This window comes from Aliiroseovarius lamellibrachiae, assembly GCF_018599245.1.
GTDB lineage: Bacteria > Pseudomonadota > Alphaproteobacteria > Rhodobacterales > Rhodobacteraceae > Aliiroseovarius > Aliiroseovarius lamellibrachiae.
Genome location: NZ_JAHEVJ010000003.1, coordinates 57672 through 114080, shown reverse-complemented (window position 1 = coordinate 114080; position 56409 = coordinate 57672). Strand labels below are relative to the sequence as shown.

Sequence of the window (56409 nt, the reverse complement as noted above, 5' to 3'; positions counted from 1 at the left end):
GCACGCTGTTGCGCGATCGTCGCTTTGGCCGCGAACCTGTCGAGCCGCGCAAATTTCCCGCACATTTGGCCCCGTTTTATGCCGTTGAGGCGCACTCGATGCTAGAGCTTGAAGCCCCACGCCATACCCGCCTGCGTTCCCTTGTGTTGCGCGCCTTTACCTCGCGCCGCATTGCCGGGCTGGCCCCAGAGGTAGAGACCCTTGCGCATGAAATGATCGACGGGTTTCCGGCTGCGGGTTCCGGGGTTGAATTTGACCTGCTGCCCGCCTTTGCCACCCGCATTCCCGTGATCATCATCTGCCGCCTGTTGGGCGTGCCAGAGGCAATGGCGGATGATCTTTTGGCGTGGTCCAACGCGATGGTGTCAATGTATCAGGCGCGGCGCACCCGCGAGATTGAAAACAGCGCCGTGGCCGCAACCGAAGCCTTTGTCGCCTTCATGCGCGGCTATGTCGAAGACCGCCGGGCCGACCCGCGCGACGATCTGATCACCCAGTTGATCCAAGCCGAAGAAGGGGGGGAAAAGCTATCAACGGATGAGCTGATCACCACCTGCATCCTTTTGTTAAACGCGGGACATGAGGCGACGGTGCATGCAATGGCAATTGCGGTGAAAACGCTGCTCGAACACCGCACGCCCAAGACGGCGCTTGCCCCGGATGCCATTGATCAGACCGTTGAAGAAACCCTGCGGTTTGACCCGCCCCTGCATATGTTCACCCGCCATGCTTATGAAGATCTGGAGCTGTTTGGGCATTCCTTTAAGCGCGGCGATGAAGTGGGGCTGTTGCTGGCTGCGGCCAATCGCGATCCCGCCAATTGGGGGGATCCCAACCGCTTTGACCCCACCCGAAAAATCAAACAAAACAGTGCCTTCGGCTCTGGTGTGCATTTCTGCGTCGGCGCTCCTTTGGCGCGACTGGAGCTCGTGAATGCACTGCCGATCCTGTTTGATCGCTGCCCCAACCTGCGCCTGAGCCAGCCGCCGGACTATGGCAATGTCTATCATTTTCATGGGCTGACCCGTTTGATGGTCACGCGCTGACTTTTTGCCTTCGGCGAGGATATTTGGAACAAGAAAAAAGGGCCGCGCATTTTTCCTTGTCTTAAACATCCCGGGGTGAGCGAGCTTGCCTCGCGAGGGGCAGCGCCCCTAGCGCCGTTTCGAATAGGCAATTCAGATCGGCAATTCAGATCGGCAATTCGGTGGAAAACTTCAGCTCTTCCATCGACAACAGCGCGGTGACGTTGAAGATCCTCACCTCGGAAATCAGCGCCTGATAAAACACATCATAGGCGCGGGCGTTTTCTACGCGGACCTTCAGGATATAGTCGATTTCACCGGCGAGCCTGTGGGCTTCCATCACTTCGGGGCGTTCTTGCAGGGCCTTTAGGAACTTGCCTTGCCAATCGGCCTCATGCTCGGATGTGCGGATGAGTACAAAGAAGCAAGCCTCAAACCCGAGGCTTTCAGCGTCCAAAATCATGGTGTTTTGCCCGACCACGCCCGCTTCGCGCATTTTGCGAATGCGATTCCACACCGGCGTCTTTGACGAGCCGACTTTGCGGGCGATCACGTCCAGAGATTGGCCTGCGTCCACCTGAAGCTCGCGCAGAATTTTCTTGTCGATCTCATCGAGCCGAACAGACATTTCGATTTTCCTTACATTTCGAACCGAGCGTTCGCTTTGGGCAAAGAATCGGAACAAACGTCCTTATTGACCGCAGCTAATCGCAATTTCCTAGGAAAATGTCCTATATACACACGGAACGCAACTAGAAAGGACCGGCCCATGGCACGCCCCTTTACACCCAAAGTCGTAACCGCAAATGACCTTGTCTCTGGCGATGTGATTTATCTTGCTGTGGATGGCAGCTGGGTGCGCGAGTTGTGTATGGCCTTGGTGCTGAGCACCCAAGAGGATGCTGATGCGCGTCTGTTTGAGGCCGAAACCCAGCCGCATATCGCGGTAGGTGCCTATTTGGCAGATGTTAAGGCGGGCGATCACGGCCCGGTTCCCACCCATTTTCGCGAAGCGTTCCGGGCAAAAGGCCCGTCGAACCGCCCGCATGGAAAGCAAGAACGCAAAGAAGAGGTGCCCGCTCATGTATGATTATGCCGATTTCGACGATCACTTTGTGCGCACCCGCACCGCGCAGTTCCGCAAGCAAGTGGAGCGTCGCGTTTCTGGTGCTTTGACGGAAGACGAGTTCAAACCGCTGCGTTTGATGAACGGGGTCTATCTGCAATTGCACGCGTACATGCTGCGCGTGGCGATCCCTTATGGCTCGGTGAACCCGGATCAGATGCGCCAGCTGGCGTATCTGGCGGATAAGTTCGACAAAGGCTATGGCCATTTCACCACCCGTCAGAACATTCAGTACAACTGGCCAAAGTTGTCGGATATCCCAGATATGCTGGACGCTTTGGCGGATGTGCAGATGCACGCGATCCAGACCTCGGGCAACACCATTCGCAACGTCACCGCCGATCATTTCGCCGGTGCGGCCGCGGATGAGGTTGAAGACCCGCGCCCAACGGCTGAGCTGATCCGCCAGTGGTCCACCGACCACCCGGAGTTCCAGTTTCTGCCGCGCAAATTTAAGTTGGCCGTGACCGGATCGCCCGAAGATCGCGCCGTGACCAAAGCGCATGATGTGGGTATCCGCATTGTGACGCGGGGCGGCGACGTGGGCTATCAGATCATCGTTGGCGGTGGTCTGGGACGCACGCCTGTTGTGGGGCAAGTGCTGAATGAGTTTTTGCCACGGGCAGATTTGCTCCCGTATCTCGAGGCGATTGTGGCCGTTTACAACGTGCTGGGGCGCCGCGACAACAAATACAAGGCGCGCATTAAGATCACCACGATGGAAAACGGGATTGAGAAAATCCGCGAGCTGGTGGACGCAAAATTCGCCCAGACCCGCCCGCTGTTTTCCGGTGTGGATCAGGAGCATTTCGCGCGCATTCAGGCCAGCTTTCCGCAGCCAGCGTTCAAATCCGCGGACACCGGTGCCTATGATGCGGCGTACGCGACCGACCCCGGTTTTCGCAGCTTTGCCGACACCAATTTGGACACACACCGTGACGATCAGCACGCGATTGTGACGATTTCACTGAAAGCCCATGGCGAAACGCCCGGCGATGCCACGTCTGAACAAATGCGGGTGATCGCGGATCTGGCCGAGACGGTTGGGTATAGCGATCTGCGCATCAGCCACGAGCAAAACGTGATCCTGCCGCATGTGCATAAATCGGATCTGCCCGCGCTTTATGCCACCCTGCGTGCGCATGGGTTGGCGACGGCAAATGCCGGTCTGATTTCAGATATCATCGCCTGCCCCGGCATGGATTACTGCGCGCTGGCCACCGCCCGTGCGATCCCGGTGGCGCAGGATATTGCCACGCGGTTTGACGAACTGAAGCTGGAGCATGACATCGGCCCGATCAAGCTGAAAATCTCTGGCTGCATCAATGCCTGCGGGCATCATCACCTGGGCCATATCGGCATTTTGGGCTTGGATCGCGCCGGCGTTGAGAACTATCAGATCACCTTGGGTGGTGACGGTGGGGCGGACACTGTGATCGGCAAACGCACCGGTCCGGGCTTTGCCTATGACCAGATTGTACCGGCGATTGAGCGTATCCTGTTGGCTTATCTCGACCTGCGCGACGGGCCGGAGGAAACCTTTTTGGAAGCGCACCGCCGCCTTGGCGACGCGCCGTTCAAAGCCGCCCTTTATCCAGAGGGCGCTGCTGGGGGGAAATCTCATGCCGCTTGAAGCCCCCCTGCCTGCGTTAGAGGAGCGTGTTGCCGATCTGAACGCGCGCTTCAAACACCGCTCGGCCACCCAAGTGATGAGCCACGCGCTGACCGATCCTGAGATCGGGCCGCTGGCGCTTGTCTCTAGCTTTGGGGCGGAAAGTGTCGTGCTTTTGCATATGGTGTCGCGGGTTGATCGCAGCACCCCGGTGATCTTTTTGGACACGCAGATGCTGTTTCAGGAAACGCTGGAATATCAAGTGGATGTGTCCAAAAAGCTCGGCCTGACCGATGTGCGGACCATTCATCCGGACGCCGATCAGGTGTTCAAGCGCGACCCGGACAATATCCTGCATCTGGCAGATACCGATGCCTGCTGTAATTTGCGCAAGGTGGAGCCCTTGGCCAATGCAATCGCGCCATTTGACGGTTGGATCACCGGGCGCAAACGCTTTCAGGGCGGCAAGCGCGTGGATCTTGAGTTTTTCGAGATTGAAAATGGTCGCATCAAAGTCAATCCACTGGCCCATTGGGCGGCGGACGACGTGAAAGACTACATGATCAACAACCGCCTGCCCCGCCACCCGCTTGTTGGGCGTGGCTTCCCGTCGATCGGCTGTGCGCCGTGCACATCTGCGGTGAAACCGGGCGAAGACCCCCGTGCGGGTCGCTGGCGCGGGGCTGAGAAATCTGAATGTGGCATTCATTTTGTGGATGGCAAAATACAACGTATCGCCTCGTCACCCGAGCAGGGGGACTAGGCGATGCGGCACAACATAGAGATGAAGCGAATGTTTCGCCACACCGCCGCGACGCGGCAGTACGGCAAAACATTTTTGGTGCGTGTAGGAGCAGAGCAATGACTGTGATTGTAGTTGATACCGGCTTTGGTCCGGACACTTGGGAACATGGGTTTGCGGCGCGAGACGAGCGCGCCGCAAATGACCCCCGTGGGTTGGATCTGACATCTGACACCGACCCTGCTGATCTGGGCGATCTGATGTTGGGTGTGGCGGCGATCCGCATTGATTTTCCATCCTTTGCCGATGGGCGCGGGTTCACGCTTGCGCGGCATTTGCGCAACCTTGGCTATCAGGGGCGCCTTCGTGCCGCGGGCCATGTGATTTCGGATCAATACGCCATGGCGCGGCGATCTGGCTTTGACGAGGTTGAAATCTCGGACGCCTTGGCGGCGCGCCAACCGGAAGAGGATTGGGTGTACCGTGCAAACTGGCGTGCCTATGACTATCGGTCGCGGCTTGCAGGGCTTGCTCAGGCCTAGACCCCCCTTCGCTCACCACCTATATAACAACATGAAAGGCCGGGGTTTTCGCCCCGGTATAGCTCATGAATGAAGTGACATCTGTTATGGACGCTGAACCCAAAGTAAAAGCCGTACCCACCCTGCCGGACGCACAGACCGTGACCGAGGTGAAACATTACACCGACCGCCTGTTCAGCTTTCGCTGTACGCGCCCCGCATCCTTGCGGTTCCGGTCGGGTGAATTTGTGATGATCGGCCTGATGGGCGACCCTGATCCGAAAACCGGCAAACAAAAGCCGCTGTTGCGGGCCTATTCCATTGCCTCGCCCAGCTGGGATGAAGAGATGGAGTTTTACTCGATCAAGGTGCAAGACGGCCCACTGACGTCAAAATTGCAGCACATCAAAGTGGGCGACGAGGTGATCCTGCGCCCGAAACCCGTGGGCACCTTGGTCCATGACGCGCTGATCCCCGGCAAACGCATCTGGTTCTTTGCCACCGGCACCGGGTTTGCGCCTTTTGCGTCCTTGCTGCGTGAACCGCAGACCTATGAGGATTACGACGAGGTGATCATCACCCACACCTGCCGCGAAGTGGGCGAGCTGACCTATGGGCGCGATCTGATTGAGAGTTTGAAACACGACGAGCTTTTGAACGAAGTGATCGGCGACGGGTTCTGGAAAAAGATCAAATACTACCCAACAACGACCCGCGAAGAGAGCGCCAAGATGGGCCGGATCACCGACCTGATGCGCTCTGGCGAGGCGTTCAAAGATCTGGGGGTGGAACCGCTGAACCCCGACACGGATCGCGCGATGATTTGCGGCAATCTGGCCTTTAACCTTGAGCTGAAAGAGATGTTTGAGGAATACGGGCTGGAAGAAGGCGCCAATTCCAAGCCCGCGCAATATGTGGTTGAGAAAGCGTTTCTCGATTAAGGTTGAAAGCACCGCTTTCAACCAACAGGTGACAGGCGAATGCACCGCAATCGCCGAGAACCACCAAGGTTGAAAATCCCATTTTCAACCAACAGGCGCAGGTGATTTGCGAAATCGCCGAGAGCCGCCAAGGTTGAAAGCACCGCATTCAACCATCAGGTGACAGGCGAATGCACCGCAATCGCCGAGAGCCGCCAAGATTAAAAAACGCCGCGCAGATCACTCTGCGCGGCGTTCGTGTTTTAACCTTGATGTGGGCTTACATGCCCAGCGCGGTTTTCACTTGGTCCAGCACGGCTTTCAGCATGTCAGGGTTGTTGGCGGCTTGCTCAACACCGGTTTTCAGTGCCAGTTTTTGCACGTCACCCAAGTTTGAACCGTCGATCAATTCGCCGACTTTAGCGGCGTCAAACCCTTCTGGGGTCAGCAAGGTTTTGGCCATGTCCATTGCGGTCATTGGGGCGGCTTCGGTGGCTTCTGCTGCGGTTTCAGTTGCGGCCTCTGCGGTGTCTGCTGCCGCTTCGGTGGCCTCAGCAGCGGTGCCTGTAACAGCCTCGGTCGCAGCACCAGCAGCATCTTCGACAGCGCCGGCAACAGCGTCAGTTGCGGCCTCGGTTGCGGCCCCCAGTGCTTCGGTCACAGCAGCAGATTCGCCCACAACATCGGTCACAACATCGCCAACAGCCTCCATTGCGCCTTCAACGGCGTCTGTTGCGGCGTCTGTTGCGGCTTCGGTCACAGCGTCCGTTGCAGCGGCGGCGGCTTTGGCAGCCTCAGCAGCGGCAGCCTCCGCAGCGGCAGCAGCTTCTGCAGCCATTGCCTCGGCTTTAGCGGCTTCTTCGGCGGCCATTGCTTCAGCTTTAGCGGCTTCTTCAGCAGCCATCGCTTCGGCTTTGGCGGCTTCTTCAGCGGCCATGGCTTCGGCAGCGGCTTTTTCCTCAGCAACCATTGCTTGTTGGCCGGAATACCACTTGTACCCACCAAAAATGGCAACGGCGGCAATAACAACTGCAATCAGCGTCTTGTTCATATCGACTTCCTTAAAATTCTGGTTCGCGCCCGGGCGTCCCCCCGGCTTTGGGGGCAAATGGCGGCAATTTGGGGTGATCTGCAAGGGGAGTTTCGCCACAGACACGTCAAAACGCGGAAAGTCGCGCGCTTTCGGCTTGAAAGCGCGCATCAGCCCCTTTACGTTTCGCCTTAAGTACAGATGAAACCAAAGAAGGAATGGCACCATAGCCCGCAGACCTCATAATGCGCCCCCACAGCGCGACACCGGCCCTCGTATCAACGAACGCATCCGTTCAGACGAAATCCGCCTTATTGGCGCGGATGGCGAAAACGTGGGTGTTGTCACCCCAGCGCGTGGCATGGTCCTGGCGGATGAAGCCGGTTTGGATCTGGTTGAGATTTCGCCCAATGCAAACCCGCCTGTGTGTAAGATTATGGACTTTGGTAAGTTCAAATACGAGACACAAAAGCGCGAAGCGGAAGCCCGCAAAAAGCAAAAGACCATCGAAGTCAAAGAGGTGAAGTTCCGTCCCAACACGGACACCCACGACTACGAAGTGAAAATGCGCAATGTGGTGAAGTTTCTGGGCGGCGGCGACAAGGTGAAAATCACCCTGCGGTTCCGTGGTCGCGAAATGGCACACCAGAACCTTGGTCGTGAACTGCTGCTGCGTGTGGCGGAAGACACCAAGGACATCGGCAAGGTTGAAAACATGCCGAAGATGGAAGGTCGCCAGATGGTGATGATGATCGGCCCACTGCCTAAGTGATATCTGACCCACTGCCTAAGTGATATCTGGCCCGCTGCCGAAGTAAGCGCGGTTGTATCACTCCACATGAATTCAAAAACGCCTCGTATCTGCGGGGCGTTTTTTATTGAGCTGAGAGATTGCCCGCCCCCAAGCGGTTTGTCGCAAATGACGGTGTTTTTCACCGCAAACGGTTTGCGACGGTGTCTGAAACGGGTCACATCAGGGGCATGTGGTGAAAACCGCTGCCAAACTCATCCCCCTGAAAAGGACCCCACAATGACCATCACCCGCCTGCACACCGGTGTGCGCTCGTCCAAAATCGTCAAACATGCTGGCGTTGTTTATCTGACCGGCCAAGTGGCCGACGGCGACAGCGTGGAAGAGCAAACCACCAAATGTCTCGCCAATATTGACGCGCTTTTGGCCGAGGCCGGATCGTCCAACAAAGACATGCTGCAAGTGACCATCTGGCTCGCGGATATGGCTGATTTTGACGGGCTGAACTCGGTCTGGAACGCGTGGGTGCCCGAAGGCCATGCCCCCGCCCGCGCCTGTGGCGAAGCTAAACTGGCGCGCCCAGAGCTGAAGGTCGAGTTTATCGTAACAGCAGCCTATGAGGCGGGTTGATCCCAGCGCATAAGACACAGGAATGCCCCGCCACTGGCGGGGCGTTCGCGCCGTTTCCGGTGATAAATGTAGATCATGCAGCACCGCGCCAACCACAACCCACCTTCCCCTTTCCCGCAACACCGCCTAAAACACCGCCATGGAAACCCTGTCTTTTCTCTTTGTCCCGCTGACTTTGCTGGCCACCGCTGTGATGGCGGCCTCGGCGGCTATTCAGGCGCATCGGGCCGAGATGGATCCGTTTGGCGCGACGGTGTTGGCGATTGCCACCGCGATGGGCGGCGGCACGTTGCGGGACCTTTTCCTTGGGCTCACCCCGGTTTTTTGGATCCGGGATGAGAGGTTTTTGGCCGTGGCGGTGCCGATTGCATTGATCAGCTTTGCGGTGGCCACGCGCATGTCGGCGGGCAATGGCCGGCGCCTGAAGGCGTTGATGCATCTTGATGCCATTGGTCTCGCGCTGTTCACGTTGACCGGCGTGCAAGTGGCGCTGGACGCGGGGATTTCGCCGATTTTGGCGGTGGTGCTGGGCTGTATCACCGGCACGGCGGGCGGGATGATCCGCGATCTTTTGTGCAATATGACGCCGAGCCTGTTGAAAGAAGACCTCTATGCCACGCTGTCGCTGATTGGTGGCGCGCTTTACATTGTGCTCTTGGGGCAAGTGGACGGCACGCTGGCCGCGGGCATCAGCTTTGCCGCTATTTTGCTGGCGCGGATTGTGGTGTTGAACCGGACGCCTGCGGGCGATCAGGTTTAACCTTCAGGCATAAGGTTAGAGATCACACAGCCGCTGGGCCATTTTGGGCCGCGCACGCCCAGCGCGCTCTACCGCGACCAATTCTGCCATGATCGACACCGCGATTTCCGCGGGGCCAACCGCGCCAATGTCCAGCCCGACCGGGCCGTGAATGCGGGCAAGCTGTTCAGGCGCATACCCCCGCGCGGCAAGGCGGTCGCGCCGCTCGGTTTGGGTGCGCGCGGACCCGAGACAACCGATATAGGCGACATCGCTGTTTAGCCCCGCCTCAATCGCCGGGTCGTCGATTTTGGGATCATGGGCGAGCGTGACGATCGCGGTGCGCGCATCCAGCCCAAGGGGGGGCAGCACCTCGTCCGGGTAATCTTCATAAAGGGTCACACCGGGAAAGCGACCTGCCGTGGCAAAGGCACCGCGCGGGTCGATCAGCACCACATCATGACCGACAATCTGCGCCATCGGGATCAGCGCTTGGGCCACATGCACGGCCCCCACGACAATCAGGCGGAGGGGTGGCGTGTGGTGGTGCAGGAAGAGGTCACCCTGCATCCCGGTTTCTTCGCTGTTTGGTGCGCGCAGTTCGCGGGACCAATCCAGCGTGTTCAGCGCAGTGACCACCGGCTGACGCGCGGCGCGGTGGGTGATGAGATCGGTGAGCATGGCAAGCGGGATCCCCTGCCCGCCACCCTGCCCGGCCCCTAAATCCGCGCCCACAGGTTCCACCAACACGCGGATTTCACCGCCACAGGCAAGCCCTGCGGAAAACGCATCCTCGCCCGAGACACCAAAGGTCAACAGCTGGCAGCGCCCGTCGGCAATTGCCTCTTGGGCCGCGATCACCACGGCGCCTTCGACACAGCCACCCGACACCGACCCTTCGATTTCGCCGCGATCTGACACAACCATCTGGCTGCCCACCGGGCGCGGGGCGCTGCCCCAGGTGGCGACAACTGTGGCGATGGCCACACGGCGGCCAGATTGGTGCCAGGCAAGCGCCAGCTCGGGGATTTTGTCAAAAGCGCTCGGCAATGTTGGAATTTTTGTCGTCACGGAGGATCCTGAAGGTAAAACAATTATTTTTCGATGATCGCACATCAATGAACGCTACATCTGGGGTATCAAACAGGGTTTCGCAAGTGGCGGCAATCTGGGACACGGGCACAATGGCCCCGGTGCCAGCGGGGATCCGGCCCCAACAGGCGCACATAAAAAAAGGCCGAGACATGCTCGGCCTTTTTAGCGGAGTGTGCGGGGTCACTCGGCCGGTTGAGCCACAGCGTCAGCGTCGGACCGGAGCGTATCTGGCACCACAAAGGCAATCACAACGAAAAGAACGCCGAGGCCAAGGCCCAGAAGATCACCGGAAATCGCCGTGAGACCCTCAAACTTGCTGCCCGGCACCGTGCCCAGTGTGACTTTGCCACCAGCGAGACCACTTAACAGCCCAGAGGATTTCCACGCCGGGTAGGTCAGCATGTAAGCGGCCGCGCCAAGCAGACCACCAAGGATGAAGAACAGAGCATCTTTACGGCCTGTTGCGGCCGCACACACACCTGTGCCGGGGCAAAAACCTGATAACGCCCAGCCAGTGCCCAAAAGCAGACCGCCGATAAATACGCCCAGATAGGCCGCTTTCACCGACATATGGCCCACATCCACAAGGCCAGCCATTTGCCCGCCAAACATCAAGATGGAACCAACGCCAATCGCCAAAAGGATCGCTTTCATCAAGCCCAGCGCCTTAAGGTTCAGCATTTTGATCAGCACGGTGGGGTTGGTGGCACCAATGCGGTCCAGCACAAAGCCGAAAAGCGCGCCGATCACCAAAGCAAGTACAATCGTCATAATCTTATCCTTTCCGGTACATCATCATGGCCACAGGAATGGCCGCCGCAAACGCGCCCACCGCGAAAATATAGCCCGACAGCGCGGTTTGCATCATGCCTGACATCATGTGACCCGAGGTACAGCCCCCTGCAAGTCGCGCGCCGTAAAGCACGATGAACCCACCGACAAAAGCGATGGCATAGCGTTTCACCGGGGTGTCGCCAAAGTTGGCATAATGGATGGCAGGCAGCCTGTTTTCATCAGAACCATTGCCGCCGCGCGCCTTCATCGACGCGAATGCGCCAAGCATCATCGCAACCACAAACACAAAGCTATAGTTCAGCGGGTTGGCCACGGATTTTGCGTATTTGCCGCTTGATTTCGCGAGGTAGGCATTGGTCGAGGTATAGCCGTCATCAGTTTTGGTCACGAGCTCGGTGCTCACCGCGTCGCCGATGATCCCATCGAGGATCACAAACTGGGTGGACACGCCAATCGGCTTGACCAGCAGCACCGCGAGGAAGAAGACGGCGCCCAGCGCCAGCCCTCCGAGTTTCCAGTTTAGGGTCATGCGGACCTCCTATCTATACATATTCATACTTGCGTATGTGTTAATATGTTTGAAAGTCGGAAGTCAAGCCTAGGCACCACACCATTGCCCCCGCGTTGACGGCTTCGCTTGGGTCTGACACTTATGAAGGCGCAAAAACGTTCGGGAAAGTTTGCCGGACCAAGAGGAACGAGCAATGCGTATCACCGCCGTGACCTGTGTGAAAAACGAAGGGGCGTTCCTGTTGGAATGGTTGGCCCATCACAAGGGCATTGGGTTTACCGATTTTCTGGTGCTGTCCAATGATTGCGATGATGGCACGGATCGGATGCTGGATCGGTTGCAGGAAATGGGCGAGCTTACGCATCTGCGCAATGATGGCCCTTACGATCAGGCAGGCGTGCAATGGACCGGGTTTAAGACCGCCGACAAACACCCTTTGGTGCGCAAGGCCGATTGGCTGATGACGCTGGATGTGGATGAGTTTGTGAACGTGCAGGTCGGCGATCACACATTGGGCGCGCTGATGGATGCGGTTCCTGATGCCGATGCGATCACCATGACGTGGCGATTGTTTGGCAATGGCGGCGTGGTGCAGTACCAAGACCGCCCGGTGACCGAGGTCTTTACCCAAGCCGCGCCCCCCGTGATGTATTGGCCGTGGCGCGCGTTCATGTTCAAAACACTCTACCGCAACAATGGCGCCTATAAAAAGCTGGGCGTGCATCGCCCCCGCGCGCCTGTTGAGGGCAAGGTGGAGCAGACCCAATGGTTTGACGGCCACGGTCGCGCGCTTGAGGCGCGGTTTCGCAAAGGACAGATCTTTTCGCCCTTTGGGCGCGAGAATTACGGATTGGTGCAGCTGAACCACTATGCCCTTGGCGCGATGGAGAGTTACCTGCTGAAACGCGCGCGCGGCCGGGTCAATCGCACTTCAGAACCAATGGGCCTGGATTATTGGACCGAACGCAATTGGGCCGAGGTCGAAGACACCAGCATTCGCGCCTGTGACGGGCTGCGGGATGCGCATTTGGACCGGTTGCGCGGGGATGCAGAACTGGCAAAGCTGCATGAAAACGCGGTGGCGTGGCGTCATGCGCGGTTTACCCAGCTGATGGGCGAAGAGCCATACCGGGCGCTGATGGGCCGCTTGATGATGGCGCCCCCCGCCCGGCCCCTGCCGATTAACGCCGCACGGATGCTGTTACAGTACGCACAAACCACAGCGCGCACGTAGATTGATGCCGTTACGTCAACAGTCACGCTTTTCGCATCAGAAGATCACGCTTTTGCCCCATTGCACACCCAATCGCGCCCGCATTAGTCTTTACCAATATTCTCAGGGGATGGCCGAACAAACGAGACCGACATGCAAGACGACACGCTGACCAACGAGCACCACTTTGATCTCACCACAGCCAAGCAATATGACTGGCTGCACGCGATTGATGATATGGGCGAAGAGCGTGGCTATTGCGAGAACCTCGGTGAACACCATTCCGCAATTCTCAGCGATGGTGGCCCCACCCTGATCGTCACGTTCGAAACCATCGACACCATCCGTAAAGGCGCAAACCACACGCCGCTGGGCTGGTCGCTGGTGGACGGGACAGAAGAGGGCGGCACCGGTTGGTCCAATCTGTGTATCCTGGCCCATAAAGAGACATGGTTTCGCGACGATGCGGTCTATGCCTATTTTGACCGGCTGGTGGATGATGGCTTTTTTGACGAATATGATCAGGTGGTCTTTTATGGTGCGGGCATGTGCGGCTATGGTGCCGCGACCTTTTCGGTGGCCGCCCCCGGCGCCACGGTGATTGCGATCGGCGCACAGGCCACGCTCGACACCGCGCGTGCGGGCTGGGACCGCCGCTTTCCTGAAATGCGCCGCGCCAATTTCTCTGATCGTTATGGCTATGCCCCGGATATGATCGAGGCTGCCGATGCGGTTTACCTGCTGTTCAACCCGGCCATTACGGAAGATTACATGCACGCCAGCCTGTTTTCCGGCGACAACGCGCACCCCATCCCCTGCCCACGCATGGGCCGATATATCGAGGCGGAACTGTGGTCGATGGGTGTTCTGCCCGGTTTGATCACCCAAGCAGCAAAGGGAGAGTTGGACCGGATCAGCCTGTTTCAGGCCCTGCGCGCCCGGCGAAAACACCTGCCTTATCTGCGCGTTATGCTCGATCGGATCAGTGTAAGCACACACCCCAAACGCGTCGCGGCTTTGACCCGCTATGTGACCAGCCATTGGTCAGCCCCCCGGTTCCGCCGCGCATTGGACCAAGCCAATAAGGCGCTGGAAGACGCCTGAGATTGGGGCGCGTAACCGCGCGTTAACCTATATGGCCGCATTGTGGCCCTATGGAACAGATTCGACATACATTAAGCGGAACTCCGGTTGGACAAACACCCCCGGCTGGTCCCTTGCTCCCCCTTCACCCAGCCGATGAACTGGCAGATATCCGTGCCCAAATCGCCCGCCTACGCAAACGCGAGGCGGAGTTGCGCAGCGCCCTTCTTTTATGTGACGACCCCGACATGCGGGTTGGGGACACGCATAAAGTGGTGGTGAAAACCCTGCGATCACGCGTGTTTGAAAAATCCCGCCTGCCGCAGGTCATTCAGTCAGACCCAAGGTTCTTTCGCACCCGCGAAGTGACCCACGTCTGCCTTTTGCCCACCGAACGGCTGGCGCGCAGGCAAGGGCTGTTTTCCGGATTGGGCCTGACCCCGCGCCCAAATGAGGCAGAGTTTGATGTGCTTGAGCCCTTTGCGGCCATCCTTCGTGAGAGTTAAGGCAACAAAGCTCTTTTCTAAAAACCGGGCTTGGTCTAATCACTGTCCCGATGACCCAGACTTTGACACTCCGCCGCCCTGATGACTGGCACCTGCACCTGCGCGATGGCGAGATGCTGAAAGCCGTCCTGCCCGAAACCGCGCGCCATTTTGGCCGTGGGATCATTATGCCCAACCTTATTCCCCCTGTGGTGACCTCTGAGGATGCCCGCGCCTATCACAGCCGGATCATGGCCGCCCTGCCCGAGGGCATGACATTTGATCCCCTGATGGTGCTGTATCTGACCGAAGGGACCGATCCCGAAGACGTGGCCCGCGCCCATGCCTCGGGACTGGTCAAAGCGGTGAAACTGTATCCCGCAGGCGCCACCACCAATTCCAATTCCGGCGTGCGCGACTTTGATAAAGTTGCCCCGGTGTTTGAGAAAATGGCTGATATTGGCCTGCCGCTTTGCGTGCACGGCGAAGTCACCGACGCCGACATCGACATCTTTGACCGCGAAGCTGTGTTCATTGACCGCGTACTGGACCCCATCCGACGTGCGCACCCGAATTTGCGGGTTGTGATGGAGCATATCACCACCAAAAACGGCGTTGATTACGCGCGGTCCGGCGGCGACACTCTTGGTGCGACAATCACCACACATCACCTGATCATCAACCGCAACCACATCCTGGTTGGCGGGATCAAACCGCATTACTATTGCCTGCCTGTCGCCAAACGGGAAGAGCATCGCGTGGCGTTGGTCGAAGCCGCAACCTCTGGCGAGGCCACGTTTTTCCTTGGCACCGACAGCGCGCCGCACACCGATCCGAACAAGGAAAGTGCCTGTGGCTGTGCGGGATGTTTCACCGCAACCAACACCATGTCGTGCCTGGCGGAAGTGTTTGAAACGGCCCGGGCGCTCGACAAGCTTGAGGCATTTGCCTCGTTGAACGGTCCGGCCTTTTACGGGTTGCCAGTAAATGACAGCACGCTGACCCTGACCAAAGGCGACCCCGTTGCCTACCCAACCCACATCGACAGCGCAGAGGGGCCGGTCACCGTGTTTGACCCCGGCTTTCCGCTGCATTGGTCTGTGACCGCTTAAGAACACGCGATTGGGCAAGGCGCTGCCCCCTGCCCAATCGCACACAACAACCGACGCCTCACACCGCCGACCCGCACCCAAGACCCGCATCAAAGGAGCTGCCCCATGATCCCATCCACCTTCCCCGCCAAAGAAGAAATTGCCCGCCTCACCGCCCGGATGCTTCTGGAAATTGGCGCGGTGAATTTCAACACGGATGAGCCGTTCACGCTGGCCTCGGGCCTGCCGTCGCCCAGCTATATTGATTGTCGCAAGCTCATTTCTTATCCGCGCATTCGGTCAACCCTGATGGATTTCATGGCAGCCACCATTATGCGCGAAGCTGGGTTTGAGGCGTTTGACAATATTGCGGGTGGCGAAACCGCGGGCATTCCGTTTTCGGCTTGGGTCGCGGAACGTCTGGCGCTGCCGATGACTTACGTGCGCAAAAAGCCCAAAGGCTATGGCAAAAACGCCCGGATTGAGGGCGCAATGTCGGAAGGTGAGCGGGTGCTGTTGGTTGAGGATCTGACCACCGATGGCGGATCAAAACTGTCGTTTGTGGATGCGATTCGCGACACCGGGGCAACCTGTGGGGCCACCGCGGTTGTGTTTTATTACGACATCTTCCCCGAGACCGAAAAAACGCTGTCAGATCATGGCGTTCAGCTTATTCACCTGTGTACCTGGTGGGATGTTCTGGCGGAAGCCAAGGCGCAGGGCGCGTTCTCATCCGAGACGTTGGACGAGGTGGAGCGGTTCTTGAAAGACCCCCGTGCATGGCAAAAAGCACGCATGGAAAGCTGATCTGGCCCACCACTATTAGGCACCATTTTGCGGGATCCTACTAAATCTGGTAGGGTCCCGTGTGATGTCTGACTTATCCACAAGATAACCACAGAAACATACATTTTGCTTTGAGCCCCGGTTCAAAGGTAAAACGCCCACTTACAAGGGACACAGGTCATGAACAACATCAGCACCATTCCGGGCAATCTTCCAGCGCCAACCGAGACCGGCGAATTGGGTGATGCGATGCAGGGGATCTTGCCGCATCACATCGAAGCTGAGCAGCAGCTTTTGGGTGCGATCCTGACCAACAATGATGTGTACGACCGGGTCGCCTCGATCATCACAGCCACGCATTTTTACGAACCCGTGCATCAGCGGATTTACGAAATTGCAGCCGCCCGCATTGCCAAGAACGCTTTGGCCAGCCCCGTGACGCTGAAGGCGTTTATGGAGGATGACGAAGGTCTGAAAGAGCTGGGCGGGGCCGCCTATTTGGCGCGTTTGGCGGGGGCGGCGATCTCATCCTTTGCGGCGCGCGATTATGCGCAGATGATTTACGATCTGGCGATCCGGCGCGAGCTGATCCGGCTGGGCGAAGATATTTCCGCCAAAGCGGCCAAGGTTGATATTTCATCCGAGCCAAAAGAACAGATCATAGAGGCGGAGCAGTCGCTTTATAAGCTCGGTGAAGCGGGGCAAGCGGACACGGGGTTTCAATCGTTTCTAAAGGCCGTCACCGGGGCGGTGCAAAACGCCAACGCGGCCTATGAGCGCGGCGGCGGGATGGCCGGTGTGTCCACGGGTCTTGTGGATCTTGATAAGAAAATGGGCGGCTTGCACCCGTCGGATTTGATCATTCTGGCGGGGCGTCCGTCGATGGGGAAAACCTCGCTTGCGACCAACATCGCGTTCAACGTGGCCAAGGCCTATAAGCGCGGGCTAAAGCCCGACGGGTCCGAGGGCGCGGTGGATGGCGGCGTGGTTGGGTTCTTCTCGCTTGAGATGTCGGCGGAGCAGTTGGCGAGCCGGATTTTGGCGGAAGCGGCTGAGATTTCATCCCATAAAATCCGCCAAGGGGATATGGATGAAAGCGAGTTTCGGCGGCTGGTTCAGGCGGCGAAAGATCTGGAAGCCTGCCCGCTTTACATCGACGACACGCCCGCCCTGCCGATCTCGCAACTGGCGGCCCGGGCGCGGCGGTTAAAGCGGACCCATGGGCTTGATGTGTTGATCATCGACTATCTGCAGCTGTGTCGCGGGACCGCGGAAAACCGTGTGAACGAGATTGGCGAGATTTCGATGGGCATGAAGGCGATTGCGAAAGAGCTGAACATCCCGGTGATTGCCCTGTCACAGCTGTCGCGTCAGGTGGAAAACCGCGACGACAAACGCCCGCAACTGTCGGACCTTCGGGAATCGGGGTCGATTGAGCAAGATGCCGACGTGGTGATGTTTGTGTACCGCGAGGAATATTACAAAGAGCGTGAAAAGCCGGGCGATCACGAGCTGGATAAGATTGCGCTGTGGCAAGAGGAAATGGCCCCGCTTTACGGCAAGGCCGAGGTCATCTTGGGCAAGCAGCGTCACGGCCCGATCGGCATTGTCGATCTGTCGTTTGAAGCGAAATACACTCGTTTTGGCAATCTGGTGAAAGACTATCAACAGGGTCACGAGCAGGCGTTCTAAAAGGGCGCTACAGGCTGAGGCAGAGGCGAAAGCCGAGCAGACATAAGACAGGGATGGTGGGCGGATGGCGGTCACAGGATTGAACCACATCACGCTTGCCGTCTCTGATCTGGGCCGGTCGCAGACGTTTTATGTGGATCTTTTGGGGGCGGTGCTGCGGGCCACGTCTGACAAAAGCGCCTATCTTGAGCTTGGGTCAGTTTGGTTGTGTTTGGAGCGGGCGGATAAGGTCACGCCGCGCGCCGATGACAGCCATATTGCGCTTTCATGTGAAGCATCTGATTTTGAACGGCTTTCACGGGAGATTTCGGCGCAGGCGCATTTGTGGAAAGAGAATGGATCCGAGGGGGCGTCGATCTATTTTCTGGACCCCGACGGGCATCGGTTGGAGCTTCATCAAGGGGATCTAGACAGTCGATTGGCCCATTACCGCGCGCATCCGGGCAAGGGTGTGGTGGTGATAGATCGTTAGGCTGGTTCAGCTTGCGAGATGCGCCTCCGGCGGGGATATTTCTGACAAGAAAAAAGGGGGCTTGGCCGGACTGTGCCGCGGTGTTCATCGGATGTAGTCGGTGAACATCATGTAGTTTTTCTTTGGTCCATAGACCCGCCAGGTGGCGCGCCAATCGGGCCACCTGGTGAAGGTATAGCTGACTTCATATTGATCGGGTGGGCAGTCGTGAAAGGCGGTGCTGGTGTCTTGGCCCAGATTGATACGGTGAAAGTCGCGACCGTCTGCAAATTGCACCAGCACCCCGCCCTGATCATAGTCGTCATCTTGTTGCCAGAGGTAGCGGCGGGTGGCATGAAGCCCGGCTTGGCCCGTTTGACGCGCGGGGCCAGAGGGCAAGCGCAGCTCGCCCGCTTCGTCATAGATCAGACCGTTTGGGGTTGGGGTAAAGACGGCCACGCCTTCAAACCGGCCAGTGCTGCCGGCGTTTGCGTCTTCGATCCGGCGGGACATGCGCCAGCGGCCTTGGAAATCGGTGAGCGTCCGGGTCATTTAAGCCTTCCCAGATAGGTGTCGACTTGTGTGCCGCGAAATTTGACCAGATCGTCTGAGCGGGTCACGTCATAGCAGGTGGCATGGGTTGAGGGCGGCCAGGTTGAACAATATTGGGCCCCCTCTTCACCGTCTTGCACAAACCATGTGCCCCAGCTTTGAGCCCCCCCACCATTCCCTGACACATAAAGCGTTTGCCCATCTGTGCGAAACAATTGCCAAATGCCATTTTCTTGTGCCGTTTCTTCGCCCGCGGATGTGGTGAGATAGAGGAGTTTTGCATCCGAAAGCGTGGCGCGAATCTCTTGGCCCGATAAGGGGCGAAATTCGCCATCCGCCAGCGCAAAAAAAGGGAAACTGACCATCATTGGCGCTAACAGTGCTGCAATCCGGCCCATCCGTGTGCCCCTTCCCTTGTTTGCTGCATCACCACAGTCTATGAGGTGCGCAACGGACCTCCAACTCAAAAGGCTGTGACATGATCCCACGCTATTCCCGCCCCGAAATGGTTGCCATTTGGTCGCCTGAGACCAAGTTTAAAATCTGGTATGAAATCGAAGCCCATGCTTGTGACGCAATGGCCGATCTGGGCGTGATCCCACGCGAAAATGCCGACGCGGTGTGGAAGGCCAAAGATGTCGAGTTTGATGTGGCGCGCATTGATGAAATCGAAGCCGTGACCAAACATGACGTCATCGCGTTTCTGACCCATCTGGCAGAACATGTCGGGTCGGATGAGGCGCGTTTTGTGCATCAGGGCATGACCTCTTCGGATGTGTTGGACACCTGTTTGAACGTACAAATGGTGCGGGCTGCTGACATTCTGTTGGGCGGTATGGATCGGGTTCTGGCGGCGCTTAAAACCCGCGCGATGGAACACAAAGACACGGTGCGTGTGGGCCGCAGTCACGGCATTCACGCCGAACCCACCACAATGGGTCTGACTTTCGCGCGTTTCTATGCGGAAATGGATCGAAACAAAAACCGTTTGGAAAAAGCGCGTTTTGAAATTGCCACCGGCGCGATTTCTGGTGCTGTTGGCACTTTTGCCAATATTGATCCCGCGGTTGAAGAGCATGTCTGCGAGAAACTGGGCCTGCGCCCAGAGCCGATCAGCACACAGGTCATTCCGCGCGACCGTCACGCAATGTTTTTTGCCACTTTGGGTGTGATTGCCAGCTCGATCGAAAACATCGCCGTTGAAATTCGCCACATGCAACGCACAGAAGTTCTGGAAGGGGCCGAGTTTTTCTCAATGGGCCAAAAAGGCTCGTCCGCGATGCCGCATAAAAAGAACCCTGTGCTGACCGAAAACCTGACCGGTTTGGCCCGTTTGGTGCGTATGGCTGTGGTGCCTGCGATGGAAAACGTCGCCCTGTGGCACGAGCGTGATATTTCGCACAGCTCGGTTGAACGCGCCATTGGACCAGATGCGACCATCACGCTTGATTTTGCCCTGCACCGTCTGGCCGGTGTTGTCGAAAAGATGCTGATCTTTCCAGACAACATGTTGGATAACATGAATAAATTCCCTGGCTTGGTGATGAGCCAGCGCGTGCTTTTGGCCCTCACCCAAGCAGGTGTATCGCGCGAAGACGCCTATGCCATGGTGCAGCGTAATGCGCTCAAGGTCTGGGAAGAACGTCTTGATTTCCGTGAATTGCTTTTGGCAGATGACGCCGTGGTCAAAGCGCTTGGCGCCGAGGCGATCAACGAGAAATTTGACATGGCGTATCACACCAAACATGTGGACACGATTTTCAAGCGGGTTTTTGGCGACAGCTAAGCGCAAAAGACGCGCGCCGTTAAGCTCGTGAAAAAATTCATCAAAAAGGCGGGGGGAACCTCGCCTTTTTTGCGTTTCCCCCGGTCTTGGTCACGATGTTTTAACTCCGGTCATGGCATTTTCCCAAATGTATTGTGAACGGAGTGTTGTGTGTCCTCATCCTTGATGCCTATGGAAAGTGATGTGATGTTGCCCGGTGAAATTGGCAATATCGGCGGGTCCGGTATGCCCGACGCCAGCCGCTTTTCGTCGCCCCAGCGTATCTTGTCCAAAAAGCAAAAAGCCGCGATCATTATCCGGCTTTTGCTGTCCGAAGGCGCCGAATTGCCATTGGCAAACCTGCCCGAAAACATGCAAACCGACCTGATTGAACTGATGTCCGATATGAGGCTGATCGACAAAGCCACCGTCGCGGCGGTGATCGAAGAATTTGTGATGGAAATCGAAGACATTGGCATGGCGTTTCCAGGCGGGCTTGAAGGGGCGCTAAATGTCTTGGAGGGGGCGATTGACCCGGCCACTATCGCGCGGGTGCGCAAAAATTCAGGCGTGCGCGTCACGGGCAACCCGTGGGAAACGATCTCTGGCCTCGACCCGATGAAACTCTTGCCCGTTTTGGAAAGTGAAAGCACCGAAGTGGCGGCGGTTTTGCTGTCCAAACTCAAAGTGTCAGTGGCGGCGGAGTTGTTGGGACGGCTGCCCGGCCCGCGGGCACGCAAAGTGGCCTACGCGGTATCCCTGACCGGCAATATCGACCCGCTTGTGGTGGACAAAATCGGGCGCTCGTTGGCCGAGCAATTGGATGCGCAACCGGCCAGCGCCTTTGAAGAAGGCCCTGTTGAACGGGTCGGCGCGATCCTGAACTTCTCGCCAGCCGCCACGCGGGACGAGGTGTTGAACGGCCTGCAAGAAGACGATCAGGTCTTTGCCGAAGAAGTGCGCAAAGCCATCTTTACATTCGCAAATATTCCAAGCCGGATTGACCCACGCGACATTCCAAAAGTGACCAAAGACATCGATCAGGCCGTGCTGATCACCGCGCTGGCAGCCGCCAGCGGCGACCTGGAGGAGGTGGCAGAGTTCATCCTCAGCGCGATGTCCAAACGCATGGCCGAACAGATCCGCGAAGAAATCCAATCCCTCGGCAAGGTCAAAGAGGCCGACGGCGAGGCGGCCATGAACACCATCATCTCTCGCATTCGCGAAATGGAAGGCGCAGGCGAGATCCTTTTGATCGCTGAAGACGAGGCATAACCCTTGCTCTTGCGACCCTGCCGGACTGGGGCTATGTCTGTTTTTCAGCCATCAGCGCGTAGCGACAGGAGAGCAGGACATGGTGCAGGAAAAACGGGGGCTGGTCCCCTATCTGCAATATCTCGGCGTGAACGCTGTGCTGAATTTGCCGCGCCTTTTGCCTTATTCGCTGCGCATCCCATTTGTGGGCTGGTTGGCTGCGCGCGTGGTAGCCCCAATTGCGGGGTATGACAAACGGATCCGCCGCAATCTCAATCTGGTCTGCCCAGAATTAAGCGAGGCGGAACGCGAAAAACTGGTCGTCGATGTTTCCCGGAATGCCGGGCGTTTCCTTGCAGAGATGTGGTCGGAGCGTGCGTTTTTCGACCGAGTTGGCGACACCCCAATGGAGGGGCCAGGCGTTGCGCATCTGATGAAGGCGAAGGCGGCGGGCCGCCCGATCATTGCCCTTTCGGCGCATTTCGGAAGCTATGATGCCGCGCGCGCGATTGTCATCAAAAACGGGTTCAAGGCGGGCGCCTTATATCGCCCCATGGCCAATGCCTATTTCAACGAAAGCTACAAACGTCGCATGGAAGGTTTTGAAGGGCGCGCTTTTCAACAGACCCGCCGAGGGATGGCCGAAATGGTGAAACATCTGCGGCAAGGCGGATTGCTGGCCATTTTGCTTGATCAACGCGAAGAACAGGGGGCTGAGCTTACCTTTTTTGGCAAACCCGCAATGACCACGCTTGCCTTGGCGGAAATGGCGCTGAAATACGACGCGCTGTTCATCCCTGCCTTTGGGATCCGCCGCGAAAACGGGTTGGATTTTGATGTGGCGTTTGAAACACCGATTGAACACTCGACCCCAAAAGAAATGATGCAGGAATATAATGACCGGCTTGAAGCGCGGGTACGCGCCAATATGGATCAGTTTTTGTGGATCCATAACCGCTGGCAAATGCCTGATAAAAAAACAGACAGCCCTGTCAAATAAGCAAGGTTTCTGTGGGTTATTTCAAGCGGAGAGCCGCCTGAACTGGACCGGGATATCCCTCTGCTGTCATGGATTGCAGCACAACAGCAGCAGCATCTGACCCCAGATCCGGCAATTTCACCGCAAACTCGCCCTGTCCATCCCAGCTGCCAATCGCGGTGAGATTGGTCACGATATTGGCATAGCCGATTTCTTTCCCGGCATTTTCGCCGCGGGTGATTTTCACCACTTCCATCGGTTTAAACTGCACCAATAGGGCGACCATCGGCGTGGGCGGCGTTTTATGGGTAACCGTTTGGGCGCGCAATTCAGTGCCCCCCACCACCGACAACATCACCTGCCCCATCAAGGCACGATGTTTGTCAAGCGCATCAAACACTTCCATCGGGCGATTGCCAACCGCGTGACTTACACCGCCAACGACAATCTGGGGCGTGTATTTATATCGGGCGCGTGCGGCAAGGCGATAGCCTTCTTGACGGTCGGTAAACTCGGGCCGGGCAAAAGTGTCTTTCCAGCCAATGTAGTCCCAGTAATCCACATGAAAGGCCAAGGGCAACAGGTTGTCATGCTTGGCCATTTCGCTCAGCAAATCATCCGCGGGCGGGCAAGAGGAACAGCCTTGCGAGGTGAACAATTCCACCACAACAACCGATTGCTCTTCAGCGATGGCTGCGCCCGCCGTCATGTTCAACGTCACCGCAAATGCCATCGCAGCGCCAAGAATTGCCCGCATAGTTCACCTCTTCAAGTTCGTGATCCTGTGATAGCCCAGCCAAAGCGCGCAGGCCAATCAAGGTTTTGCGAGGGAAGTGTTACATTTCACCTGCCGTCGCCCTATCTGTTAAACCATACGCCCCGCCCACTCCTTGCTCTGCTCGGGGATCTGGGTCAAAATCAAGCTAAGCCACCCCCTGTACCGCCCAAAAAGGGAGCCATTCCATGACCATTATCGTAGGTTCGGACACCGCCAAGACACGCAAAACACTGTCCGCTGGTGGATCGTCGATCGCTTATTATTCAATCCCCGCCGCGCAATCCGCTGGGCTCGGGGATTTCTCACGCTTGCCAGCTGCGCTGAAGGTCGTGCTGGAAAATATGCTGCGCTTTGAAGATGGCGGGCGCACCGTCAGTGTCGAGGACATCAAAGCCTTTGCCGATTGGGGCAAAAACGGGGGTAAAAACCCACGCGAAATCGCCTATCGCCCGGCCCGTGTGCTGATGCAGGATTTCACCGGGGTTCCGGCCGTGGTCGACCTTGCGGCGATGCGTGATGGCATCAAGGCGCTTGGGGGGGACGCGCAATTGATCAACCCTCTCAATCCGGTGGATCTGGTCATTGACCACTCGGTTATGATTGATGAATTTGGCAACCCGCGCGCGTTTCAGATGAATGTGGACCGCGAATATGAACGCAATATGGAACGGTATCAGTTCTTAAAGTGGGGCCAATCCGCCTTTAACAACTTCCGCGTTGTGCCCCCCGGAACCGGGATTTGTCACCAAGTAAATTTGGAATATCTCGCGCAGACGGTTTGGACCGATAAGGACCAAAACGGGGAAGAGGTCGCCTATCCTGACACCCTTGTCGGCACCGACAGCCACACCACCATGGTCAACGGTTTGGCCGTTTTGGGCTGGGGTGTTGGTGGCATTGAGGCCGAGGCAGCCATGCTCGGCCAGCCAATTTCCATGCTAATCCCCGAGGTGGTTGGGTTTGAATTGACCGGCGCGATGGTCGAAGGCACCACCGGCACCGACCTTGTGTTGAAAGTCGTTGAAATGCTGCGCGAAAAAGGCGTGGTGGGCAAATTTGTCGAGTTTTACGGAAGCGGTCTGGACGTGCTTCCATTGGCTGACCGCGCCACGATCGCCAATATGGCCCCGGAATATGGCGCCACATGCGGCTTCTTCCCCATCGACGGCGAAACCCTGCGCTATCTGCGCACCACGGGCCGGGACGAAGACCGCATTGCGTTGGTTGAGGCCTACGCCAAGGAAAACGGGTTCTGGCGCGACGCCGACTATGCGCCGATTTACACCGACACGCTGAGCTTGGATATGGGCAGCATTGTGCCCGCAATCTCCGGCCCCAAACGCCCGCAGGATTTTGTCGCGCTGACCCGTGCCAAAGACGCGTTCCGCCACGAGATGGAAGAGACATTCAAGCGCCCGATGGGCAAAGAGGTCGCCGTGAAAGGCGAGGAGTATACGATGAGTTCGGGCAAGGTTGTGATCGCCTCAATCACCTCTTGCACCAACACCTCAAACCCCTACGTCATGATCGGCGCGGGGCTTGTGGCACGCAAAGCCGCCGCCCTTGGGCTGAACCGAAAACCTTGGGTGAAAACCTCACTCGCGCCGGGATCACAGGTCGTGTCCGCCTATCTTGAGGCCGCTAACCTTCAGGAAGATTTGGATAAAATCGGCTTTAACCTGGTGGGCTACGGCTGCACCACCTGCATCGGCAACTCTGGCCCCATTCAGGCGGAACTGTCGGACGCCATTGCCGAGGGCGATTTGGTCGCCACCTCGGTCCTGTCGGGCAACCGCAACTTTGAGGGACGGATTTCACCGGATGTCCGCGCCAATTACCTTGCCTCGCCGCCTTTGGTGGTCGCCTACGCCTTGGCGGGCACGATGGACATCGACCTGACCACGGAGCCGTTAGGACAAGACACCGACGGCAACGATGTTTTCTTGAAAGACATCTGGCCCAGTACGCAAGAAGTGGCTGAAATTGTGGAACAAACCGTAACGCGCGAGGCGTTTCAGTCGAAATATGCCGACGTCTTTAAGGGCGATGAAAAATGGCGATCGGTTGAGACCTCGGGCGACGAGACTTACGATTGGCCCGCCGCGTCAACCTACATCCAGAACCCGCCCTATTTCCAAGGCATGTCCAAAGAGGCGGGCGTGATTTCCGACATCAAAGACGCGCGGGTCTTGGCGGTTTTGGGCGACATGATCACCACCGACCACATCTCGCCCGCCGGGTCATTCCCGGTGTCTTCCCCCGCAGGTCAATATCTGACCGAACGGCAGGTGGCCCCGCGCGAGTTCAACTCTTATGGATCTCGGCGCGGCAATCACGAGGTGATGATGCGCGGCACCTTCGCCAACATCCGCATTAAAAATGAGATGCTGCCGGGGGTCGAAGGCGGTTACACCAAAGGGCCGGACGGTCAGCAAGCGTCCATCTATGACGCGTCAATGGCCTATCAAGAGGCGGGCGTGCCGCTGGTGGTGTTTGGCGGCGAGCAATACGGTGCGGGTTCAAGCCGCGATTGGGCGGCCAAGGGCACCAACCTCTTGGGCGTAAAGGCCGTGATCGCCGAAAGCTTTGAACGCATCCACCGCTCAAACCTTGTGGGTATGGGCGTTGTGCCGTTTGAATTCACAGCCGGTGAGACGCGCAAAACCCTTGGGTTGACCGGGGATGAGGTGGTGTCGATTTCGGGCCTGTCGGGCGATCTGAAACCCCTCTCAACCCTGCCCTGCACCATCGCATACCCGGACGGCACGGTGAAAGAGATCCAGATCAAATGCCGGATCGATACCGAGGTTGAGATCGAATATGTGGAAAACGGCGGTGTGCTGCATTACGTGCTGCGCAATCTTGCCAAGGCGTAACCCGCCCACAACACACAGAAAACGCGACCTTTGGGTCGCGTTTTTATGCGTTTTCACTTGTTAAACCACCTGCTAGGCTCAGGCGCGAGCAGGAGGAAAACATGAAGAAAACAGTCCTTATCACCGGTGGTGGGCGCGGCATTGGGCGCGCAATTGCCGACGATCTGGTGCGCGATCACAATGTGATCATCACCTATTTCTCAGACAAGCCTGCGGGCAAATTGTTCACCGTGTTCAATCCGGGGTCCCTAGCGATCCGCGCGGATTTCACCAAAGCCGAAGAACCGGAAGAGGTGATGAAAATCGCCGTGGCGTCCTTTGGGCAGATTGATTTTCTGGTCAACAACGCGGGCGTGGTGCGTGAAACATCCCACGTTGCGGTGGATCCCGCCGATCACGCCGCCCTTTATCAGGCCAATGTCATCGCCCCCGCCGCCCTTTTGGCCGCCGCCCTGCCCCATATGCCGGACGGGTCTGCGGTGTTGAACATCGCATCCATCAACGCAGCCTCCCCGCCCGCTGAGGCCGGCGCATATGCAGCCTCAAAAGCGGCACTTATTGCGATGACAAATTCCCAAGCCAAAGCGCTGGGGCCGCGTGGCATTCGGGTCAACGCGATTGCACCGGGCGCGATTGAACGCGACGACAAACCGCGCCCTGAAGATGTGCAAAAGCTGATCCGCGATGACAGTGCCTTGGGGCGCAATGGCGTGCCTTCCGACATCGCGGGCCCTGCGCGGTTTTTGTTGAGTGCGGCGGCTGGGTTCATCACGGGTGAGGTGTTGACGGTCTCTGGCGGCTACCGGATTTAAGTCCACGCCGAAACGCAAACGGGGGGCCGCGCAATCCTGCAGGCCCCCCGTTTTGTTGTTTGGATACAGCTTACTTCGCGGCCGCCTCGGCAATCGCGGGGCGGATCACACTGTCGAGCACGCTTTCGGTGATCGGCCCGGCAAAGCGTTTGATGATCACACCATCTTTGTCGATCACAAAGGTTTCAGGCACGCCGTAAAGGCCCCAATCCAGGCCGGTGCGACCTTTTTTATCGGCCATCAGCGCCGCATAAGGATTGCCAAGTTCATCCAAGAACCGCAGCGCCTTCATGTCTTCGTCTTTGTAATTCACGCCGTAGATTGTCACACCATCTTTGGCGAGGGTTTCCAATTGGGGGTGTTCGGCCCGGCAGGGCGCGCACCAACTGGCCCAGAAATTCACCAGTTTCACGCCGTCTGCACTCAAGTCATCATGGGTGAAAGAGATGCCCGGCCCCAAAGGTTCCACGCTCAGCGCAGGGGCCACGCCCCCTTCGCGGGTCGAGGGCAGCGCGCGGGGATCACCGCCCCTGGCCATCCCCCACATGAACATCACCGCAAGCGCCAGAAAAATCACCGGCGGCAGGATCATCAGCAAAGAGAGCTTTTTCTTTTTTGCGTTTTCATCAGCCATTTTTACGTCTTTCTTCTGCGGCCATCAGGTCCGCCTTTGCTTTACGCGAGGCCCGTAAGGACATCAGCGTCAGTCCGACCAACAACAATAATGTCAGCCCCCACGACCACAGGATCGCGTCCGCATATTTTCCGAGATCAAGCATCCATCATCCTTTCACGGGCCATCAGCGCATGCAGACGGCGGCGACGCACTTCTGTACGGGTGCGAATAAGCAGGAGTGTCACAAAAAGAAGGCCAAAACCGATGATCGCCAGCACAAGTGGCTGCCAATACACGTTTGAAACATGCTCTTCTTTGTCCATCGACAGGGACGCCCCTTGGTGCAGGCCCTGGTTCCAGAAATTCACCGCATAACGGGACAGAAGCGCAAAGACCGACCCAACCACACACAGAACGGAGGTCAGATCCGCGGCGGTGTCCGGATTTTCGATCGCGGCCCAAAGCGCCATATAGCCCAGATAAAACAGGAAGAGAATCAGGAACGAGGTCAGGCGTGGATCCCACGCCCAATAGGTGCCCCACATCGGTTGGCCCCAAACGGCCCCGGTGATCAGCGCAATCAGCGTCATGGTCATACCAATCAGTGCCGCCGCTTTCGCCGCCAAAGCAGACACATGGTGGCGACGGATCAGCCAGATCAAGGATGTGATCAGCATCATCACCCAGATGTTAATCGCCATCGTGGCAGAAGGCACATGCACATAGATGATCTTGACAGAATTGCCAAAATTCGCGGCCTCTGGCGTGAAAAAGAACCCCCAGATCAGGCCGGGGATCAGCGTCAGCGCACAAAGCGCAATGACCCACGGCAACACTTTGCCCGACAGCGCCATGAATTTTACCGGGTTGGCATATTCCCACAGCGCGTTCATGCGCTGGCCGAAGCTGCGCGTCTGTGTCCCGTTGGTCTTCATCTGTGACATTGGCTTCCTCTGATCGGTGGCGGTCGCGTTCCAAAGCTTATGGCGGCTAGCATAGGGAATGTCACCTCACGACGACTTGATTTATCTCAGGTTTACCCGCAAGGCGGATGCTGCGGCAAAGGGCAAAAGCGCGATGGAGCCTGCGGTGATGCCGGCCATCATCAAAAGCGGGGCGTTGGCGTTGAACCCGGCCATGCCACGGGTGGCGGCCTCGGCCCCAAAGATCAGCGATGGGATGTAAAGTGGCAGCACCAGAAGCGACATCAAAAGCCCCCCGCGTTTCAGACCCACGGTCAGCGCCGCGCCAAAGGCACCAATCATCGACAGCGCGGGCGTGCCCAGCAAAAGCGTGACAAACATCCAGCTGAACCCCGACCCCTCCAGATGCATCAGCGCGCCGAAAAACGGCGCGGCAAGGGTCAGTGGCAGGCCCGTGACCAGCCAATGCGCCAGCGCCTTGATCGCGACAATCCCCTCAAGCGGGATCGGCGATGTGGCCAGCAAATCCAGCGATCCGTCTTCGAAATCAAGCTGAAAGATGCGGTCGAGTGACAAAAGGCAGGCCAAAAGCGCGCCAACCCACAGGATGCCCGGCGCAATACGCGCAAGGATTTCAGCGTCTGGGCCAACCCCAAAAGGCACCAGGGTGACCACGATCAAAAAGAACGCAAGGCCAAGGCCAAAGCCGCCACCCGCGCGCATCGCAAGGCGCATATCTCGGATCAAAAGTGCGATCATAGGTAGGCCCCCTCAACACCGTCAGTGTCAAACCCATCGTTACTGTCTGCGGCATTTGCGGGGTCGGCTTTATAGGGGCCGATGTCAAAGCTGTCCGCCTCAAGCCCAAGGTCGATATGGGTGGCGATCAGCGCAGATCCCCCTTTGGCCACATGGGCGCGCACGGCATCGGCGAACAAAGCAACCGAGGGCACGTCCAGTGACACGGTGGGCTCATCCAACAGCCAAATCGGCCGCCCCGTGACCAAAAGTCGCGCAAGACCAAGGCGGCGTTTTTGCCCCGCGGATAGATTGGCGGATGGCCGATGCACAAGCCCCGTCAAATTAAATCCCTCAACCGCTGGGGTGATATCGGTTTGCCCGTGGACAGACGCCCAGAACTGCAGGTTTTCTTCAACACTCAACGTGGCCTTCAGCCCGTCGGCATGGGCGCCGTAAGTCACCGTTTCAGGATCGCTCACCACCCGACCCGCCAAGGGCGGTTGCAGCCCGGCCAGCGTGCGCAGCAAGGTGGTTTTGCCCGACCCATTGGGCCCGCGCAGGATCAACACCTGCCCCGGCGACAGGGTGAAAGACACGTTTTGCAAAATCGGCACGCCGCCACGGGTGACGGTCAGCGTTTCGGCGGTCAGAGAGGCTGAAAAATCCATGATCAAGCGTTAGACCGGAAGGGCGGCCAAGGCAATGCGTCGCCCCTCGGCCAGGATCACATTATAGGTGCGACACGCGGTGTCCGAGGCCATAACTTCGACGCCGATGCCCAGATCTTGCAACGTGTCGGTCAGATCTTTTGGGGCATGGGCAATGTTGGCGCCGGTGCCGACAAACAGCACATCCACCTTTCCGGCGAGCGCGACAAGCGGGGCCAGATCATCAAACCCGCCCCAGCTTTGCACCTTGTCGGCGGTCAACAGGATACCACTTTGGATGATTGTGCCATCGACGCGGAAAAACCCCGGACCATAGCCGTCAACGGGTTTTGCCCCGTCAAAAGTAACCTCGTGAAACTGCATATCAGCCTCCGCCGTGTTGTAGGGCCGAATACAGCCCGGTCAGGGCTGAGGCCGCAATAATCAGATAGGCAACGCGCCGGTAAAAGCCCGTCAAACTGGGGCGAAACAACCAATTGCCCACAAGGTTGCCCGCAAGATTGGGCAACGTGGCCAGCACACCCAGCGCCAAAGGCAGGCCCCAAAGCCGCCCCAATGCCAAAAACCCGATCAGCATCAGGATGTCAAAGGCAAAGAGAAAGGCGGTGGTGTTGGCGCGGATCACACGGGCGGGATGGGATGACGCCATATAAAGCAAAATCACCGGTGGGCCGGGGATGCCCGCCGCGCCCCCCAAAAGCCCAGACAGCCCCCCGGTGGTCCAAATCAGGCGTGGGGTCAGTACACCGTGATAGCGAAAGCCCGACACCAGCAAGCCAACCATCGCAAGGCTGATCACTGACACGGCGAGCTTAAAGACTATTGGGTCCACTGCCAAAAGCACCGTCAGCCCAATGGGCAGTGCGATGATCAACCCACCGACAAGGCGCATCAAATCACGGCGGTGCCCGTCGCGCCACGCGCCGGGTATGGCGGGGGCGGGTCCAACGATGTCCATGACAATCAAAACGGCAACAGCCATCACCGGGTCGATGACCTGGGCCGCAATGGGAAGAAAGATCAGGGCGGTGCCGAATCCGGCAAATCCGCGCACAAGGCCTGCGGCAAACGCTGCGGCCAAAAGCCCCCCAAGCCCCGGCAGGGCCAGAGCTTGGAGGAAAAAATCAGCCATCGATGCCGGCAAATTCATTGCCAAGATCTTTGGCCACGACCTTGTCCCAATTCCGTTTCACCCCAAGGCGAAGCAGGATGGCCGAGGCGACGAAGATTGACGAATACGTCCCAACCACAACGCCCCAGATCATCGCAAACACAAAGCCACGGATCACGTCACCGCCCAGCATATACAGCGCAATCAGCGCGAGCAAAGTGGTGACCGAGGTCATCATGGTGCGCGACAGGGTTTCATTGATCGACAGGTTCAGAACCTCGCGCAGGTCCATCTTTTTATAACGGCGCAGGTTTTCGCGCACCCGGTCGAACACAACCACGGTATCATTGAGCGAATAGCCAACGATGGTCAGAAGCGCCGCAATGATGGCCAAGTCAAACTTGATCCCCAGAAGCGCAAAGACCCCAATTGTCAGCACCACATCATGCACAAGCGCGGCCACCGCACCGAGTGAGAACTGCCATTCGAACCTGAGCCAGATATAGACAAGAACCGCACCGATGGCGGCAACAACGGCGAGAACAGCCGTGGTCACCAGCTCGCCCGAGACCTTTGGCCCCACACTTTCAACCGAGGGGAATGTGATCGCCGGATCAACCTGTGACAGGGCATTTTCAATCAGACCCATGGTTTCAGGGGTCATCGCCTCTTGGCCTTCCTGGGCCTCGATGCGGATCTGGCTGACGTGCTGATCATCGCGGAAATTCACGTCGTTCACTTCAACAATCGAGATATCGCCCAGTCCCAATGGCGCCAGCGCGTCACGGTAGCTGCCCACATCCACGGCTTGCGTGCTTTCGGTGCGAATGGTTGTCCCGCCCCTAAAGTCGATACCGAAGTTCAGACCGATCACAAAGAAAAACAAAACCGATGCGACCATCGCAAGGCCAGAGCCGCCCAAGGTGAAAACCGCCCCCTTGAAGAAATCGAACACCCGGTTTTTCGGCGCCATACGAATGCCCTTGATCTCAAGGGTTTTCGGCTGCTTGCGTTCGTGCCACATGACCAGCATCAGGCGGGTCAAGAAGATCGCGGTAAAGACAGACGTCAGGATGCCCAGCCCCAGCGTGACCGCAAAGCCGCGCACCGGCCCCGAGCCCATCACAAACAGGATCACCGCGGTGATAAAGGTGGTGATGTTGGCATCCAGAATGGCGGAAAGCGCTTTTTCATAGCCCAGTTCAATCGCGCGGGCGGGGCCTTTTCCGGCTTTCAACTCTTCGCGGATGCGTTCAAACACCAAGACGTTGGCATCCACCGCCATCCCGATCGTCAACACGATCCCGGCGATACCCGGAAGGGTCAGCGTCGCGCCAATCATCGACAGAAGGCCAAAGATCATGCCCACATTCAGGATCAGCGCAATATTGGCAACAACGCCAAACCAACCGTAAGCCAGCACCATAAAGACAAGCACGCCAACAAAGGCCACAATCGACGCGATTTTACCCGCATCAATGCTGTCTTGGCCCAATTCAGGCCCGATTGTGCGTTCTTCCACATAGGTCAGCTCAGCCGGCAAGGCCCCCGCGCGCAGCAGCACAGCCAGATTGGTGCTTTCCTCGATCGAGAAGTTACCGGTGATGATGCCGGACCCACCACAGATTTGCTCGTTGATGCGCGGGGCAGAGATCACCTCGGCATCCAGCACAATCGCAAAGGGCGAGCCGACGTTTTCGCCGGTGTATTCACAGAATTTACGCGAGCCTGAGACGTTGAAGCGGAAGCTCACCGCAGGCTGGCCGTTTTGATCAAAGGCCGGTTGCGCGTCGGTCAGCTCTTCTCCGGTGACAACCGGGCTTTGCTCCAACACATAATAGACGCCTTCGTCATCCAAGGACGGATACAACACATTGCGCGCACCGGGTTCGGTTTCGCCGTTGGTGGTACGCGATTTGACCGGGTGGAAGGTCAGTTTCGCGGTTTTCCCGATGATGTCTTTCAGTTCCGTGGCCGAGCCAATGCCCGGCACCTGGATCAGGATCCGATCTTGGCCTTGGCGCTGAATGGTGGGTTCACGGGTGCCGACCTCATCCACACGGCGGCGAATGATTTCAAGCGTTTGCATGATGGTGCGATCGTCCGTGGCGATGCGTTCCGCCTCAGACAAGGTCACGACAAACTCGCCCTCACGACCCGCGGCAACCTCAATATCCGTGGATCCAACCCCTTGCAGGCTGACCACCGGCTGGGCCAGTGTTTTGACCAGTTCAATGGCTTGCGGCAACGCCTCGGGGCGCGAGATTTTCACCCGCAATTCATCCGCCGCACCGTCTTGGCGACGAATGGTGCCGATGGTGTCACGCTTATCACGCAACAGGTTGCGCACTTCGGGCCACATGCCGTCCATCCGCGCAGCGTAGACATCCTCGACCTGCACTTCGGCCAGCAAATGTGCCCCGCCGCGCAGATCAAGCCCAAGGTTCACAAGCGCGTTTGGCGCCCAATCGGGCCACGCGGATTTATCCGCCTCAAGCTCGGCATTGCTGCCGGTTGCCTCAATGGTTTTCACCGCATCATTGTGCAGCTCAACCCGGGTGTAAAACCCGTTGGGCGATGCGAAATACAAACCCAAGAGCACAAGGCCCCAGATCACAAGACGTTTCCAAGTCGCGATATTCAGCATCCGCCGTCGCCCCTACAACCAATTGATAATGATGGATTAATCCAGTTTAGCTTTCGACCGGTTCGGTCTTTGAAATCACTTTGGTGATGGTTGTACGAATGATCCGCACCTTCACACCTTCGGCGATTTCCACCTCAACCTCGGTCTCGTCTTTCACGTTGGTCACCTTGCCGACGATGCCACCTTGGGTGATCACCTTGTCATTGCGACGCAGCGCGCCCAGCATGGTCTGATGCTCTTTCATCTTCTTTTGTTGTGGACGGATCATGAAGAAATACATGATCGCAAATACCAAAAGCATTGGGACGAGCATGGAATTCAGAAGGCCGCCACCAGCGCCCCCTGCAGCCTGAGCAAAAGCCGGAGTTGCAAACATCATTATATCCTTTTTCTAAGGGGAAATCCCCGTCTGTCACAGGGGAAACCCCCACCAGTTGGCGCGCACCCTATATGGGGTCCGAAAGGTTGTCCAGCAAGGGGCACGCACTGCCATAATGACAGGCCGTGGCAGGACACTTGGCATAGGACTGGGAATGGTGTTTTGTGGGCAGGATTTCAATCAGAGGTTATTTATGCAGGGCACACAGGCATTCTGGCAAACACTCACATCACATCCAATGACCCCATGGCTGGGCTGGCTGGTGCTGGGCACCTTGGGGGTCTTTTGGATGGTAGGGCAAATACGGCCTCATTTACAGGAAGGCCCGATTGAGAAGTTGCAGAAAACATTGGGGGCGGAGGCTTGGCCCGGAACTATCTTCGTTAGCTTTTTTCTTCTCTATGCTGGATTGACCGCGCTTACACTTGTCGAATTTGTTCAGGCTTTTTCGAATGACGAGACTCAGGAAGACATTCGCAACGTGGGCATCGTGCTGGCGGCATTCGTTGGCTTTCCATTTGTGGTCTGGAGGGCAGTTGTCGCGCATCGTCAGGCCGACACGGCACAACAAGATATGATAACGGATCGCATCAACAAAGCTGTTGAGAACCTTGGAACAACGCGATTGGTGCGGGAAAAGACACTGAAAATTCATACCGAAAGGCAGCCCCCCGCCCAGAACAATCCGTTTAAAATCAAACCAGATTCCGCTTTCTCGATGTTTGGAAACGAAACCCCAAACGATACTCACAATGAAGTGGAGCGTGTGGAGCCAAATCTTGAAGTTCGATTGGGTGGGATATTAGCCTTGGAGCGGATTGCGCAAGAAGAGCCAAGCTTCCACATTCAAATCATGGAAATACTGACTGCCTATGTGCGAGAAAACAGTCGAGTTCGCAGTTCTACTCAAATGAGAACGGACATACAGCTCACCATTGAAGTTATTGGCCGCAGATCTCAGCAACAGATCGATATCGAACGCCATAACTCACGAAGCAACCTAGGGCCAGACGGCTCTGGTTTCAGCTTGGATTTATCTAGCTGCGACTTATCGGGTGTCCGCGTGGTCGAATTGAACTTAGAACATGCCAATTTTCACGGGACTGATTTTCGAAATTCGCTTTTCAGCCGTTGTCAGTTGCAGCATAGCAGGTTCGCAAACTCTTCTTTTAAAGGCGTACTCTTCATCCAATGCAGTTTGGCCTCTGTGCATCTCAGCGAAATATCGCTATCGGACGCTTCATTCAATAACTGCGATCTTTCAAGGGCGTTTGTCACCGACTGCGCAACAAATACCGAGACGGTGTTCAGCGAATGCTCGGTTGAAGGGACCGCATTTCGAAAAGTTGATCTTTCCGAAATTCAAGATTTTGCAACAAATTTCGGGCTGTCATTCCTAGACGGATCGTCAGCCTCTCCAGCCGGATATGATATCGATCGCCCTGACCACTGGAGCAGTGAGGAGTTATCTTATCTTAGTTTCAAGGCGGAATGGGAGAAGTTCCTAGCCTCTCCCCCCCCCTAACCATTCCCCCTTCCCCTGCCCGGCCCACTCTGGCATATGGTCCCTGCATAATCGGTGCATATATAAGGAATGAAACATGCATGATATTCGCCTGATCCGTGACAACCCTGATGCGTTCGATGCTGGCATGGCCCGTCGGGGCCTGTCGGCTTTGTCGGGCGAGATCCTGTCCTTGGACGAAGCACGCCGCACAGCGATCCTTGCCGCGGAAACAGCCCAGGCCGAGGCCAACAAAGCGGCGAAATCGGTGGGGGCGGCCAAAGCATCTGGCGATGAGGACGAATTTCAACGCCTGCGCGCCCTTGTGGGCGAGAAAAAGGCCGAGATTGCCACGCTCAACGATGAAGCCAAAGAGCTGGACGTGAAGCTGACAGACATGCTCATGGGCCTGCCGAATATTCCCGGCGACGACATCCCCGATGGCGCGGATGAAGACGACAATGTGGAAATTCGCAGCTGGGGCACCCCCCCAGAACTGACCTTCAAAGCGCTTGAACATTACGAACTTCCGGCCGTGAAATCCGGCATGGACTTTGAAACCGCCGCCAAGCTGTCCGGCTCGCGCTTTATGGTGCTGTCGGGGGCCGTGGCGCGCACCCACCGCGCACTCGCGCAATTCATGCTCGACGTGCACACCGAGGAAAACGGCCTGACCGAAGCCTGGACGCCCGTGCTCGTTAAAGAAGAGATGATGTATGGCACCGGGCAATTGCCGAAATTTGGCGAAGACAGCTATCAGACCACCAATGGCTGGTGGCTGGTCCCGACCGCCGAAGTCACCCTGACCAATATCGTCAATGGCGTGACCGTCGAAGACAGCTATCTGCCGCGCCGCTATGTGGCCCACACCCAATGTTTCCGTTCCGAGGCCGGTTCCGCAGGGCGTGACACCGCCGGCATGCTGCGTCAGCACCAGTTTGAAAAGGTCGAAATGGTCTCGATCACCCGGCCTGAGGAAAGTGAAGCCGAACATCAACGCATGACCCGCTGTGCCGAGGATATCCTCGAACGACTTGGTCTGGCCTATCGCACCGTGGTGCTGTGTACTGGCGATTTGGGCTTTGGCATGAAGCGCACCCACGACATCGAAGTGTGGTTGCCCGGCCAAAATGCCTACCGCGAAATCAGCTCGGTCTCGGTCGCTGGCGATTTCCAGGCTCGCCGCATGAACGCGCGTTATAAGCCCGCCGAAGGCGGTAAGCCGCAATATGTACACACGCTGAATGGATCAGGTCTGGCCGTCGGTCGCGCGCTGATTGCTGTGCTGGAAAACGGCCAGCAAGAGGATGGGTCTGTGACCTTGCCCGAGGCGCTGCACCCCTATCTGCGCGGCAAAACGCGGATCACCGCAAATGGTGAAATGGTGTAACCCACACCCCCATAAATCACAAAAGCTCAGCCTCAACAGCTGGGCTTTTTCTTGTCATAAATATCTCGGGGTGAGCGCGAAGCGCGAGGGGCAGAGCCCCTCCCCTTCAACCCACCGCCTTCATCCTATTGCCACACCCTGACGCCCGGCCAAATCCACAAAATACTGCCACGCCACCCGACCCGATCGCGCGCCCCGTGTGGCCTGCCATTCGATGGCTTCCGCGCGCAGGGCCTCATCGTCAATCACCACCCCATGCGCGTCGCAATAGCCGCGGATCATCGCGAGGTATTGGTCTTGATCACAAGGATGAAAGCCCAACCAAAGCCCAAAGCGGTCGGACAATGATACTTTTTCCTCAACCGCCTCAGATGGGTTGATCGCCGATCCACGCTCATTCTCGATCATATCACGCGGCATCAGGTGGCGACGGTTTGAGGTGGCGTAGAACACCACATTTTCCGGACGGCCCTCAATGCCGCCATCCAGCACCGCCTTGAGCGACTTATAATGCTGATCATCATGGCTAAAGCTGAGGTCATCGCAAAACAGCAAAAACCGATGCTGCGAGCCGCGCAGAAGCGACAAAAGACGGGTGACCGATGGCAGGTCTTCGCGCTGTAATTCCACCACTTTCAACGCTTCGCCCTGCTTCAGCACTTCTGCATGTACCGCTTTGACAAGGCTGGATTTTCCCATCCCGCGCGCGCCCCACAAAAGTGCGTTATTGGCGGGCAGCCCTTTGGCAAATTGCAGCGTATTTTTCAAAAGCGTGTCGCGCGAGCGGTCCACGCCAATAAGAAGGTCAATTTTCACCCGGCTGACCTCCGGCACGGGGGCCAATCGGTCTGGTGAGACGTGCCAAACAAAGGCGTCTGCGCTGTCAAAATCCGGGGCGCTCATGGGCGCGGGCGACATACGCTCCAGCGCGTCTGCGATGCGGATGAGTGCGTCTTGGTCCATGGTTCTGCCCCGTTATATAAGTTCCGTTTTTGGTTAGACGGAATAGCCTTGGCTTGCAAGAATTCCGGCTCATTTGACCTGTCGTAATACGAAAAAGCGCGCCCCAGGGGACGCGCTTTCTGGTGGGGCGAAGGCGGGGGTTATTTATCCGCCTTACCCTCCTCTTCGTCAAACTCTGCCATCAGCTCATCTTCTTCGGCGTCGGCGTCATCTTCGTCTTCATCATCCTCAAACCACAGCCCTTCGGCGCGCAGCTTGGCTTCGCGTTTTTTCTCAACGCGGCCCACAAGGAAGATCGAAATCTCATAAAGGCCGTAGACCACCACAAACAAAATGACCTGAGTGATCACGTCGGGCGGGGTCACAAGGGCGGCGAGCACCAGAATGCCGACCACCGCATATTTGCGCATTTCGCCCAAGCCTTTGGCGGACACAAGCCCGGCTTTGCCCATCAGGGTCAAAAGCACTGGCAGCTGAAAGCAAAGCCCAAAAGCCACGATAAACTTGATCGTCAGGCGCAGATATTCCTGTACGGAACCTTGAAAATCAATGGCCGCGGCCACGTCGCTGTCTGAGGATTGCTGAAAGCCCAGAAAGAAGTCAAAGGCCAGCGGCATCACAACGTAAAAAGCAAAGCTTGCGCCCAGTAGAAACATCACCGGCGAGGCGATCATAAACGGCAAAAACGCTGATTTTTCAGACTTGTACAAGCCCGGCGCCACAAAGCGCCACAGCTGGTAGCTGATGTAGGGAAACGACAGAACCAGCCCGCCGAAAAGCGAGATCGAGACCGCAACAAAAAAGCCCTCTTGCAGCTTGATCAGGATCAGCCCGCAATCCGGTTGGCCACGTTCCGCCATGGTTGTGCACAGCGGTTCGGTCAGGAAATTAAAGATCGGGTTCCACACGGTGAAACAGATAATCATGCCGATAATAAACGCCACGGCGACATGCATCAGCCGGGTGCGCAGTTCAGCCAAATGTTCAATCAGCGGGGCAGAGCTGTCTTCAATTTCGTCGGTTTTGGTCATGCGTCAGATGCTTTCGGGGCCGAAGCTTTTGCGGCTGTTGTTGTCTTGGCCGGGGTTTTCTTAGCGGGCGCCTTTTTTGCCGCGGTCGCCTTCGCAGCGGGCTTTTTCGCCGCCGGTTTCTTGGCGGCCGGTTTTTTGGCCGCTGGTTTCTTGGCCGCTGGTGCTTTGGTGGTCTTCGCCTTCGCGGTAGCCGCCTTTGCTGCTGTGCCTTTGCCCGCGGCCCCCTTGCCGGTTGATTTCTTCACAGGTGGGGATTTCTTAGCCGATGTTTTTGCAGGCTTGGCCACATCCGCAGCCTCGGTTGCCGCCTCAACGGCCTGAAGATCTGTGGCGGCCTTTGCGGTGGCTGCGTGAATTTTGCGGGCAACTTCGGCTCGCTCTTCTGACAGTTGCGGCGTTTTGGTGGCGGCGTCCGCCTCTTGTTGATCCCGAAGCGCTTTGGCCGGATCCCATTTCTCGAACCCATCGGCGGCCTTGTTCAGCGCATCCAGCCCCATGGACTTCGGATTGGTCGCCGATTTTAAAGTGCTGGCGATATCTTTTGCACCGGTCGAATCCGCCGCCTCATTCATCGCCTGGCTAAACTCACGCGCCATGCTGCGCGCGCGCGCGGTGAAGCGCCCCAACGTGCGGAACATGCCGGGCAAATCCTTTGGCCCAACCACAATCAGGGCCACAACCCCAATCACCAGAAGCTCGGTAAACCCGATATCAAACATGGGCAGCGCCCCCTGAGAAAAGCGTTTTCGCGAAAATATGCGGGGGTGATTCCAAGATCAGCCCGCAAGGCGGTCATGTCGCGCGGCGGCTTACGCCTTTTCTTTGTCTTCCTCGGGGGTGACGTCTTTTGCAGCCTCAGCCGCATCAGCCGCTTGATCTTCAATCTCTTGTTTGCCGTCATCCACGCCTTTTTTGAACGCGGTGATGCCTTTGCCAACTTCGCCCATCAGCGATGAAATTTTGCCCCGGCCAAACAGAACCAGAACCACAACAGCGATCAGAAGAAGGCCCGGAAGGCCGATATTATTGAGCATTGGTGTCTCCCTCAGCGGACGGGCAGCGCCGTCCATAACTCATTCAGGTCAGATATGTATTCTTTCACGGCGGATTTTCAAAGCCCGAAAGCGCGATTCTCTGCGACAAATGATGTTTGGTGCAAATTTCGCGGTAAATTCACACCCCATCGACGGGTGGACCCGCCAGAAAATTCCGGAGCGCCTCGGTCACAATCTCGGGCTGTTCGATGGTCGAGGAATGGCCCGCGCGGGGGATGGTGATCAAGTCGGACCCAGCAATCGCCGCCTGCATCCGGTCTGATTTGTCGGGCGTCGTGGCGACATCCTCCTCCCCCACCATGATCAGTGTGGGCAGAGAGATACGGTGCAGATCATCATAAACGCCGTCACGTTCAATCACCCCGCGCACCGCGCGCGTGATGCCGATCCTGTCGCCTTTTGCGATGGCCTTACGCCAGCGTTTCCGTTCCGCCGCCTTTGTGTCGTCGTTCAGATAGGATTGGCTGAACATAATCGGCATCACTTTGCCCACAACCACGCCCAAGCCAAACCAACGGGCGACAAAGTTCAAAAGACCGTACCGCGCATGATTTTCTGTGGGTTCCGGGTCGGCGGTGGTCTCAATGAGGGTGAGGGATTTCAACAGCTCTGGCTTGTGGATCGCAAGGCGCATGCCCACAAAGCCCCCCATCGACAGCCCGACAAAATGGCAAGGCGCAATCTGTAGCTCGGCAATCAAAGCGGCCGCATCCTCGGCCAGCGTGTCCATGTCATAGCCCGCGTCACTGACCGCGCTTTTGCCCTGTCCGCGATGATCAAAAGTGATGCAACGGTACTGGGATTTAAGCGCGGCCACTTGCGCTTCAAACATCTCTGCGCTGAACAACAGCCCATGAGAAAACACAATGGTGTCCGGCCCGGCGCCCTCGTCGGTATAATAAAGCTTGTGACCCTTGAGGGTGAGGTACGGCATAGGGGCGATCCTTTCCGGCGAGCATCCGTGTTTGGACCACTATATCATGGATAACCCGAAATCAGCAGGTTGGGCACGCATCGTCGCAGAACACAAAGCAACGGTCGCGGCGAATGGCGATCCACAACGGCGTGCCCACTTGCGGCAAAAACACCGATGGCACCGAAGCGGTCAGTTTCGATCCGTCCTGCATCACAAAATCCACCAGACTTTCCTTGCCAATGAACCGCGCACGCGCCACTTCGCCCCGCGCCCAAACACCATGTGCAGGTGTGGGGGCCGGGCCTTTGCCGTGGCGATCAAAGTCGATCTTCAGATGCTGCGGGCGGATCACAATGTCGACTTTGGTGCCATCGGGCATGCCCGGCGCCAGAAATTGCCCAAAGGCGGTTTCGGTCAGCGCGCCGTTCACCTCGCCCGAAATCACATTGATGTCCGAGAAAAACCCAGCGGCCTTTTTGTCGACCGGCGCGTTGTAGATGTTATAGGGCGCGCCGCGTTGCACAATTTCACCGTCGCGCATCAGGGCAATTTCATCCGCCATGCGCATTGCCTCTTCGGGCTCATGGGTGACCAGAACCACGGCGGTGCCCTCTTCTTTCAGGATCGCGAGGGTTTCATCGCGGATGCCGTCACGCAGGCGGTTATCAAGACCGGAAAACGGCTCATCCATCAGCATGATCGAGGGGCGCGGGGCCAGCGCACGCGCCAAAGCAACCCGTTGCTGTTCGCCACCCGACAGCTCATGCGGGAATTTGTCGATGAAACGCGCCAGCCCCACCTTGTCCAAAAGTTCCTGCACGCGCAGGCGCTTTTCGGTGCGAGATCCCTTAAGGCCAAAGCCCACATTGTCAGCGACCGACAGATGCGGAAACAGCGCAAAATCCTGAAACATCAAGCCGATATGGCGCTTTTCCGGGGGGACAAACACGCCCGGTCCTGCAACCATATTGCCATCAATCCAAACCTCGCCGCCATCTTGCTGATCCACACCGGCGATGATGCGCAGGGTGGTGGATTTCCCACAGCCCGATGGGCCCAAGAGGCACGTCACCTGCCCGGCGAGTAACGTCAGGGATATGCCGCAAAGCACCTGATGACCGCCAAACTGACGCTCCAGATTGCGAATTTCCAATCGCGCCGTGGCGCGGGGGGTCTCCAACATGGCGGGCCTTTTCAGACAGGACAATCAACAGCTAAATCCCGATGATTTAAATCGGGTTTCAACCGGGATACCAGCCCGCCCAACGACCCGCAAGCCACTTGGCACCCACAAACGACCCGCAGATTGTCGCAAACTGGTGCGCCACGGCAAATACCCCTCGCCAAACTGAAGGAAACGCCAATCGGAGCCGCCAATGCGCCTGTTGATTTCCTTTGCCGCCCTGCTTTTGTCTGTTGTCTTGCTGCAATTGAGCTCTGGCGGTGTGGGACCACTGGACGCCTTGTCCGGATTAAAGCTTGGCTTCACCAAATCAGAAATTGGCCTGTTGGGGTCTGCGCATTTTGTTGGCTTTTTCATCGGCTGTTGGTGGTCGCCAAGATTGATGGGCGCGGTGGGGCATTCGCGCGCCTTTGCCGTGTTCACCGCGATGGGCGCGATGGGATTATTGGCGCATATGTTGTGGATCGACCCCATTGCATGGGCGGTGATGCGCATTGCCTCGGGCCTGTGTGTCGCCGGGGCCTATACGGTGATCGAGGCATGGATGAACGCCAAAATCACCAATGAAACAAGGGGACGCGCGATGGGGGGCTACCGCGCCGTGGACATGGGCGGGTCACTGGCGGCCCAGCTTTTGATCGGCGTATTAACCCCGGCCCACTATGTCAGCTACAATCTTTTGGCCCTGATTTGCTGCGCCGCAATCCTGCCCCTGACCATGACCCGCGCCAGTCAACCCGACATCCCCGCCGCCCCACGACTGCGCCCTGGTCTCGCCTGGACACGGTCCCCGCTTGCCGCCGCCGGTTGCGTTGTGGCAGGCATCACATCCGCCGCTTTTCGCATGGTCGGGCCGATTTATGGGCAGGAAGTGGGCTTGGCCACCGGGCAACTGGCCTGGTTCCTTGCCGCCTTTGTGTTGGGCGGAGCGCTCGCACAATTGCCAACCGGATGGATCGCCGACAAATACGACCGCCGTTGGGTGCTGATCTGGTTGTCCGTGGCGGCGATGTCTAGCTGTGGGTTCACCATCGCGGCCAGTGGGATGGGCACGCAAATGGCCTTTCTAACCGCAGGCATCTTTGGCTTTACAACCTTCCCGATCTTCTCGGTCTCTGCCGCGCACGCGAATGATTTTGCCGACAGCACCGAACGTATTGAGCTGTCTGCGGCCCTGATGTTTTTCTACGCCGTCGGCGCCATTGCCTCGCCGTACGTGGCCTCAACCCTGATCGAAAGCTACGGCCCTGCTGCATTGTTCAGTTTTGTTGCCACCGGCCATGCTGGATTGATCGCTTTTGGCCTGATCCGTATGCGCGCGCGCCCCACAGTGTCGGACAAAACCGCCTATACCTACACACCGCGCACCTCGTTTTCGATGGGACGCCTGTTTGGCCGAATGCGCGATAAGTAACACCGAGGCTTTGCCCTTTTCCTTGTCATAAATATCCCGGGGTGAGCGCAAATGCGCGAGGGGCAGCGCCCCTTTCGCCCGCCCCCTCTGGTCCTGCCCAAAAAAACCGCGTAAACACGCCCGCAAACAAGCTTGGGAAATACCATGAACCGCGTCCTCATCACCTCGGCGATTCCATACATCAACGGGATCAAACACCTCGGCAATCTTGTAGGCAGCCAGCTGCCAGCGGATCTTTACGCCCGTTACAACCGTGGCCGGGGCCGCGAAGTTATGTTCATTTGCGCGACAGATGAACATGGCACACCGGCGGAATTGGCCGCCGCCAAAGCCGGCAAGCCGGTGGATGAATTTTGTTCCGAGATGCACGAAGTTCAGGCGGATATTGCCAATCGGTTCCGTCTGTCGTTTGACAATTTCGGCCGGTCTTCCAGTGTGCAAAACCGCAAGTTGACCCAGCATTTTGCCGGCAAATTGGCGGACAATGGCTATATTGAAGAGGTCAGCGAAAAGCAGGTCTATTCCAACGCCGACGGGCGGTTCCTACCGGATCGCTATATCGAAGGCGAATGCCCAAATTGTGGCTATGACGGCGCGCGCGGTGATCAATGTGAAAACTGTACCAAACAGCTGGACCCCACCGATCTGATCAATCCGCGCTCGGCCATTTCCGGGTCCACCGATTTAGAAGTGCGCGAAACCAAGCACCTTTACTTGCGCCAATCCAAACTGAAAGACGCGCTGGACGCTTGGATTGATACAAAGGCTGACTGGCCCGTGCTGACCACCTCCATCGCTAAAAAATGGTTGCATGATGGTGACGGGCTGCAAGACCGCGGCATCACCCGCGATCTGAAATGGGGTGTGCCGGTCAAACGTGGCGACGCGGATTGGCCCGGCATGGAAGGCAAAGTTTTTTACGTCTGGTTTGACGCACCGATCGAATATATCGCCGCCACCGCCGAATTGGCGGATGAAAAAGGCGAAGGTTCCGCGTTTTGGGAACGCTGGTGGCGCACGGACAAAGGTGCCGAAGATGTGCGGTACGTGCAGTTCATGGGCAAAGACAATGTGCCGTTTCACACGCTCAGCTTTCCGGCCACAATCATGGGGTCTAAGGAACCATGGAAGCTGGTGGATTACATCAAATCTTTCAACTACTTGAACTATGACGGCGGACAGTTTTCAACGTCAAAAGGGCGCGGGATCTTTATGGATCAGGCGCTGGAGATCCTGCCGTCGGATTACTGGCGTTGGTGGCTGCTGTCACATGCGCCGGAAAATTCTGACAGTGAATTCACATGGGAGAATTTTCAGGTTTCCGTGAACAAAGACCTGTCGGATGTGCTTGGCAATTTCGTGAGCCGCGTGACCAAGTTTTGCCGCTCGAAGTTCTCAGAAGACGTGCCCGCCGGTGGGGAATATGGCGAGGTCGAGGCCGCATTGATTGCCGACATCACCGCCAAGGTCCGCGCCTATGAAAGCCATATGGAAGCGATGGACGTGCGCAAATCGGCGCAGGAACTTCGTGGCATTTGGGTCGCGGGTAATGAATACTTGCAAGCCGCCGCCCCCTGGACAGTGTATAAAACCGACCCCGATCAGGCCGCCGCCCAAATCCGTCTGGCGTTAAACCTGATCCGTCTTTACGCGGTGCTGTCGGCCCCATTTATTCCCGATGCCTCCAAGGTTATGCTTGAGGCGATGGGCACCACGGATGACAGCTGGCCTGACGATGTGCCCGCGGCTTTGGGTTTGTTGAAAGAGGGGCATGCCTTCACCGTACCTGAGAACGTGTTTGCAAAGATCTCGGATGAAGATCGTGAAGGCTGGCAGGAACGTTTTGCTGGTATCCGCGACTGACACTCCGCCAACGCCAATCCCGGATGTGGCCGCAGCTTTTGCCGCGGCCATTTTCACATCTGTTATCCAGCCCCCTCTATCTGGCGGAGGGGCGCGGGAGGACCACAATATGTGCTGTTTTCCTTTGATTTTCTGAAATTACGTCCTATCTTAAGGAAAAGAAAAGATTTCCCCAGCACTCTCGGGGGTAGAATGCGCAGTAAGTTCAGTCTCAAGGGCCTTAAGAAAGTGACGATTGCGAAAGGCAAACAAATGCCGATCCGGCTGTCCTTGTCGGATAAGCGTTCGGTGCGCACCCAATTTGGCGCGCTGCCGTTCCGCGTTCGGGACGGAAAAGTCGAAATTCTGCTGATCACCTCGCGCGGGACCGGGCGATGGATCATTCCCAAAGGCTGGCCGATGGATGGCGAAACACCGGCTGGGGCTGCGGCGACGGAGGCATTTGAAGAGGCGGGTGCGCTTGGCAAGCTAAGCAATCAGGTTTTGGGGTTTTATTCCTATGACAAGGGCCATGCGGGAGAGAAGCTGCCTTGTGTGGTCGCGGTTTTCCCACTTAAGGTTAAGAAAATGGTCAAGAATTACCGCGAGGCTGGGCAACGGCGGCGCAAATGGGTGAGCCAGAAAAAAGCCTCGCAAATGGTGTCTGAACCGGAATTGCGCCAGATGATCAAACTGTTTGATCCAAAAACGCTGCACAGCTAACCCCTTTCCGGTTTACAGTTTACCGCTTACACTGAACCACCGCCAACCCGCCGCGAGTTGCACCGCGGATGCCCCTTAACCACGGAAACCAAAATGATCCGTTATGCGCTAAAATGTGACAATGACCACAGCTTTGAAAGCTGGTTCCAGAACGCGGGGGCTTTTGACAGCCTGACGGCGGCGAGACGAATTACATGCCCAGAGTGTGGATCGAGCATGGTGGTGAAATCGCTGATGGCGCCAAAAGTACGCCCGTCGCGCAATGTGACCACACAGCCCGAAACACCGCCCGAAACACAGCCGCAAACCCCCACAGTTCCCGCAGCAACACCAGAAACCCCAACCGCTTTACCGGACCCTGAACTGGCGCGCGAGATTGCCGCGTTAAAGACCAAGGTAGAGACCGAAAGCGATTACGTAGGCGATAAATTCGTGTCCGAGGCACGCGCGATGCATCTGGGCGACCGCCCCGACCGGCCCATTTATGGCGAGGCCAAGATTGATGAGGCGCGGGAATTGCTGGAAGAAGGGGTGCCGGTGATGCCCCTGCCCTTTATGCCCACCCACAAGACCAACTGAGGATCTCGTCAGATTGGACAATGCCTGCGTGAATATCCACGCTTAATCCGGTAAAACCCTTCGCTTTCACCATCCACACCGCACAATACGTCAATCCGATCTTGCCCTTTGTGCGCCCCCTGCGTAAGACGGGCGCGTGAAAAACAAGGGGATGGGATCACCATGCCAATTCTGGTGATGAAATTCGGTGGCACGTCTGTTGCCAACCTCGATCGGATCGCCCGCGCGTCCAAACGTGTCGCGCGCGAAGTGGCCAATGGCTATGATGTGATTGTCATTGTCTCGGCGATGTCCGGCAAAACCAACGAGCTTGTGGGCTGGGTGGGTGACACCTCGCCGATGTATGACGCGCGCGAATATGATGCGATTGTCAGCTCGGGTGAAAATGTGACCGCCGGCCTGATGGCGTTGCGTCTGCAGGAAATGGATATTCCCGCACGCAGCTGGCAGGGCTGGCAAGTGCCGGTGAAAACCACATCGGCGCATTCGTCCGCTCGGATCAACGAGATCCCGAATGACAATATCATGGAAAAGTTTGGCGAAGGCATGCGCGTGGCGGTTGTTGCGGGCTTCCAGGGCGTATCGCCCGAGGGGCGGATCACCACGCTGGGCCGGGGTGGATCTGACACCACCGCCGTGGCCTTTGCCGCTGCGTTTGAAGCCGAACGTTGTGATATTTACACGGACGTGGACGGTGTTTACACCACCGATCCGCGTTTGACCGACAAGGCGCGCAAGCTGGACAAGATCGCGTTTGAGGAAATGCTGGAGCTGGCCTCATTGGGGGCCAAAGTTCTGCAAACCCGGTCCGTTGAATTGGCGATGCGCTATAAGGTGAAGCTGCGCGTTTTGTCGAGTTTTGAAGAATATGACCCGGAAGCAGGCACAATGGTCTGCGACGAGGAGGATATCATGGAAAGCAAAGTTGTAGCAGGCGTCGCCTATCAGCGTGACGAGGCCAAAATGACCCTGATTTCGGTGGCCGACCGCCCCGGAATCGCATCCGCCATTTTCACACCCTTGGCAGAGGCCGGGGTCAATGTGGACATGATCGTTCAGAACATCTCGGAAGAGGGTCGCACCGACATGACCTTCTCTTGCCCGGTCGATCAGGTGGCCCGCGCAGAAAGGGCAATGGCAGAGGCAAAAGACAGCGGCGAGATCAATTTCCACGATTTGGTGGCGGACACGGATGTGGCCAAAATCTCAGTCGTAGGCATTGGGATGCGCAGCCACACGGGCATTGCGGCCAAAATGTTTGATGTGCTGTCTGCCGAAGGCATCAACATCAAGGTCATCACCACGTCCGAGATCAAAATCTCGGTGCTGATTGATCGCAAATATATGGAACTGGCCGTGCAGGCGTTGCATGATGCATTTGAGCTTGAGAAAGCTTAAGTCGCTATAACTAAATTGTTATTTAAAACACTCGCCCTGTGGCGGGTGTTTTTTTTGTCTCGGCTTCAGCATCGAAGGGGAGATCGCGAGCTTGGCGAAACTAGAAAACTAGAAAACTAGAAAACTAGAAAACTAGAAAACTAGAAAACTAGAAAACTAGAAAACTAGTTTTCCGGTTTTGGGTCACCGTCAAGACGCCCAAGATAAAAAGGCCGGCGCAGGTCACCTACACCAGCCAATCTCAAACTTGCGAAACCTCACCCCACGATCTGTCCAGAAGGGGTCGAGTTGGAGATTTCCCATTCCTCATCGCTCATCTCCTCAGCAACACCGTCAAAGAGCGGGGTTGAGAGGTAACGCTCGCCAGTATCCGGTAGCATGACAAGGATATTGGCGCCGTCTGGGGCGTCTTTTGCGGCCTCAATCGCGGCGGCGAAACTGGCGCCCGCGGAAATCCCGGTAAAGATCCCCTCTTCCGCGGCCAGCCGTTGCGACCATTTCACCCCATCGGGACCGGGAACCGTGGTCAGCGTGTCATAGTTGCCCTTGTCCAGCGTTTCTTGCAACACATAGGGGATGAAATCCGGGGTCCAGCCTTGGATTGGGTGCGGTTCAAAGGTTGGGTGGCTTTCGGTTGGCTGGTTTTGATCGTTGCGGGTGTTTACATAGCCGGATGCGATCAGCGCCGCACTGGCGGGTTCTGCCAAGATAATTTTGGTGTCCGGGCTATCCTTACGAAGCACGCGCGCCACGCCCGTAACCGTACCACCGGTGCCGTAACCTGTTACAAAATAATCCAATTTCTCGCCGCCGAAATCCGCAAGGATCTCGCGTGCGGTGGTGTTTTCATGAATGTCAGCATTGTCAGCCGTTTCAAATTGGCTGGCCAGGAACCAACCGTTTTGCTCGGCCAACTCTTTGGCTTTCGTGTACATGCCAAACCCCTTAAGGCCCTTCGGGGTCAGCACCACTTTGGCCCCAAAAAAGCGCATCAGCTTGCGGCGTTCCACGGAAAAGCTTTCGGCCATTGTGACCACCAAGGGATAGCCCTTGGCCGCGCAAACCATAGCAAGACCGATGCCGGTGTTGCCCGACGTGGCCTCGACCACGGTTTGGCCGGGCGTCAGGCGACCGTCACGTTCTGCGGCCTCGATGATGTTCAGCGCCAGCCGGTCTTTGACGGATCCAGCCGGGTTAAAGGCTTCGAATTTCACAAACATATTCACATGGCTGGGGGCAATCCGATTGATGCGGATCACCGGGGTGTCGCCGACGGTGTCCAAAATGCTGTCGAACCGTTGGCCGCGCCCGTTGGTCTGTCTGATTTGCATTGTTCAATTCCTTCTTCCAAAGCGATCTGCCATCTGGGGATGTGAATAACTTAGGCCTCACCCGCACAAAGAACCACCTGCCCGCAATATTAAGATCAACGTCCCTCGCCCCATTTTCTTTTCGCACCAAATGCCCAACATTAAGGAAGAGACAGGAACGCTGTCATGGTGGACGCAGCGCAAGGGCAACGGGCAACAGCGGTGTTGGTCGCCAAGGCAGATCACGCTTTTGGCTGTGATCTGTAGAACGGTAAGGGGTCCCCGATCTGGGCGCCCTTGCCCCGGCGCACCGCAATATGAAGTCTGATCTGCCTAAATCTTAAGCAACACCCCCGGACGGCGTGTCCGGCGCGTGCAGATCCGGGGAGATACAGCCAATTCTCCCCTTTAAGTAGAATTACTCTGGTCGCTCCGCGGCTTACCCGCCATGATGCACCCAAATCGGGGGAAAACGCGTCCCCCCATCTGGCAATGTAACACCAGAGTGCTTAATCTAACGAAGGTCCAAAAGGACCAGACGTGCGGGGGTCCGTACGCCATGTAAATTGCCCAATGGGCGCCGGGGGACATCAGGGATGGCAGAAAGCCAACAAAGCGACAGCCGCAAGCTATTGGTTAAGCTGCGAGAGACTTTGGCCGCCGCGTCCGAGGGTCAGGAACGCTTGGACCGCATCACCTCGTTGATTGCCAATAGTCTTGGGGTTGAGGTCTGTTCGATCTATTTGTTTCGCGACAAAGAGACACTGGAACTCTGCGCCACTGAGGGGCTGAACCCCGAAGCCGTCCACCAAACCCGAATGCGCATTGGCGAAGGCCTGGTGGGGCGTGTGGCAAAAAGCGGTACTCCGATCAACACCTCGGATGCGCCCTCGACCGCAGGGTTTCGCTATATGCCCGAAACCGGCGAAGAGGTGTTCTCTAGCTTCCTCGGCGTCCCCATCCAGCGTCTTGGCGAAAATCTGGGCGTCTTGGTGATCCAATCGCGCGACCCGCGCGAATTTTCCGCGGACGAACTTTATGGCATCGAAGTGGTCGCCATGGTGTTGGCCGAAATGACCGAGCTGGGCGCCTTTGTCGGCGAAGGCGCGGCCATGTCCGCACGGCACCAACACCCTGCCACCTTTCAAGGCACAATTGGGCAAGAGGGGGCCGCTGAAGGTCACATCTGGCTGCATGAACCGCGTGTTGTTGTCACCAACCCGGTGGCCGACGACCCCGATGTGGAACTGACGCGCCTGACCGATGCGGTCGAAGAATTACGTCTCAAGGTGGACGAATTGTTGGCCACGGCGCAGATCACCGCGAAACCCAAAGATAAAGAGCAGATGCAAGTGCTCGAAGCCTACCGAATGTTTGCCAATTCCAAAGGCTGGATGCGCCGGATGGAAGAGGACATTGCGCGGGGTCTGTCCGCCGAAGCCGCTGTCGAAAAAGAACAATCTGCCGCACGGGCCCGGATGAGCCAGGTGCCGGACGCATATCTTCGCGAACGGCTGCACGACCTTGATGATCTGTCCAATCGCCTGTTGCGCATTCTCACCGGGCAAGGGGGGGAAACAGGCGCCGAAATGCCGGAAAATCCCATTTTGGTGGCCACAAATATCGGCCCGGGCGAATTGTTGGAATATGGTCGCGGACTGCGCGGAATCATCCTCGAAGAAGGATCGGTTGCAAGCCATGCCGCCATTGTCGCCCGTGCGCTTGCAATCCCGCTTGTGCTGCAAGCCGGCCGTATCGCAACCGAGGCGCTGAATGGCGACCTTGTGCTCGTCGATGGCGAGCATGGCACCATCCACCTGCGCCCGGAAGAAAGCATTATTGGTGCGTTTCGTGACAAGATGGCGATGGAAGCGGAACAACAGGAACGCTATCACTCGCTGCGCGACAAACCTGCGGTGGGATTATGCGGGACCGAAGTAACGCTGCACATGAATGCGGGCCTGATGGCCGATCTGCCCAGCTTGGAAAATTCCGGCGCTGAGGGGGTTGGGCTGTTTCGCACCGAGCTGCAATTCCTGACGGTTTCAAAAGTCCCGCGCCGGGGCGAATTGGTCAACACCTATTCACGCGTGATGGACGCCGCGAAAGGGAAACGCATCGTGTTTCGGACCCTCGATATCGGGTCCGACAAGGTGCTGCCGTATATGAACCCACTGGACGAACCGAACCCCGCCTTGGGCTGGCGCGCGATCCGCGTTGGGCTGGACAAACCCGGTGTGATGCGGATGCAATTGCAAGCCTTGATCCGGGCGGCCGCGGGGCGAAATCTCTCGGTCATGTTCCCGTTCATTGCGCAGCAAGACGAGTTCAGAGACGCCCGCGAAATGCTGTTGGCCGAGATAGAGCGTGAACGCAAACTTGGCCATGATCTGCCGACTGATGTGGAAATCGGCGCGATGTTGGAAACCCCCTCGATGGTATTTGCACCGCGCCAATTCTTTGAAATGGCTGACTTTATTTCAATCGGCGGCAATGACCTGAAACAACTTTTCTATGCGGCGGACCGCGAAAATGAACGGGTGCGCCGCCGGTATGACACGCTGAATGTCAGCTTTTTGAACCTGATCGAAGAGATCGTGACACGCTGTGCAGAAGTGGGCACGCCGCTTAGTTTTTGCGGCGAAGATGCCGGACGCCCGATCGAGGCCGCCTGCTTCACCGCCCTTGGAATGCGCAACCTTTCGATGCGCCCGGCCTCGATTGGTCCCGTGAAAAACCTGATCCGCCGGATCAATGTGCAAGAATTGCGCGCCTGCATTGATGATGTGCGGCTGTCAGGTGAGCAATCGGTGCGCGCTGACGTTGTCAATTGGCTGTCGCGAAATCGGCGGAGTTTTCACGACGTTTAACGGTTTGTTCAGCATTTTCCGACCAACATGAAACTCTGAAAAGGAGAGGTTCATGTTGGCGACGATGCTTACCCTGCTTAGCTCGGTTGTTTTGATGGGGCTATTGCGACAATTCACCCGAAATCGCAGCCGGTTACGACAGGAAAACCCTTATGGGCGTGCGCCGCATCACATCCCGCTAAGCGCACAAAAAACAGGATGCAATCGACGTGATCTGGCACGGCCCAAACCTAACCGTCTACTCCCCATTCCCGGGCTGTCATGGCTGCTACGTCGAGTGTCTGTTCCGCTGCGGCGTTTGACAGGGGCGTCACAAACTCCCCGCGAATCGCTCCACACGGCCCGTCACTCCGGCCCAGGCTCCTGGTCGCAGCTCCAGCCCCAAAACGCGGTCGGGATTGGTTGGCGGCGGCATGATCACCCCATGCAAGATCATAAACCCAAACCGGCGGTAATAGGGGGCATCCCCCACCAACATGACACGAGCCCACCCATCTGATTTTGCCTTATCCAAGCTGCCTTGGATCAAAAGCCCGCCCAACCCCTCGCCTTGCCGAGTCGGGTGAACCGCAACAGGGCCAAGCAACAACGCAATCGGATCGGCGGAGGTTTTGGTAGGCTTACCCGTGTTCGACGCAATCGTGACCGGCCAATAGCGAATGGCGCCTGACAAGATTCCGTCCCTATCGCGGGCGACCAGCGACAAGCTTTTTACCGGCGGCACCGTGTTGCGCAGCCGATACGACGAAAGCGCTTCGCGCCCCGGCGCAAAGCAGGTGTCATAAAGGCCTTCAACCTCCCACCCATCCTCGTCTGTCTCTACCGAAAGCGTATACAACGGTGTGTCCCTACAGCCTCTTTCCCTCACTCCCCTAATGCTGCTAGCAAAAGGAGCGGACTGAGAAAAGAGAGAAGCGCGTGTTTTATCAACCAAAAAATGGCCATGGCCTGTCCCATAATCCATTTAACGCGGTGATCACCCCGCGGCCAATTGCGTGGATCTCGACCCGCGGGCCGGATGGCAAAGACAATCTTGCGCCGTATTCTTTTTTCAATGGCGTCGCCTACGACCCTCCGCAGGTGATGTTTGCAAGCACCTCGGGCAAATCCGACCGGGATCTGGGCAAGGACAGTTTGGACAATATTGAAAAAACCGGAGTATTTTGCATCCACATTGTTGCTGAAGACATGAAGGACGCGATGAATGACACGTCAGGCGCCTATGCGCGCGACGTGGATGAATTTACCCACGCAGGCCTTGATCGGGTTGCGTGTGAGTTGATTGATTGCGCTCGTCTGCCCACGGCCCCCGCCGCTTTAGAGTGCAAACTAACCCAGATCACGCGCCTGCCGGGGGAGGAGAACCTCGTCTGTTTTGGCGAGGTGGTGGGTGTGCATCTCCGTGACGATTGTTTGGTGGACGGACATTTTGATGTCACCCGTTTTCGCCCGCTCGCGCGCCTTGGCTATCGTGATTATACCGTGGTGAAAGATGTCTTTAGCCTGACCCGGCCGGGCGAATAATTGGGGGGCATTCCAACTGGTCCTGTGCTGCGTTTAATAAAAATGTAACGAGCGGCACGGTATTTTGGGCCATGTTTCATGCGATCCTCCACAGCCTCGGTTTGCTTTTGCCTGCGCTCATTCCATCTTGGCGATTTTTCAAGGCAGTACAGCCTTCACCGCGGGTGGAATGGGGGATCACATCCTCCTCGCAAACGGTGGAAAACTGGCGACCATATCGTCCGCGGCCCGCACACCTAGGTGCCATCCAGCTGGCGCAGCGCATGTTTTGGAATGCAGCTTGGAATGAAAGCCTGTTTTTGGTCAGCCTGTCAGAGCGGTTGATGGGGACCGAAAGTGACCACAGCCTGCGCGAGCTGACTGCGCGCATCAGATGTGAAATTGCCGAGCAAATCCCCTCGCCCCCCACGGGAACGTTCTGGCAATTTCGGCTGATTTTTATGGACCGCGACGGCGATCAGGTGACGCGTCACATCACCTATCAATCCGACTTGATCAGATTGCACCCCCATGAGTTTTGAGACCGCCCTTCGCCTGACCGAGATCCTGATGGCACTCGCGTTTTTGCAAGCAAGTTCAGAGCATCTGACGGGCCCCCCCCGCGACCGCTTGCTGTTTGGCATTCGGATCATACTGTCCGTGCTGCTTTTGATGGGCGTCATGGTGCCGTGGGTTCTGGTCGCACTTTGCGTGCTTGCCTTGATCATTTTGCACCGATTTCAAGGACCGTATAATGGCGGCAGTGACAAGATGGGTCTGTTGATCCTAACCTGTCTCACGCTGGCACATTGCATCCCTGATCCGGTGTGGAAAGAACGAATGCTGGGCTATCTCGCGGTGCAATTGGTGCTGTGCTATTTCATTTCTGGCGAAATAAAAATCATCAACCCAGAATGGCGGCGCGGGCGAGCATTGCAAGATGTGTTTCGGTTTTCCGCCTATCCGGTCAGCGAAGGGTTACGTGATTTGGCCAATTGGCCCCGACTGTTATGGGCGATGTCCTGGGCTGTGATGTTGTTTGAAGTGCTGTTCCCGATCGCATTGCTTGCGCAATCCTGGCTAATCCTTGCGCTGTGCATCGCCGCCCTATTTCATCTCTCAAACGCGATCTTCTTTGGGCTCAACCGTTTTTTCTGGATCTGGATCAGTGCCTATCCGTCGCTTCTGTGGTTTCAGGATCGGGTTTTCAATGTTGCGGTCTGACGAGGGGTGGCACAAAAAAGGGCGCCAAATGGCGCCCCTTTCACGTCTTTTGTTCAGATCAATGCGATCCCAAGATCCCGGTTTTGACCGAATAATCGGCGGCCACTTCGTAGTCCGGATCATCGTCACTGTCGACCATCAGGTGGCCCGCTTTGGTCAGCAACTGATGGCAATCCCGCGACAAGTGGCGAAGCTGGATCTTTTTGCCTGCGGCTTCATATTTGATCGCAATTGCTTCGATCGCTTGAAGGGCTGATTGATCCACCACGCGGCTGTCGGCAAATTCAATCACAATCGCATCCGGGTCATTGGCGACGTCAAACAGCTCAATGAACCCCTCAACCGAACCGAAGAACAGCGGGCCGTCGATTTCATAGACCTTACGATCCCCTTCAACGCGGGTGCGCGCATGAATATGCGATGCGTTTTGCCAAGCAAAAGCGAGCGCCGACACGATCACCCCGACAACCACAGCCACCGCGAGATCTTCATAGACGGTAACGGCGGTCACCAGCAGGATCACAAAAGCATCCAGGCGTGGCACACGAGTAAGGATGCGGATCGAATTCCACGCAAATGTGCCAATCACCACCATGAACATCACGCCCACGAGGGCCGCCAATGGGATCCGTTCAATCCAACTTGAGGCCGCAACAATAAAGAGCAGCAAAAACGCCGCAGCGGCGATGCCTGCAATTCGTGTGCGCCCACCAGATTTCACGTTGATCATCGATTGACCGATCATCGCGCAACCACCCATGCCCGCAAAGAACCCGGTGACCACATTGGCGGTCCCTTGTGCGATGCATTCTTGCGAGGCGCCGCCCCGTTGGCCAGTCATTTCGCCGACCAGGTTCAGCGTCAACAAGCTTTCGATCAAGCCAATCGCGGCAAGGATCACGGCATAAGGAAAGATGATTCGCAGGGTTTCAAAGTTCAGCGGCGCAAGGGCGGTGCCGTAAAGCCCCTCGCCTTCACCAAACATCCAGTGAAAGCTTGGCAGCCCGCCTTTGATTGACGCCAAATCACCGACAGTTGGCACATCAATGCCAAAGGCAATCACAATCGCCGCAACAAAACCGATCCCAGCCAGGGGGGCGGGGAT

At 57.2% G+C, this 56409-nt stretch carries 59 protein-coding genes (2 of these 59 running past the window's edge); 32 read left to right on the top strand and 27 right to left on the bottom strand.

The window, feature by feature from the left end; genetic code table 11:
• A protein-coding gene (locus tag KKW20_RS06390; protein WP_214567043.1) for a cytochrome P450 crosses the window boundary here: on the top strand, positions 1-1046 show its 3' portion. The gene continues 142 nt to the left of window position 1, outside the view; 1046 of the gene's 1188 nt are visible here — the last part of the coding sequence; the start codon falls outside the window, past its left edge; it ends in the stop codon at positions 1044-1046.
• 145 nt (positions 1047-1191) lie between these two features.
• On the opposite strand, the gene KKW20_RS06385 is transcribed toward KKW20_RS06390, so the two are convergent.
• Positions 1192-1653 (bottom strand): Lrp/AsnC family transcriptional regulator, encoded by a 462-nt coding sequence (locus KKW20_RS06385; RefSeq protein WP_214567042.1) that lies wholly within the window; start codon positions 1651-1653, stop codon positions 1192-1194.
• 141 nt (positions 1654-1794) lie between these two features.
• Between KKW20_RS06385 and KKW20_RS06380 the strand changes: the two genes are divergently transcribed.
• The 5 genes from KKW20_RS06380 to KKW20_RS06360 all read left to right on the top strand — a co-directional run bounded on the left by KKW20_RS06380 (position 1795) and on the right by KKW20_RS06360 (position 5967).
• Positions 1795-2115 carry a DUF2849 domain-containing protein gene (locus KKW20_RS06380; RefSeq protein ID WP_214567041.1) on the top strand — a complete coding sequence of 107 codons (321 nt, stop codon included), beginning with the start codon at positions 1795-1797 and terminating at the stop codon, positions 2113-2115.
• Positions 2108-3784 (top strand): nitrite/sulfite reductase, encoded by a 1677-nt coding sequence (locus KKW20_RS06375; protein WP_214567040.1) that lies wholly within the window; start codon positions 2108-2110, stop codon positions 3782-3784. The genes KKW20_RS06380 and KKW20_RS06375 overlap by 8 nt, the downstream gene beginning before the upstream one ends.
• A complete protein-coding gene (locus KKW20_RS06370) occupies positions 3774-4526 on the top strand; it encodes a phosphoadenylyl-sulfate reductase (protein WP_214567039.1) in 753 nt (250 codons plus the stop codon). The genes KKW20_RS06375 and KKW20_RS06370 overlap by 11 nt, the downstream gene beginning before the upstream one ends.
• A gap of 98 nt (positions 4527-4624) precedes the next feature.
• Entirely contained in the window at positions 4625-5047 is a 423-nt protein-coding gene (locus KKW20_RS06365) for a DUF934 domain-containing protein (protein WP_214567038.1), read from the top strand.
• Between the two features lie 65 nt (positions 5048-5112).
• Positions 5113-5967 (top strand): ferredoxin--NADP reductase, encoded by an 855-nt coding sequence (locus KKW20_RS06360; protein ID WP_214567037.1) that lies wholly within the window; start codon positions 5113-5115, stop codon positions 5965-5967.
• A 259-nt stretch (positions 5968-6226) separates the two neighbouring features.
• Here KKW20_RS06360 and KKW20_RS06355 read toward each other — a convergent pair whose 3' ends face one another.
• Entirely contained in the window at positions 6227-6997 is a 771-nt protein-coding gene (locus KKW20_RS06355; protein ID WP_214567036.1) for a translation initiation factor 3, read from the bottom strand.
• Between the two features lie 205 nt (positions 6998-7202).
• Here KKW20_RS06355 and infC point away from each other — a divergent pair, with 205 nt between their 5' ends.
• The 3 genes from infC to KKW20_RS06340 all read left to right on the top strand — a co-directional run bounded on the left by infC (position 7203) and on the right by KKW20_RS06340 (position 9117).
• The gene (infC, locus tag KKW20_RS06350) at positions 7203-7748 is read left to right on the top strand and encodes a translation initiation factor IF-3 (RefSeq protein ID WP_214567320.1); all 546 of its coding nucleotides are present in this window, start codon (positions 7203-7205) and stop codon (positions 7746-7748) included.
• A gap of 258 nt (positions 7749-8006) precedes the next feature.
• On the top strand, positions 8007-8357 hold the full coding sequence (locus tag KKW20_RS06345) for a RidA family protein (protein ID WP_214567035.1): 351 nt from the start codon (positions 8007-8009) through the stop codon (positions 8355-8357).
• A 139-nt stretch (positions 8358-8496) separates the two neighbouring features.
• The gene (locus tag KKW20_RS06340) at positions 8497-9117 is read left to right on the top strand and encodes a trimeric intracellular cation channel family protein (protein WP_214567034.1); all 621 of its coding nucleotides are present in this window, start codon (positions 8497-8499) and stop codon (positions 9115-9117) included.
• A gap of 15 nt (positions 9118-9132) precedes the next feature.
• Here KKW20_RS06340 and KKW20_RS06335 read toward each other — a convergent pair whose 3' ends face one another.
• From KKW20_RS06335 to KKW20_RS06325, 4 genes are read right to left on the bottom strand one after another with little or no spacing between them, the layout of a single operon-like run.
• Positions 9133-10167: an XdhC family protein gene (locus tag KKW20_RS06335; protein ID WP_343207556.1), complete on the bottom strand. Its 1035-nt coding sequence runs from the start codon at positions 10165-10167 to the stop codon at positions 9133-9135.
• Positions 10130-10324 (bottom strand): DUF1203 domain-containing protein, encoded by a 195-nt coding sequence (locus KKW20_RS16705; protein ID WP_425514260.1) that lies wholly within the window; start codon positions 10322-10324, stop codon positions 10130-10132. The genes KKW20_RS06335 and KKW20_RS16705 overlap by 38 nt, the downstream gene beginning before the upstream one ends.
• Positions 10325-10371: 47 nt before the next feature.
• Positions 10372-10962 carry a DUF6691 family protein gene (locus KKW20_RS06330; RefSeq protein ID WP_246534487.1) on the bottom strand — a complete coding sequence of 197 codons (591 nt, stop codon included), beginning with the start codon at positions 10960-10962 and terminating at the stop codon, positions 10372-10374.
• Between the two features lie 4 nt (positions 10963-10966).
• Positions 10967-11515 carry a YeeE/YedE thiosulfate transporter family protein gene (locus tag KKW20_RS06325; protein ID WP_214567032.1) on the bottom strand — a complete coding sequence of 183 codons (549 nt, stop codon included), beginning with the start codon at positions 11513-11515 and terminating at the stop codon, positions 10967-10969.
• 175 nt (positions 11516-11690) lie between these two features.
• Between KKW20_RS06325 and KKW20_RS06320 the strand changes: the two genes are divergently transcribed.
• From KKW20_RS06320 to KKW20_RS06290, 7 genes are all read left to right on the top strand, one after another.
• Positions 11691-12731 carry a glycosyltransferase family 2 protein gene (locus KKW20_RS06320; protein ID WP_214567031.1) on the top strand — a complete coding sequence of 347 codons (1041 nt, stop codon included), beginning with the start codon at positions 11691-11693 and terminating at the stop codon, positions 12729-12731.
• A gap of 132 nt (positions 12732-12863) precedes the next feature.
• The gene (locus tag KKW20_RS06315) at positions 12864-13814 is read left to right on the top strand and encodes a phosphoadenosine phosphosulfate reductase (protein ID WP_214567030.1); all 951 of its coding nucleotides are present in this window, start codon (positions 12864-12866) and stop codon (positions 13812-13814) included.
• A 113-nt stretch (positions 13815-13927) separates the two neighbouring features.
• Positions 13928-14299 carry a hypothetical protein gene (locus KKW20_RS06310; protein WP_214567029.1) on the top strand — a complete coding sequence of 124 codons (372 nt, stop codon included), beginning with the start codon at positions 13928-13930 and terminating at the stop codon, positions 14297-14299.
• Positions 14300-14349: 50 nt separating this feature from the next.
• Positions 14350-15390, top strand: coding sequence for a dihydroorotase (gene pyrC / locus KKW20_RS06305; protein WP_214567028.1), 1041 nt, complete (start codon positions 14350-14352; stop codon positions 15388-15390).
• Positions 15391-15495: 105 nt separating this feature from the next.
• Positions 15496-16176 (top strand): orotate phosphoribosyltransferase, encoded by a 681-nt coding sequence (locus KKW20_RS06300; protein ID WP_214567027.1) that lies wholly within the window; start codon positions 15496-15498, stop codon positions 16174-16176.
• 159 nt (positions 16177-16335) lie between these two features.
• A complete protein-coding gene (locus KKW20_RS06295) occupies positions 16336-17847 on the top strand; it encodes a replicative DNA helicase (RefSeq protein WP_214567026.1) in 1512 nt (503 codons plus the stop codon).
• Positions 17848-17911: 64 nt separating this feature from the next.
• Positions 17912-18319, top strand: a complete 408-nt coding sequence (locus tag KKW20_RS06290; RefSeq protein WP_214567025.1) for a VOC family protein — start codon at positions 17912-17914, stop codon at positions 18317-18319.
• Between the two features lie 84 nt (positions 18320-18403).
• Here KKW20_RS06290 and KKW20_RS06285 read toward each other — a convergent pair whose 3' ends face one another.
• Together KKW20_RS06285 and KKW20_RS06280 are read right to left on the bottom strand one after the other, a co-directional pair.
• Positions 18404-18850 carry a DUF6314 family protein gene (locus KKW20_RS06285; RefSeq protein ID WP_214567024.1) on the bottom strand — a complete coding sequence of 149 codons (447 nt, stop codon included), beginning with the start codon at positions 18848-18850 and terminating at the stop codon, positions 18404-18406.
• Positions 18847-19248 (bottom strand): hypothetical protein, encoded by a 402-nt coding sequence (locus KKW20_RS06280; protein ID WP_214567023.1) that lies wholly within the window; start codon positions 19246-19248, stop codon positions 18847-18849. Before KKW20_RS06280 ends, KKW20_RS06285 begins: the two co-directional genes overlap by 4 nt.
• Positions 19249-19328: 80 nt before the next feature.
• On the opposite strand from KKW20_RS06280, the gene purB reads away from it, so the two are divergent.
• The 3 genes from purB (at position 19329) to KKW20_RS06265 (ending at position 22869) form a co-directional block, all read left to right on the top strand.
• Complete coding sequence (gene purB, locus KKW20_RS06275) at positions 19329-20636, top strand: adenylosuccinate lyase (protein ID WP_214567022.1); 1308 nt, start codon at positions 19329-19331, stop codon at positions 20634-20636.
• Between the two features lie 150 nt (positions 20637-20786).
• Positions 20787-21890 carry a flagellar motor switch protein FliG gene (locus tag KKW20_RS06270; RefSeq protein ID WP_343207555.1) on the top strand — a complete coding sequence of 368 codons (1104 nt, stop codon included), beginning with the start codon at positions 20787-20789 and terminating at the stop codon, positions 21888-21890.
• A gap of 79 nt (positions 21891-21969) precedes the next feature.
• A complete protein-coding gene (locus KKW20_RS06265) occupies positions 21970-22869 on the top strand; it encodes a lysophospholipid acyltransferase family protein (RefSeq protein WP_214567021.1) in 900 nt (299 codons plus the stop codon).
• A 16-nt stretch (positions 22870-22885) separates the two neighbouring features.
• Here the strand turns inward: KKW20_RS06265 and KKW20_RS06260 are convergent, their stop codons facing one another.
• A complete protein-coding gene (locus KKW20_RS06260; protein ID WP_214567020.1) occupies positions 22886-23605 on the bottom strand; it encodes a DUF1223 domain-containing protein in 720 nt (239 codons plus the stop codon).
• A 206-nt stretch (positions 23606-23811) separates the two neighbouring features.
• Here KKW20_RS06260 and acnA point away from each other — a divergent pair, with 206 nt between their 5' ends.
• Entirely contained in the window at positions 23812-26502 is a 2691-nt protein-coding gene (acnA, locus tag KKW20_RS06255) for an aconitate hydratase AcnA (protein WP_214567019.1), read from the top strand.
• Between the two features lie 101 nt (positions 26503-26603).
• Positions 26604-27314, top strand: coding sequence for an SDR family NAD(P)-dependent oxidoreductase (locus tag KKW20_RS06250; RefSeq protein ID WP_214567018.1), 711 nt, complete (start codon positions 26604-26606; stop codon positions 27312-27314).
• Between the two features lie 70 nt (positions 27315-27384).
• Here the strand turns inward: KKW20_RS06250 and KKW20_RS06245 are convergent, their stop codons facing one another.
• The 9 genes from KKW20_RS06245 to yajC form a co-directional block, all read right to left on the bottom strand.
• Positions 27385-27948 (bottom strand): DsbE family thiol:disulfide interchange protein, encoded by a 564-nt coding sequence (locus KKW20_RS06245; RefSeq protein WP_246534486.1) that lies wholly within the window; start codon positions 27946-27948, stop codon positions 27385-27387.
• Positions 27941-28093 (bottom strand): heme exporter protein CcmD, encoded by a 153-nt coding sequence (ccmD, locus tag KKW20_RS06240; protein WP_214567017.1) that lies wholly within the window; start codon positions 28091-28093, stop codon positions 27941-27943. Before ccmD ends, KKW20_RS06245 begins: the two co-directional genes overlap by 8 nt.
• A complete protein-coding gene (locus KKW20_RS06235; RefSeq protein ID WP_425514259.1) occupies positions 28086-28865 on the bottom strand; it encodes a heme ABC transporter permease in 780 nt (259 codons plus the stop codon). The genes ccmD and KKW20_RS06235 overlap by 8 nt, the downstream gene beginning before the upstream one ends.
• 90 nt (positions 28866-28955) lie before the next feature.
• The gene (gene ccmB, locus KKW20_RS06230) at positions 28956-29612 is read right to left on the bottom strand and encodes a heme exporter protein CcmB (protein WP_214567016.1); all 657 of its coding nucleotides are present in this window, start codon (positions 29610-29612) and stop codon (positions 28956-28958) included.
• Positions 29609-30262 carry a heme ABC exporter ATP-binding protein CcmA gene (ccmA, locus tag KKW20_RS06225; protein WP_214567015.1) on the bottom strand — a complete coding sequence of 218 codons (654 nt, stop codon included), beginning with the start codon at positions 30260-30262 and terminating at the stop codon, positions 29609-29611. The genes ccmB and ccmA overlap by 4 nt, the downstream gene beginning before the upstream one ends.
• A 9-nt stretch (positions 30263-30271) precedes the next feature.
• The gene (locus tag KKW20_RS06220) at positions 30272-30625 is read right to left on the bottom strand and encodes an Mth938-like domain-containing protein (protein WP_214567014.1); all 354 of its coding nucleotides are present in this window, start codon (positions 30623-30625) and stop codon (positions 30272-30274) included.
• Between the two features lies 1 nt (position 30626).
• Positions 30627-31394, bottom strand: a complete 768-nt coding sequence (locus KKW20_RS06215) for a sulfite exporter TauE/SafE family protein (protein WP_214567013.1) — start codon at positions 31392-31394, stop codon at positions 30627-30629.
• Positions 31387-34020: a protein translocase subunit SecD gene (gene secD, locus KKW20_RS06210; protein WP_214567012.1), complete on the bottom strand. Its 2634-nt coding sequence runs from the start codon at positions 34018-34020 to the stop codon at positions 31387-31389. The genes KKW20_RS06215 and secD overlap by 8 nt, the downstream gene beginning before the upstream one ends.
• 46 nt (positions 34021-34066) lie before the next feature.
• Positions 34067-34396 (bottom strand): preprotein translocase subunit YajC, encoded by a 330-nt coding sequence (gene yajC, locus KKW20_RS06205; RefSeq protein ID WP_214567011.1) that lies wholly within the window; start codon positions 34394-34396, stop codon positions 34067-34069.
• A gap of 118 nt (positions 34397-34514) precedes the next feature.
• Here yajC and KKW20_RS06200 point away from each other — a divergent pair, with 118 nt between their 5' ends.
• Complete coding sequence (locus tag KKW20_RS06200) at positions 34515-35924, top strand: pentapeptide repeat-containing protein (RefSeq protein ID WP_214567010.1); 1410 nt, start codon at positions 34515-34517, stop codon at positions 35922-35924.
• A gap of 76 nt (positions 35925-36000) precedes the next feature.
• On the top strand, positions 36001-37293 hold the full coding sequence (gene serS, locus KKW20_RS06195) for a serine--tRNA ligase (RefSeq protein WP_214567009.1): 1293 nt from the start codon (positions 36001-36003) through the stop codon (positions 37291-37293).
• Between the two features lie 120 nt (positions 37294-37413).
• On the opposite strand, the gene KKW20_RS06190 is transcribed toward serS, so the two are convergent.
• The 6 genes from KKW20_RS06190 to KKW20_RS06165 form a co-directional block, all read right to left on the bottom strand.
• The gene (locus KKW20_RS06190; protein WP_214567008.1) at positions 37414-38256 is read right to left on the bottom strand and encodes an ATP-binding protein; all 843 of its coding nucleotides are present in this window, start codon (positions 38254-38256) and stop codon (positions 37414-37416) included.
• A gap of 140 nt (positions 38257-38396) precedes the next feature.
• A complete protein-coding gene (gene tatC / locus KKW20_RS06185; protein ID WP_214567007.1) occupies positions 38397-39287 on the bottom strand; it encodes a twin-arginine translocase subunit TatC in 891 nt (296 codons plus the stop codon).
• Positions 39284-40006, bottom strand: coding sequence for a Sec-independent protein translocase protein TatB (tatB, locus tag KKW20_RS06180; protein ID WP_214567006.1), 723 nt, complete (start codon positions 40004-40006; stop codon positions 39284-39286). The genes tatC and tatB overlap by 4 nt, the downstream gene beginning before the upstream one ends.
• A 90-nt stretch (positions 40007-40096) precedes the next feature.
• Positions 40097-40321, bottom strand: a complete 225-nt coding sequence (locus KKW20_RS06175; protein ID WP_214567005.1) for a twin-arginine translocase TatA/TatE family subunit — start codon at positions 40319-40321, stop codon at positions 40097-40099.
• Positions 40322-40460: 139 nt separating this feature from the next.
• Entirely contained in the window at positions 40461-41276 is an 816-nt protein-coding gene (locus tag KKW20_RS06170; protein WP_214567004.1) for an alpha/beta fold hydrolase, read from the bottom strand.
• Between the two features lie 61 nt (positions 41277-41337).
• Positions 41338-42441 carry an ABC transporter ATP-binding protein gene (locus tag KKW20_RS06165; protein ID WP_214567003.1) on the bottom strand — a complete coding sequence of 368 codons (1104 nt, stop codon included), beginning with the start codon at positions 42439-42441 and terminating at the stop codon, positions 41338-41340.
• A gap of 193 nt (positions 42442-42634) precedes the next feature.
• Between KKW20_RS06165 and KKW20_RS06160 the strand changes: the two genes are divergently transcribed.
• From KKW20_RS06160 to KKW20_RS06140, 5 genes are all read left to right on the top strand, one after another.
• A complete protein-coding gene (locus KKW20_RS06160; RefSeq protein ID WP_214567002.1) occupies positions 42635-43855 on the top strand; it encodes an MFS transporter in 1221 nt (406 codons plus the stop codon).
• A gap of 144 nt (positions 43856-43999) precedes the next feature.
• Positions 44000-45718, top strand: coding sequence for a methionine--tRNA ligase (gene metG, locus KKW20_RS06155; protein WP_214567001.1), 1719 nt, complete (start codon positions 44000-44002; stop codon positions 45716-45718).
• A gap of 192 nt (positions 45719-45910) precedes the next feature.
• On the top strand, positions 45911-46420 hold the full coding sequence (locus KKW20_RS06150; protein ID WP_214567000.1) for an NUDIX hydrolase: 510 nt from the start codon (positions 45911-45913) through the stop codon (positions 46418-46420).
• Between the two features lie 93 nt (positions 46421-46513).
• Positions 46514-46999 carry a DUF1178 family protein gene (locus tag KKW20_RS06145; protein WP_214566999.1) on the top strand — a complete coding sequence of 162 codons (486 nt, stop codon included), beginning with the start codon at positions 46514-46516 and terminating at the stop codon, positions 46997-46999.
• A gap of 162 nt (positions 47000-47161) precedes the next feature.
• The gene (locus tag KKW20_RS06140; RefSeq protein ID WP_214566998.1) at positions 47162-48397 is read left to right on the top strand and encodes an aspartate kinase; all 1236 of its coding nucleotides are present in this window, start codon (positions 47162-47164) and stop codon (positions 48395-48397) included.
• A 257-nt stretch (positions 48398-48654) separates the two neighbouring features.
• On the opposite strand, the gene KKW20_RS06135 is transcribed toward KKW20_RS06140, so the two are convergent.
• Positions 48655-49728, bottom strand: coding sequence for a PLP-dependent cysteine synthase family protein (locus tag KKW20_RS06135; RefSeq protein ID WP_214566997.1), 1074 nt, complete (start codon positions 49726-49728; stop codon positions 48655-48657).
• Positions 49729-50303: 575 nt separating this feature from the next.
• Between KKW20_RS06135 and ptsP the strand changes: the two genes are divergently transcribed.
• Positions 50304-52577 (top strand): phosphoenolpyruvate--protein phosphotransferase, encoded by a 2274-nt coding sequence (gene ptsP, locus KKW20_RS06130; RefSeq protein WP_214566996.1) that lies wholly within the window; start codon positions 50304-50306, stop codon positions 52575-52577.
• 310 nt (positions 52578-52887) lie between these two features.
• Here the strand turns inward: ptsP and KKW20_RS06125 are convergent, their stop codons facing one another.
• Positions 52888-53415, bottom strand: coding sequence for a GNAT family N-acetyltransferase (locus KKW20_RS06125; protein ID WP_246534484.1), 528 nt, complete (start codon positions 53413-53415; stop codon positions 52888-52890).
• An 80-nt stretch (positions 53416-53495) separates the two neighbouring features.
• Here KKW20_RS06125 and KKW20_RS06120 point away from each other — a divergent pair, with 80 nt between their 5' ends.
• The 3 genes from KKW20_RS06120 to KKW20_RS06110 all read left to right on the top strand — a co-directional run bounded on the left by KKW20_RS06120 (position 53496) and on the right by KKW20_RS06110 (position 55304).
• Positions 53496-54101 (top strand): flavin reductase family protein, encoded by a 606-nt coding sequence (locus tag KKW20_RS06120; protein WP_214566994.1) that lies wholly within the window; start codon positions 53496-53498, stop codon positions 54099-54101.
• Between the two features lie 263 nt (positions 54102-54364).
• Positions 54365-54622, top strand: coding sequence for a hypothetical protein (locus KKW20_RS06115; RefSeq protein ID WP_214566993.1), 258 nt, complete (start codon positions 54365-54367; stop codon positions 54620-54622).
• Positions 54612-55304, top strand: a complete 693-nt coding sequence (locus KKW20_RS06110; protein ID WP_214566992.1) for an HTTM domain-containing protein — start codon at positions 54612-54614, stop codon at positions 55302-55304. Before KKW20_RS06115 ends, KKW20_RS06110 begins: the two co-directional genes overlap by 11 nt.
• Before the next feature lie 58 nt (positions 55305-55362).
• Here KKW20_RS06110 and KKW20_RS06105 read toward each other — a convergent pair whose 3' ends face one another.
• Positions 55363-56409 carry the 3' portion of a SulP family inorganic anion transporter gene (locus KKW20_RS06105; protein WP_214566991.1) on the bottom strand. 585 nt of this gene lie beyond the right edge of the window, so 1047 of the gene's 1632 nt are visible here — the last part of the coding sequence; its start codon lies beyond the right edge, outside the window; it ends in the stop codon at positions 55363-55365.

Coding starts and splice junctions, on each gene's coding strand:
- KKW20_RS06385 (WP_214567042.1), bottom strand. CDS start 1,653: ATGTCTGTTCGGCTCGATGAGATCGACAAGAAAATTCTGCGCGAGCTT.
- KKW20_RS06380 (WP_214567041.1), top strand. CDS start 1,795: ATGGCACGCCCCTTTACACCCAAAGTCGTAACCGCAAATGACCTTGTC.
- KKW20_RS06375 (WP_214567040.1), top strand. CDS start 2,108: ATGTATGATTATGCCGATTTCGACGATCACTTTGTGCGCACCCGCACC.
- KKW20_RS06370 (WP_214567039.1), top strand. CDS start 3,774: ATGCCGCTTGAAGCCCCCCTGCCTGCGTTAGAGGAGCGTGTTGCCGAT.
- KKW20_RS06365 (WP_214567038.1), top strand. CDS start 4,625: ATGACTGTGATTGTAGTTGATACCGGCTTTGGTCCGGACACTTGGGAA.
- KKW20_RS06360 (WP_214567037.1), top strand. CDS start 5,113: ATGAATGAAGTGACATCTGTTATGGACGCTGAACCCAAAGTAAAAGCC.
- KKW20_RS06355 (WP_214567036.1), bottom strand. CDS start 6,997: ATGAACAAGACGCTGATTGCAGTTGTTATTGCCGCCGTTGCCATTTTT.
- KKW20_RS06345 (WP_214567035.1), top strand. CDS start 8,007: ATGACCATCACCCGCCTGCACACCGGTGTGCGCTCGTCCAAAATCGTC.
- KKW20_RS06340 (WP_214567034.1), top strand. CDS start 8,497: ATGGAAACCCTGTCTTTTCTCTTTGTCCCGCTGACTTTGCTGGCCACC.
- KKW20_RS16705 (WP_425514260.1), bottom strand. CDS start 10,324: ATGTGCGCCTGTTGGGGCCGGATCCCCGCTGGCACCGGGGCCATTGTG.
- KKW20_RS06330 (WP_246534487.1), bottom strand. CDS start 10,962: ATGACGATTGTACTTGCTTTGGTGATCGGCGCGCTTTTCGGCTTTGTG.
- KKW20_RS06325 (WP_214567032.1), bottom strand. CDS start 11,515: ATGACCCTAAACTGGAAACTCGGAGGGCTGGCGCTGGGCGCCGTCTTC.
- KKW20_RS06320 (WP_214567031.1), top strand. CDS start 11,691: ATGCGTATCACCGCCGTGACCTGTGTGAAAAACGAAGGGGCGTTCCTG.
- KKW20_RS06315 (WP_214567030.1), top strand. CDS start 12,864: ATGCAAGACGACACGCTGACCAACGAGCACCACTTTGATCTCACCACA.
- pyrC (WP_214567028.1), top strand. CDS start 14,350: ATGACCCAGACTTTGACACTCCGCCGCCCTGATGACTGGCACCTGCAC.
- KKW20_RS06300 (WP_214567027.1), top strand. CDS start 15,496: ATGATCCCATCCACCTTCCCCGCCAAAGAAGAAATTGCCCGCCTCACC.
- KKW20_RS06295 (WP_214567026.1), top strand. CDS start 16,336: ATGAACAACATCAGCACCATTCCGGGCAATCTTCCAGCGCCAACCGAG.
- KKW20_RS06290 (WP_214567025.1), top strand. CDS start 17,912: ATGGCGGTCACAGGATTGAACCACATCACGCTTGCCGTCTCTGATCTG.
- KKW20_RS06285 (WP_214567024.1), bottom strand. CDS start 18,850: ATGACCCGGACGCTCACCGATTTCCAAGGCCGCTGGCGCATGTCCCGC.
- KKW20_RS06280 (WP_214567023.1), bottom strand. CDS start 19,248: ATGGGCCGGATTGCAGCACTGTTAGCGCCAATGATGGTCAGTTTCCCT.
- purB (WP_214567022.1), top strand. CDS start 19,329: ATGATCCCACGCTATTCCCGCCCCGAAATGGTTGCCATTTGGTCGCCT.
- KKW20_RS06265 (WP_214567021.1), top strand. CDS start 21,970: ATGGTGCAGGAAAAACGGGGGCTGGTCCCCTATCTGCAATATCTCGGC.
- KKW20_RS06260 (WP_214567020.1), bottom strand. CDS start 23,605: ATGCGGGCAATTCTTGGCGCTGCGATGGCATTTGCGGTGACGTTGAAC.
- acnA (WP_214567019.1), top strand. CDS start 23,812: ATGACCATTATCGTAGGTTCGGACACCGCCAAGACACGCAAAACACTG.
- KKW20_RS06250 (WP_214567018.1), top strand. CDS start 26,604: ATGAAGAAAACAGTCCTTATCACCGGTGGTGGGCGCGGCATTGGGCGC.
- KKW20_RS06245 (WP_246534486.1), bottom strand. CDS start 27,948: ATGGCTGATGAAAACGCAAAAAAGAAAAAGCTCTCTTTGCTGATGATC.
- ccmD (WP_214567017.1), bottom strand. CDS start 28,093: ATGCTTGATCTCGGAAAATATGCGGACGCGATCCTGTGGTCGTGGGGG.
- KKW20_RS06235 (WP_425514259.1), bottom strand. CDS start 28,865: ATGAAGACCAACGGGACACAGACGCGCAGCTTCGGCCAGCGCATGAAC.
- ccmB (WP_214567016.1), bottom strand. CDS start 29,612: ATGATCGCACTTTTGATCCGAGATATGCGCCTTGCGATGCGCGCGGGT.
- ccmA (WP_214567015.1), bottom strand. CDS start 30,262: ATGGATTTTTCAGCCTCTCTGACCGCCGAAACGCTGACCGTCACCCGT.
- KKW20_RS06220 (WP_214567014.1), bottom strand. CDS start 30,625: ATGCAGTTTCACGAGGTTACTTTTGACGGGGCAAAACCCGTTGACGGC.
- KKW20_RS06215 (WP_214567013.1), bottom strand. CDS start 31,394: ATGGCTGATTTTTTCCTCCAAGCTCTGGCCCTGCCGGGGCTTGGGGGG.
- secD (WP_214567012.1), bottom strand. CDS start 34,020: ATGCTGAATATCGCGACTTGGAAACGTCTTGTGATCTGGGGCCTTGTG.
- yajC (WP_214567011.1), bottom strand. CDS start 34,396: ATGTTTGCAACTCCGGCTTTTGCTCAGGCTGCAGGGGGCGCTGGTGGC.
- KKW20_RS06200 (WP_214567010.1), top strand. CDS start 34,515: ATGACAGGCCGTGGCAGGACACTTGGCATAGGACTGGGAATGGTGTTT.
- serS (WP_214567009.1), top strand. CDS start 36,001: ATGCATGATATTCGCCTGATCCGTGACAACCCTGATGCGTTCGATGCT.
- KKW20_RS06190 (WP_214567008.1), bottom strand. CDS start 38,256: ATGGACCAAGACGCACTCATCCGCATCGCAGACGCGCTGGAGCGTATG.
- tatC (WP_214567007.1), bottom strand. CDS start 39,287: ATGACCAAAACCGACGAAATTGAAGACAGCTCTGCCCCGCTGATTGAA.
- tatB (WP_214567006.1), bottom strand. CDS start 40,006: ATGTTTGATATCGGGTTTACCGAGCTTCTGGTGATTGGGGTTGTGGCC.
- KKW20_RS06175 (WP_214567005.1), bottom strand. CDS start 40,321: ATGCTCAATAATATCGGCCTTCCGGGCCTTCTTCTGATCGCTGTTGTG.
- KKW20_RS06170 (WP_214567004.1), bottom strand. CDS start 41,276: ATGCCGTACCTCACCCTCAAGGGTCACAAGCTTTATTATACCGACGAG.
- KKW20_RS06165 (WP_214567003.1), bottom strand. CDS start 42,441: ATGTTGGAGACCCCCCGCGCCACGGCGCGATTGGAAATTCGCAATCTG.
- KKW20_RS06160 (WP_214567002.1), top strand. CDS start 42,635: ATGCGCCTGTTGATTTCCTTTGCCGCCCTGCTTTTGTCTGTTGTCTTG.
- metG (WP_214567001.1), top strand. CDS start 44,000: ATGAACCGCGTCCTCATCACCTCGGCGATTCCATACATCAACGGGATC.
- KKW20_RS06150 (WP_214567000.1), top strand. CDS start 45,911: ATGCGCAGTAAGTTCAGTCTCAAGGGCCTTAAGAAAGTGACGATTGCG.
- KKW20_RS06145 (WP_214566999.1), top strand. CDS start 46,514: ATGATCCGTTATGCGCTAAAATGTGACAATGACCACAGCTTTGAAAGC.
- KKW20_RS06140 (WP_214566998.1), top strand. CDS start 47,162: ATGCCAATTCTGGTGATGAAATTCGGTGGCACGTCTGTTGCCAACCTC.
- KKW20_RS06135 (WP_214566997.1), bottom strand. CDS start 49,728: ATGCAAATCAGACAGACCAACGGGCGCGGCCAACGGTTCGACAGCATT.
- ptsP (WP_214566996.1), top strand. CDS start 50,304: ATGGCAGAAAGCCAACAAAGCGACAGCCGCAAGCTATTGGTTAAGCTG.
- KKW20_RS06115 (WP_214566993.1), top strand. CDS start 54,365: ATGTTTTGGAATGCAGCTTGGAATGAAAGCCTGTTTTTGGTCAGCCTG.
- KKW20_RS06110 (WP_214566992.1), top strand. CDS start 54,612: ATGAGTTTTGAGACCGCCCTTCGCCTGACCGAGATCCTGATGGCACTC.